The organism is Roseateles chitinivorans (genome assembly GCF_050632235.1).
Lineage (GTDB): Bacteria > Pseudomonadota > Gammaproteobacteria > Burkholderiales > Burkholderiaceae_C > Roseateles > Roseateles chitinivorans_A.
The window spans coordinates 344,448-402,118 of sequence record NZ_CP192584.1 but is presented as its reverse complement, the minus strand read 5'-3'; the positions used below and the strand labels follow the sequence as shown (position 1 = coordinate 402,118).

The 57,671-nt window shown below is 68.4% G+C and carries 40 protein-coding genes and 2 pseudogenes (2 of these 42 cut by a window edge); 25 read left to right on the top strand and 17 right to left on the bottom strand.

The window, feature by feature from the left end; translation table 11 throughout:
* The 4 genes from ACQ859_RS01655 to ACQ859_RS01640 form a co-directional block, all read right to left on the bottom strand.
* Nucleotides 1-1,351 carry the 5' portion of a SulP family inorganic anion transporter gene (locus tag ACQ859_RS01655; protein WP_431264334.1) on the bottom strand. 293 nt of this gene lie to the left of the window's left edge, so only the first 1,351 of its 1,644 coding nucleotides appear in the window; it begins with the start codon at nt 1,349-1,351; its stop codon lies off the left edge, out of view.
* Between the two features lie 134 nt (nt 1,352-1,485).
* Entirely contained in the window at nt 1,486-2,274 is a 789-nt protein-coding gene (locus tag ACQ859_RS01650) for a hypothetical protein (protein ID WP_431264333.1), read from the bottom strand.
* A gap of 140 nt (nt 2,275-2,414) precedes the next feature.
* On the bottom strand, nt 2,415-3,557 hold the full coding sequence (locus tag ACQ859_RS01645; RefSeq protein ID WP_431264332.1) for an HD-GYP domain-containing protein: 1,143 nt from the start codon (nt 3,555-3,557) through the stop codon (nt 2,415-2,417).
* 225 nt (nt 3,558-3,782) lie between these two features.
* Nucleotides 3,783-4,520, bottom strand: a complete 738-nt coding sequence (locus tag ACQ859_RS01640) for an SDR family oxidoreductase (RefSeq protein WP_431264331.1) — start codon at nt 4,518-4,520, stop codon at nt 3,783-3,785.
* A 97-nt stretch (nt 4,521-4,617) separates the two neighbouring features.
* Between ACQ859_RS01640 and ACQ859_RS01635 the strand changes: the two genes are divergently transcribed.
* A complete protein-coding gene (locus tag ACQ859_RS01635) occupies nt 4,618-5,529 on the top strand; it encodes a LysR family transcriptional regulator (RefSeq protein WP_431264330.1) in 912 nt (303 codons plus the stop codon).
* Between the two features lie 26 nt (nt 5,530-5,555).
* On the opposite strand, the gene ACQ859_RS01630 is transcribed toward ACQ859_RS01635, so the two are convergent.
* A complete protein-coding gene (locus ACQ859_RS01630) occupies nt 5,556-6,026 on the bottom strand; it encodes a Cd(II)/Pb(II)-responsive transcriptional regulator (protein WP_431264329.1) in 471 nt (156 codons plus the stop codon).
* A gap of 56 nt (nt 6,027-6,082) precedes the next feature.
* Between ACQ859_RS01630 and ACQ859_RS01625 the strand changes: the two genes are divergently transcribed.
* From ACQ859_RS01625 to ACQ859_RS01595, 7 genes and pseudogenes are all read left to right on the top strand, one after another.
* On the top strand, nt 6,083-8,488 hold the full coding sequence (locus ACQ859_RS01625; RefSeq protein WP_431264328.1) for a heavy metal translocating P-type ATPase: 2,406 nt from the start codon (nt 6,083-6,085) through the stop codon (nt 8,486-8,488).
* Between the two features lie 229 nt (nt 8,489-8,717).
* Nucleotides 8,718-10,259 (top strand): peptide MFS transporter, encoded by a 1,542-nt coding sequence (locus tag ACQ859_RS01620; RefSeq protein ID WP_431264327.1) that lies wholly within the window; start codon nt 8,718-8,720, stop codon nt 10,257-10,259.
* 151 nt (nt 10,260-10,410) lie between these two features.
* A complete protein-coding gene (locus tag ACQ859_RS01615) occupies nt 10,411-10,683 on the top strand; it encodes a hypothetical protein (protein WP_431264326.1) in 273 nt (90 codons plus the stop codon).
* A gap of 6 nt (nt 10,684-10,689) precedes the next feature.
* Nucleotides 10,690-11,109, top strand: coding sequence for a type II toxin-antitoxin system PemK/MazF family toxin (locus ACQ859_RS01610; protein WP_431264325.1), 420 nt, complete (start codon nt 10,690-10,692; stop codon nt 11,107-11,109).
* A 399-nt stretch (nt 11,110-11,508) separates the two neighbouring features.
* Nucleotides 11,509-12,591, top strand: a complete 1,083-nt coding sequence (locus ACQ859_RS01605; RefSeq protein ID WP_431264324.1) for an efflux RND transporter periplasmic adaptor subunit — start codon at nt 11,509-11,511, stop codon at nt 12,589-12,591.
* Nucleotides 12,592-12,609: 18 nt separating this feature from the next.
* A pseudogene (locus ACQ859_RS01600) lies at nt 12,610-15,795 on the top strand (efflux RND transporter permease subunit); the annotation flags it as partial.
* A 112-nt stretch (nt 15,796-15,907) separates the two neighbouring features.
* Nucleotides 15,908-17,347 carry an efflux transporter outer membrane subunit gene (locus ACQ859_RS01595; RefSeq protein WP_431264323.1) on the top strand — a complete coding sequence of 480 codons (1,440 nt, stop codon included), beginning with the start codon at nt 15,908-15,910 and terminating at the stop codon, nt 17,345-17,347.
* A gap of 67 nt (nt 17,348-17,414) precedes the next feature.
* Here the strand turns inward: ACQ859_RS01595 and ACQ859_RS01590 are convergent, their stop codons facing one another.
* From ACQ859_RS01590 to ACQ859_RS01550, 9 genes and pseudogenes are all read right to left on the bottom strand, one after another.
* Nucleotides 17,415-19,541, bottom strand: a complete 2,127-nt coding sequence (locus tag ACQ859_RS01590) for an alpha/beta hydrolase domain-containing protein (protein ID WP_431264322.1) — start codon at nt 19,539-19,541, stop codon at nt 17,415-17,417.
* 65 nt (nt 19,542-19,606) lie between these two features.
* Entirely contained in the window at nt 19,607-20,428 is an 822-nt protein-coding gene (locus ACQ859_RS01585) for a LytR/AlgR family response regulator transcription factor (RefSeq protein ID WP_431264321.1), read from the bottom strand.
* An 80-nt stretch (nt 20,429-20,508) separates the two neighbouring features.
* Nucleotides 20,509-21,684 (bottom strand): sensor histidine kinase, encoded by a 1,176-nt coding sequence (locus ACQ859_RS01580; RefSeq protein ID WP_431264320.1) that lies wholly within the window; start codon nt 21,682-21,684, stop codon nt 20,509-20,511.
* Nucleotides 21,685-21,781: 97 nt separating this feature from the next.
* Nucleotides 21,782-22,537: a class II glutamine amidotransferase gene (locus tag ACQ859_RS01575; protein WP_431264319.1), complete on the bottom strand. Its 756-nt coding sequence runs from the start codon at nt 22,535-22,537 to the stop codon at nt 21,782-21,784.
* A gap of 44 nt (nt 22,538-22,581) precedes the next feature.
* Nucleotides 22,582-23,829: an NAD(P)/FAD-dependent oxidoreductase gene (locus tag ACQ859_RS01570; RefSeq protein ID WP_431264318.1), complete on the bottom strand. Its 1,248-nt coding sequence runs from the start codon at nt 23,827-23,829 to the stop codon at nt 22,582-22,584.
* 126 nt (nt 23,830-23,955) lie between these two features.
* Nucleotides 23,956-26,571 (bottom strand): TonB-dependent receptor, encoded by a 2,616-nt coding sequence (locus tag ACQ859_RS01565; RefSeq protein ID WP_431264317.1) that lies wholly within the window; start codon nt 26,569-26,571, stop codon nt 23,956-23,958.
* 581 nt (nt 26,572-27,152) lie between these two features.
* Nucleotides 27,153-30,098 carry a TonB-dependent receptor domain-containing protein gene (locus ACQ859_RS01560; protein ID WP_431264316.1) on the bottom strand — a complete coding sequence of 982 codons (2,946 nt, stop codon included), beginning with the start codon at nt 30,096-30,098 and terminating at the stop codon, nt 27,153-27,155.
* Between the two features lie 535 nt (nt 30,099-30,633).
* Nucleotides 30,634-33,321: a TonB-dependent receptor gene (locus ACQ859_RS01555; protein WP_431264315.1), complete on the bottom strand. Its 2,688-nt coding sequence runs from the start codon at nt 33,319-33,321 to the stop codon at nt 30,634-30,636.
* Nucleotides 33,322-33,654: 333 nt separating this feature from the next.
* A pseudogene (locus ACQ859_RS01550) lies at nt 33,655-35,861 on the bottom strand (malate synthase G).
* Between the two features lie 165 nt (nt 35,862-36,026).
* Here ACQ859_RS01550 and ACQ859_RS01545 point away from each other — a divergent pair.
* Both ACQ859_RS01545 and ACQ859_RS01540 read left to right on the top strand, forming a co-directional pair.
* Entirely contained in the window at nt 36,027-36,953 is a 927-nt protein-coding gene (locus tag ACQ859_RS01545; protein WP_431264314.1) for a LysR family transcriptional regulator, read from the top strand.
* A complete protein-coding gene (locus ACQ859_RS01540; RefSeq protein ID WP_431264313.1) occupies nt 36,950-37,405 on the top strand; it encodes a DUF2214 family protein in 456 nt (151 codons plus the stop codon). The genes ACQ859_RS01545 and ACQ859_RS01540 overlap by 4 nt, the downstream gene beginning before the upstream one ends.
* 120 nt (nt 37,406-37,525) lie before the next feature.
* Here ACQ859_RS01540 and ACQ859_RS01535 read toward each other — a convergent pair whose 3' ends face one another.
* Both ACQ859_RS01535 and ACQ859_RS01530 read right to left on the bottom strand, forming a co-directional pair.
* Entirely contained in the window at nt 37,526-37,861 is a 336-nt protein-coding gene (locus tag ACQ859_RS01535; protein WP_431264312.1) for a PsiF family protein, read from the bottom strand.
* 164 nt (nt 37,862-38,025) lie between these two features.
* Complete coding sequence (locus ACQ859_RS01530; protein WP_431264311.1) at nt 38,026-39,408, bottom strand: serine/threonine-protein kinase; 1,383 nt, start codon at nt 39,406-39,408, stop codon at nt 38,026-38,028.
* 85 nt (nt 39,409-39,493) lie between these two features.
* Here ACQ859_RS01530 and argS point away from each other — a divergent pair, with 85 nt between their 5' ends.
* The 12 genes from argS to ACQ859_RS01470 all read left to right on the top strand — a co-directional run bounded on the left by argS (nt 39,494) and on the right by ACQ859_RS01470 (nt 52,507).
* Complete coding sequence (gene argS / locus ACQ859_RS01525; protein WP_431264310.1) at nt 39,494-41,248, top strand: arginine--tRNA ligase; 1,755 nt, start codon at nt 39,494-39,496, stop codon at nt 41,246-41,248.
* Entirely contained in the window at nt 41,245-41,919 is a 675-nt protein-coding gene (locus tag ACQ859_RS01520) for an SPOR domain-containing protein (RefSeq protein WP_431264309.1), read from the top strand. Before argS ends, ACQ859_RS01520 begins: the two co-directional genes overlap by 4 nt.
* Nucleotides 41,920-42,048: 129 nt before the next feature.
* Nucleotides 42,049-42,729 carry a thiol:disulfide interchange protein DsbA/DsbL gene (locus tag ACQ859_RS01515; protein ID WP_431264308.1) on the top strand — a complete coding sequence of 227 codons (681 nt, stop codon included), beginning with the start codon at nt 42,049-42,051 and terminating at the stop codon, nt 42,727-42,729.
* Nucleotides 42,730-42,949: 220 nt separating this feature from the next.
* The gene (locus ACQ859_RS01510) at nt 42,950-43,816 is read left to right on the top strand and encodes an SPFH domain-containing protein (RefSeq protein WP_431264307.1); all 867 of its coding nucleotides are present in this window, start codon (nt 42,950-42,952) and stop codon (nt 43,814-43,816) included.
* Between the two features lie 19 nt (nt 43,817-43,835).
* Complete coding sequence (locus tag ACQ859_RS01505; RefSeq protein ID WP_431264306.1) at nt 43,836-44,477, top strand: hypothetical protein; 642 nt, start codon at nt 43,836-43,838, stop codon at nt 44,475-44,477.
* A gap of 26 nt (nt 44,478-44,503) precedes the next feature.
* Nucleotides 44,504-44,806, top strand: a complete 303-nt coding sequence (locus ACQ859_RS01500; RefSeq protein WP_431264305.1) for a hypothetical protein — start codon at nt 44,504-44,506, stop codon at nt 44,804-44,806.
* Nucleotides 44,807-44,872: 66 nt separating this feature from the next.
* Nucleotides 44,873-45,514, top strand: coding sequence for a TetR/AcrR family transcriptional regulator (locus ACQ859_RS01495; protein ID WP_431264304.1), 642 nt, complete (start codon nt 44,873-44,875; stop codon nt 45,512-45,514).
* Between the two features lie 387 nt (nt 45,515-45,901).
* Complete coding sequence (locus ACQ859_RS01490) at nt 45,902-47,188, top strand: solute carrier family 23 protein (protein ID WP_431264303.1); 1,287 nt, start codon at nt 45,902-45,904, stop codon at nt 47,186-47,188.
* A 97-nt stretch (nt 47,189-47,285) separates the two neighbouring features.
* Nucleotides 47,286-49,433, top strand: a complete 2,148-nt coding sequence (locus tag ACQ859_RS01485; protein WP_431264302.1) for a diguanylate cyclase domain-containing protein — start codon at nt 47,286-47,288, stop codon at nt 49,431-49,433.
* The gene (locus ACQ859_RS01480; RefSeq protein ID WP_431264301.1) at nt 49,430-49,888 is read left to right on the top strand and encodes a hypothetical protein; all 459 of its coding nucleotides are present in this window, start codon (nt 49,430-49,432) and stop codon (nt 49,886-49,888) included. The genes ACQ859_RS01485 and ACQ859_RS01480 overlap by 4 nt, the downstream gene beginning before the upstream one ends.
* Nucleotides 49,888-51,468, top strand: coding sequence for a diguanylate cyclase domain-containing protein (locus tag ACQ859_RS01475; protein ID WP_431264300.1), 1,581 nt, complete (start codon nt 49,888-49,890; stop codon nt 51,466-51,468). The genes ACQ859_RS01480 and ACQ859_RS01475 overlap by 1 nt, the downstream gene beginning before the upstream one ends.
* A 46-nt stretch (nt 51,469-51,514) precedes the next feature.
* Complete coding sequence (locus tag ACQ859_RS01470; RefSeq protein WP_431264299.1) at nt 51,515-52,507, top strand: Bug family tripartite tricarboxylate transporter substrate binding protein; 993 nt, start codon at nt 51,515-51,517, stop codon at nt 52,505-52,507.
* 152 nt (nt 52,508-52,659) lie between these two features.
* On the opposite strand, the gene ACQ859_RS01465 is transcribed toward ACQ859_RS01470, so the two are convergent.
* Complete coding sequence (locus tag ACQ859_RS01465; RefSeq protein ID WP_431260072.1) at nt 52,660-53,445, bottom strand: exodeoxyribonuclease III; 786 nt, start codon at nt 53,443-53,445, stop codon at nt 52,660-52,662.
* A 345-nt stretch (nt 53,446-53,790) separates the two neighbouring features.
* Here ACQ859_RS01465 and ACQ859_RS01460 point away from each other — a divergent pair, with 345 nt between their 5' ends.
* From ACQ859_RS01460 to ACQ859_RS01450, 3 genes are all read left to right on the top strand, one after another.
* A complete protein-coding gene (locus ACQ859_RS01460; protein ID WP_431264298.1) occupies nt 53,791-56,049 on the top strand; it encodes a TonB-dependent receptor in 2,259 nt (752 codons plus the stop codon).
* A 210-nt stretch (nt 56,050-56,259) separates the two neighbouring features.
* Complete coding sequence (pyrE, locus tag ACQ859_RS01455) at nt 56,260-56,949, top strand: orotate phosphoribosyltransferase (RefSeq protein ID WP_431264297.1); 690 nt, start codon at nt 56,260-56,262, stop codon at nt 56,947-56,949.
* Nucleotides 56,949-57,671: the 5' portion of a hypothetical protein gene (locus ACQ859_RS01450; RefSeq protein ID WP_431264296.1), read on the top strand. Its footprint extends 15 nt past the window's final position; the window shows 723 of its 738 coding nt (coding positions 1-723); its start codon is at nt 56,949-56,951; its stop codon lies beyond the right edge, outside the window. The genes pyrE and ACQ859_RS01450 overlap by 1 nt, the downstream gene beginning before the upstream one ends.

Here is a 57,671-nt window from a genome sequence, read left to right as displayed (position 1 = left end):
TCTCGTCGATGCGCAGCCCGAGGACCTCGGGATCGAGTTCGACGTGGTGGCGCTCGACGTTGCGGTAGTGCTCGGTGCCCGGGATGCGGCCGATCAGCGCGACGTGCGGCCGGGCGCTGCGCTGCAGCAGCAGCGCGATCGCGCTGGCCACGCCCAGGCCGAGCGCGGCCGTGATGCCCACGAAGATCACCAGCAGCGTCACCGCCGTCATCAGGAGCGCCTCGGCGCGGTCGTAGCGCCAGGCGTCGGCATAGGGGCCGAACTTCAGTCCCGACAGCACCGCGACCATGATGCTGGCCGCCAGCACCGGCTTGGGCACCCAGGCCAGCAGCGGCGACATCGTCAGCAGCACGAGCCCCATCATCGCGGCGACGAAGACGCCGGTCATGCGCGTGCGGCTGCCCGCGTCGCTCATCAGCACGCTGCGCGAGAAGCTGGCGGCGGCAGGCATGCCGCCCGAGATCGCCGCGGCCAGGTTGGCCACGGACAGGCCCATCAGTTCGCGCCGCGCGTCGACGCGCTGCCCGACGCGACGCGCGAGCGATTCGGCCACGGCCAGGCTGGACACGTAGCCGAGCAGCCCGATCAGCGCGGCGCCGGGGAGCATCGCGGTCCAGAGGTCGGGATCGAGCCGCGGCAGCGTGAAGACCAGCGCCAGGGGCGGCAGCTCGCCGACGCGCGGCAGGCCCTGCGGATCCCAGCCCCAGGCGACGCCGATGCCGATGAGCAGCACCGCCAGCGGCGCGATGCGCGAGACGAAGCCCTTGGGCAGCCGTCGCACCACGACGAGCGCGAGCAGCGACACCACGCCGAACAGCGCCGCGACGCCGCGCCAGTCGAAGCCGTGCTCCGCCATCGAACGCCACAGGTCCGGCAGCGTGCCGCCGGTCGCCGTCGAGCCGATCAGCACCGGCAACTGGCTCGCGGCGATGGCGATCGTCGCGCCGGATTCGAAGCCGTGCAGCACCGGCACAGACAACAGCGCGGCCAGCGCGTGCAGCCGGAGCAGCGCCGCCGCGCCGAGGAACAGGCCGACCTCCGCGGACAGCACCAGCGCGGCTTCGCTCGGACTGACGCCGGCGGGCGCGAGCTGCAGCGTCTGCATGATCATCAGCGCCAGCACCGCCACCGGGCCGATGTTCAGGAACGGACTGGAACCCAGCGCCGCGTAGAAGAGTGGTGGCAGCAGGCTGGCATAGAGGCCCACCTGCGGGGGCAGGCCCGCGAGCATCGCGTAGGCCAGGCTCTGCGGAATCAGGAGGACGCTGACCACCACGGCGGCGACGAGATCGTCGCGCAGGGCGTCGCGCAGATAGGGCCGGAAGGCGGCGGGAGAGGGCAGCGTCGGCATGGGGGAGGCCGCAGGAGCAGCGCGCGGCAGTATAGGGGCCGCCTCTCCCGCGGAGGCCGCCTCCGGCGCGCGCGCCGGCTTCGCCTCGCCCATCGGCCTGTTCGCCGGCGGCCCATCGGCTTCCCCTTGGGCGCTCAGAGGATCAGCGACCCGGACGGGTTGTGCGGCGGGACGCGGGGCAGCGGCGGCGTCCGCGGCTCCAGCAGGTCGATCGACAGGCGCAGCGTCAGTTCCTCGCCGCGCGGCAGCGGCGACAGCCGCGGCGTGTCCGGTGTCATCAGCCGGAGCTGGACCGACGTCCGCGTCGGATGGCGCTCGAAGCTCAGCGTGTCCATCGGCGGTTCGCCGCGCAGCAGCACGAGGCGCCCGCCGGCGCCGCTCAGCGTGGCGATGCCGCACCAGGGATCGCGCCGCGCCGCCTGGCCGCGACCGGGCAGCTTCACGACGTCCAGGGTGTCGTCCAGCCATGCGGCGTCGGCGAAGTCGTCCGGAAAGTTCAGCAACCAGCCCAGTCGTGCCGGCATCGGCATGCGGCTCAGGTTGCGCACCGACAGCGTCCAGTCGAGCCGGTGCTCGTCCAGCCGCAGCGTCTGGCTCGCCTGGAAGCCCCAGGTCCCTGGCGCCGGGCTGCACGGATGCAGCATCAGCGTGACCGCATCGGCGGCCTGATGGATGAGGCGCCAGGGCTCCTCGAAGGCGCCTGGATCCGGCACCAGGCGCGCCATGTCCTCGGGCACCTCCGACGGGGGCACCAGTCTCACGGCACCGCCGCCGACCAGCGTGCCCCGTTCGATCAGCAGCGGGCGCAGCCACGATTCCTGACCGCCGGTCCCGCTCGCTCCCAGCCAGCGCAGCCGTCCGCCCCGATCCGGCGCGATCGCCGCGCGCCAGCGCCCCGATTTCAGTTCGATCACTTGACCCACACGCGTCCCCATGTCCGAAAGCGGCGCAGTCTGCGCGCGGGGGACAGGGGTCGGGTCTACTGAAAGAGGGGTAGATCCCCGCCAGCCTGATGCATCGAGGTGGGACCGCTGCAAGGCCTTGCGGGAAGGCCGGGGGCCGCCTAGGCGCTGGCGATCAGCGCCGCGATGCGCTCATCGGACAGGCGGATCGGCGAGGCGTGCGCCGGCAGCAGGGCGACCACGGCGTGGTCCTCGCGGCTGCTGTCGCGCAGCACCGGCGTGTGGCGGGGTTCGCCGTTGGCATTGGTCAAGGCGGACACCATCGGACGGTGCGCCTTGTCGCCGTTGCGCACGACCAGTCCGACCTCGCCGCTGGCCAGCCGGACCAGGCTGCCCGGCGGGAAGATGCCGAAGGACTTGATCAGCGCCGCCGCCAGCGGACTCTGGGCCGCCATCTGGTGGAGCTCCCGCCCCGCCTGGGCCGCGCTCATCGCCGGCCGGTTGGCCCGGCTGCTCAGGCGCGCGGTGTAGATGTCGGCATAACGCAGCATCTCGGCCAGTTCGCCGACGTCGCCGATGCCGTGCGGGTAGCCGCGCCCATCCGGGGTCTCGTGGTGCTGTAGCACCGCTTCCAGCCAGTCCGGGTCGTCGATGCCGGCGGCGCTCAGCATCTCGACGCTCCGGATCGGATGCTCGTGGATCGCCTCGCGCTGCATCGCCGTCAGCGGCGACACCTGGCTGGACAGGCGCGCCTGCAGGTCCAGCATGCCCAGGTTCATCGTCAGCGCGGCCTGGAAGGCGCGCCGCTGGTCGTCCGGTCCCCAGCCCAGATAACGGGCCGCCGCGTGGCAGGCCGTGGCCGCATGCAAGGAATGCGTAACGCCGTAGTGCCCGCTGGTGGATTCAGGTTGGCGGACGACCTGGGAGAGTGCGACCTCGGGCGAGCTGTCGATCAGGGTCAGCATCAGCGCCGTCGCGCCGTCGAGCGCGCCGGCCATGCGGTCCGGCGAGGCCGACAGCGCGTTGCGCACATCCTGCATGCCGCGGTCCCACTCCTCGGGAAGCCGGTCGCGCAGGTAAGCGGCGGAGCGCGTCGGCGCGGGCGTCGCCTGCCGCGCCGATTCGGCGAGCTCGTTCGCGTCGACCAGCGCGCCGCGGCGCATCAGCGCGTCGAGCTGTGCCGCGTCGGCGATCACCTGTCCGCGCGCGAGCAGCAGCGTCCGGTCGGTGTCCCGGACGCTGAAGGCGAGCGGTTGACCGAGGACGATCCGGTTCTTGACCGATGACAGTGAACAGACACGCATGAACGACGTGAGGAGCGGAAGGGAGGCCGGCCGCGCTCCACTTGTCTTCAAGTTGTAACGCGGGCGGCTCGCACTCTACATCGTCCGTTCGGGGCTCGGACTGAGCCGTCCGGGCGTCCCTGGGCCCTCCTGGAGAGAGCCCACGCCCACTTCGTCACGAAATGCCGGCCGCCCCAGGGGTGGACGGAGCGATCGCCGGCCCCTTCCGGGGACGAGCGGGGGCGGTTACTGGATCAGCGCGCCGCCGTCGATGTCGATGATGCTGCCGGTGACGAAGGGGTTGTCGATGACGAAGAGATACCCCGCCGCCAGGTCCTGGACCCGTCCCGCGCGACCGGCCGGCAAGGTCGAGGCGGCCCTGGCGAGCATCGCCTCGCGTGCCTCGGGCGCCATGCCGGCGTAGGCCTCGGTGTCGGTCAGGCCCGGGCTGACGACGTTCACGCGCAGCGGGGCGAGTTCCCGCGCCAGCAGCTTCGCGGAGGCCTCCAGCGCGGCGTTCATCGCCGTCTTGACGAAGGTGCCCGGAACGGCGCGGCGCGCCAGGAAGCCGGACGTCCAGGTCAACGTGCCGCCCGGACGGAGCCGGCCGGCGGCCGCGCGGGCCACGGCGATCGCGCCCCAGAACTTGATGTCGAACGCCGCCTTGGCCGCGTTCAGGTCCAGCGAGGCCACCGGCCCGCCGGGTGCCTGGGAGCCCGCGGTGAAGACGACGTGGTCCACCGGCCCGATCGATTCGAAGAAGGCAGCGACGGCAGCCGGATCCGAGACGTCGAGACCTGTCGTCAAACCCGCGGCGATGACCCGGCCGGGGCGCGCGGCCAGGGCATCGGCCACCGCGCGGCCGATGCCGGAGGTGCCGCCGACGACGACGCTGACGGTGTCCGCCGTGAAGGTGTGCCCCGTCGGCGAGCCGGCGGCCGCAGTCGAGTTCAGGGTGGAGGGCGTGCTGATGAGGGGGGCCATGGCGTGTTCCAGGTTGTTTGATGGTCCCCAGTCTGGAGTTGGGCAAGACATCGTTGAATCGGCTGAAGGGCTAAGCTTTTTCAAAGAAAATCGAACAATGACCAGGATCGCCGACCTCGAATTGCTGGTGCGCATCGCCGACCTCGGCAATCTCACAGCCGCCGCGAAGGCCTTGGACTGGTCACCCGCCGCGGCCAGCGCGGCGCTCAAGCGGATGGAGGAACAGCTGGGCTTCCCGCTGTTCGTGCGAAGCACCCGCAGCCTGCGTCTGTCGGGCGAAGGCCAGCGCTACCTGCCGCATGCGCGTGCCGCACTGCGCGCGCTGACCGATGGCCGGGACGAGGCGCTCGCCGGACGGGAGGCGCTCAGCGGCGAGCTGCATCTGACGGTGCCGTCGGACCTGGGGCGTCACGTGCTGCTGCCGTGGCTGGAGCAGTTCCAGGAACGCCATCCGGCGCTGACGCTGCGGTTGCAGATCGGGGACCCGTTGACGGACCTGCTGCGGCGCCCGGTCGATGCCGCCGTCCGCTACGGCCAGCCGGCGAGCGGCACCCAGGTCGCGCTGCCGCTGCTGCCGGATTGCCGCCGTGTGCTGGTCGCCGCGCCGCATTACCTGGCGTTGCACGGGATGCCGGCATCGCCGGAGGACATGGCACGGCACGAGGCCTTGCGCTACCTCGTCGCCGGAGAGGTGCCCACCCACTGGCCGGTCGAGATCGCCGGCCAACCGGCGGCGTTGCCGCTGTCCGGGCGCCGTGTCGCCGACGACGGGGAGGTCGTCAAGCGCTGGGCGCTGGCGGGCCTGGGGCTGGCCTACAAGTCGTGGCCGGATGTGGCCCAGGAGCTGGCCAGCGGCCAGTTGGTCCACGTCAATCCGCACTGGCGCGGCGACCTGGCGCCGCTGCACCTGATCGTGCCCGGCCGCGCGCAGCTGTCGCCCGCGCTGCGCCAGGTGCGGGATGAACTCCGCCGACGCCTGGAGGAATTCGCCCGGTCGATGCCGCGCTGAAGCGCCGCGTCAGGCTTCAGGCCACGTCAGTTCACGTCAGGCGCGCTGGCGCGCGCAGCGGGCGCTGCCTCGGTCGGATGGCAGGCGCACGCCTCGCCGTGTGCCGCGGACACCAGCTCTTCCAGGATGCCGCAGGCGTGGTGGTCGTGGTCCGCGTCGCAGCGCTTCTGCAGCGCCACCAGCTGCGCCTCCAGCGCCTTCATGCTCTGCAGCCGGGCGCGCACCTTGCCGAGCTGGGATGCCACCAGCACATCGACCTTGACCAGTTCCTCGGGGTCTTGCGTCTCCAGGCTGTCCAGCAGCAGCGTGACGTCCGCCAGCGACATGTCCAGCGCGCGGCAGTGCCGGATGAAGGCGAGCCGCTCCAGGTGGGCATGGGCGTAGTCGCGGTAGCCGTTGTCGCTCCGCGCGGGCGGAGGCAGCAGACCGCTCTTCTCGTAGAAGCGGATGGTCTCGATGTCCACGCCGGTGGACTTGCTCAGTTCGCCGATTCGCATGCCGATCAGCATAGCCGCTTGACCTTGGAGCGGCTACAGACTATCCAATCGACCCCATGGCACATCAGGAACACGATCACCGCCCCGCCGCGCCCGAGTCCGCCGCGCCCTCCTGCGGCGGATGCTGCGGGCACACGGCCGTCGCGCCAGCGCCGGCGCCCGCCCCTGCCGCGCACGCGCGTCGTCACGATGTCGACCCGGGTCATGAACACGGGCATGGTCACGACCACGACCACGACCACGACCACGACCACGACCACGACCACGGTCATGGCGCGTCGTGCGCCGCGCCGGCCCCGAAGTCGCCGGCCCCGAGCGCCGAGGCACTCGCGGGTACGACCCGTCAGCGCTACTTCATTGCCGGCATGGATTGCCCGACGGAGGAAGGCCTGCTGCGCAAGCAGCTGCAAGGCAAGAACGGCGTGGTCGCGCTGGAGTTCGACCTGATCAACCGCCTGCTCGATGTCCATCACCGCCTGCCCGACGACGCGCCGTTGCGCGCGGCGATCAGCGCGGCCGGCATGAGTGCCGAGCCCATCGAGGCTGAAGCCCCGCCGCCCGCCCCGCCGCCGGCGCTATCGAGCGGTCTGAAGTGGCGCATGGCGATCGCCGGCATTGCCGCCATCGCGGCGGAGACGCTCGCGTTTTCCGGCTTCGACGAATCCGGTCCCGTGGTGATCGCGCTGTCGGTCGCGACGATGCTGCTCGGCGGTCTGCCGACGCTGCGCAAGGGCTGGATCGCGCTCAAGAGCGTGACGCTCAACATTCACCTGTTGATGAGCCTGGCGGTGATCGGCGCGATCGTGCTGGGCCAGTGGCCCGAGGCGGCGATGGTGGTGTGGCTGTTCGGGCTGTCCGAGATGATGGAGAGCCTGAGCCTGGCCCGCGCGCGCGACGCGATCCGCGCGCTGACGCAGCTGGCGCCGGAGACGGCGCAGGTCCAGGGGCCGGACGGTCGTTGGACGTCGGTGCCCGCCGCGGACGTGGCGATCGGCGCGCGGGTTCGTGTCCCTCCGGGCGAGCGTGTGCCGCTCGACGGCCGCCTGCTCACCGGTCGTTCCAGCCTGAACGAAGCTGCGTTGACCGGCGAAGCGATGCCGGTCGACAAGGCGCCCGGCGATGCGCTGCTGGCCGGCAGCATCAACGGCGACGGCTTGCTGGAGATGGAGATCACCGCCGGCAAGGGCCACACGCTGCTCGACCGCATGGCCGCGGCCGTGCAGCAGGCGCAGTCGCAGCGCGCGCCGACGCAGGCGTTCATCGACCGCTTCGCCCGCGTGTACACGCCGGCGGTGGTGCTGGTGGCGGTCGCGCTGGCGGTGCTCCCGCCGCTGCTGGGCCTGGGCACCTGGAGCGACTGGATCTACAAGGGCCTGGTCCTGCTCGTGATCGCGTGTCCGTGCGCGCTGGTGATCTCGACGCCGGTGACGGTCGTCAGCGGCCTCGCCTCGGCGGCGCGGCGCGGGATCCTCATCAAGGGCGGTCTCTACCTGGAGCGCGCCCGGCAACTGAAGACGCTGGCCTTCGACAAGACCGGCACGCTGACCGAAGGCAAGCCGCAACTGGCGGCGGTGCAACCGCTCTACCCGTCGGTGAATGCCGACCAGGCGCTGCACCTCGCCGCGCGCCTCGACGCCGGCAGCACGCATCCGCTGGCGCAGGCGATCGTCGCGGCGCATGCGGAGCGCCTGGGCACGATGCTGGAGCCCGTCGATCACCTCCAGAACCTGCCGGGCCTGGGCCTGACCGCGCAACTGGACGGCGCCGATTTCGCGCTCGGCAATGAACGACTGGCCGAGCAGCGCGGGGCCGTCGACGACGAGGCCCGCAAGGCGGCCCGCGCGCTGCAGGCGCAGGGCCACACGCTGGCCTGGCTGATGCGCGGCGCGCAGACGCTGGCGCTGCTGGCGCTGTCGGACACGCCGAGACCCGAGGCCGCCGAGGTGCTGAAGACGCTGCGCGCACGCGGCCTGACGCTGGCGATGCTCAGCGGCGACCAGCGCGCGAGCGCCGTCGCGATGGCGGGCCGGCTCGGCATGCCGGAGGAAGCGGTGCGCGCGCCGCTGCTGCCGCAGGACAAGCTCGACGCGATCGCGAAGCTCGCGGACGAGCAGGGACCGGTCGCGATGATCGGCGACGGCGTCAACGACGCGCCGGCGCTGGCGCGCGCCGACATCGCGATCGCGATGGGCGCCGCCGGCAGCGCGACCGCGCTGGAGACCGCGGACATCGCGCTGATGCAGGACGACCTGCGCAAGCTCCCCGAGCTGATCGACCTGTCGGAGCGCGTCGCGACGGTGCTGAAGCAGAACATCGTCGTGGCGCTGGGCCTGAAGGCGATCGTGGCGGCGCTGACGCTGGCGGGCATCGGCTCGTTGTGGCTGGCGGTGCTGGCCGACGCGGGCGCGAGCCTGCTGGTGGTGCTCAACGGCCTGCGGCTGCTGCGCGAGGAGCGCCCATGACGGCCGTCCGGACCTAGGGAGAGCCCTAGTGCCGAGGGACGGGTTCACGCTGACCTTTCGCTGACAATGGCGCCGCCTGCCGCTGGCGGGCCCTGAAGGATCGGATCGATCCGGGGGCCTGGACCAGCGGCAAACGCGTTCTGATCCCTGGAACGCGGTTTCCCGTGACCCGGAGCGCCGGGTCATTGATTCCTCAGCGATCCACCAGCGATCGATCACGGAGCGTCGTTTGAACACAATTCAAACTCCCGGAGCGCGGCAGACCATCCTCGGCCAGCCCAACAGCCTGTTCGTCCTGTTCTTCACCGAAATGTGGGAACGGTTCTCCTACTACGGCATGCGGGCGCTGCTCGTGCTGTACCTCATCTCCGAGGCCGCCAAGGGCGGCTGGGGCTGGACGCGCGAGGAGGCGACCAGCCTCTACGGCACCTACACGATGCTGGTGTACCTGACGCCGATCATCGGCGGCTACATCGCGGACCGGTTCCTGGGCACGCGGCGCTCGGTGGTGCTGGGCGGCTTCATCATCGCGGCCGGCCACATCGCGCTGTTCTTCGACACCAAGGCGACCTTCTACGTCGGCCTGGGTCTGGTGATCCTGGGCACGGGCCTGTTCAAGCCGAACATCTCGGCCATCGTCGGCCAGCTCTACAACAAGGACAACGAAGGCCAGCGGGACGGCGGCTACACGCTGTTCTACATGGGCGTGAATGCGGGCGCCTTCTTCGGCATCTCGCTGTGCGGCTACATCGGCGAGAAGATCGGCTGGCACTACGGCTTCGGCCTGGCGGCGGTCTTCATGATCCTGGGCGCGCTGCAGTTCTGGCTGGCGCAGGGCATCTTCGGCGACATCGGCGGAGTCCCCAGCAAGAACGCGCCGCTGGTGGACGCGAGCGAGCCGCTGGACGACACGCCCGCGCACATCGTGCGCGACCGCCTGATCGCGATCGGCGTGTTCTCGTTCTTCACGATCTTCTTCTGGTTCGCCTTCGAGCAGGCCGGCGGATCGATGACCATCTTCGCGGCCGACTACACCGACCGCGCGCTGGTGGGCACGAGCGGGCTGATCTTCAAGATCGTCAACTCGCTGATGACGCTGATCCCGGTGGCGATCCTGAGCTGGCTGCTGGTCAAGCTGGGCCGCAGCACCGAGGGCCTGTACAAGCTGTCCAACCTGCTGCTGGCGCTGGCGCTGGCGGTGATCTGGGGCCTGTCGCTGTGGATGCTGGGGCGTGAGTTCCAGATGGAGCAATCGGAGATTCCGGCCACTTGGTTCGGCGTGCTGAACTCCTTCTTCCTGGTGATCCTGGCGCCGATGTTCAGCAAGATGTGGGAGCGTCGCTGGAACCCGAGCGGTCCGGTGAAGTTCGGCGTCGGCCTGGTGCTGCTGGGCCTGGGCTTCGCGGCGCTGTCGTACGGCGCGTCGGGCATCCCGGCGGGCGCGAAGACGGCGCAGGTCAGCATGATCTTCCTGACGCTGGCCTACCTGCTGCACACGATGGGCGAGCTGTGCCTGTCGCCGGTCGGCCTGTCCTACATCTCCAAGCTGGCGCCGGCGCGCCTGCTGGGCCTGATGTTCGGCGTCTGGTTCGTCAACGCCGCGATCGCCAACAAGATCGCCGGCATGACGGGTTCGTACATCGATGCGATCTCGTCGACCTACTCGATGTCCACCTTCTTCCTCATCTTCACCATCGTCCCCGCGGGCGCCGGCGTGCTGCTGATGCTGCTCAGCCCGCTGATGAAGAAGCTGATGCACGGCGTGCACTGAGCGCCGCGCCAGGGTCCTTGCGGACCTTCCCTCAAGAACCCGGGCCATGCCCGGGTTTTTTGTTGGCGGCGTCAGGCCCTGCTGTTTGATCAGTACATAAACTTTAGTTATTGTTTATGTACGGAATGCCCCTCTATTCTTTGGAACCGCCATGCCAACTGCCGCCTCGAGCCAACAGGCGTTGAAGCTGAACTTCAAGGAAGACACGCTCACCACGGTATCGAGAGATGCCTTGAGAGCAATGGCCAAGAAGCTTGGATTCAACGAAACGCAGACCGTTCTCTTCGCCCTTGCCCGGCTGAGAGATGAGGTCTTCAACGAACAGGAAATGGAGAAGTTCATGCCACTGACAAAGGAACATCACGAAGAGATCGCGAAGGCCGAACCACGTCGCCGCGGCAAGGTGCTGGACTCGCTGCTGTGAGGTCACATGTACTGGACGCCGCGTCCCAAGTCGGGTGACATCGTCCAGTGCCGGTTTCCCGAGCGGGTCGGCGTGCCAGGACCCAAGGAGCGTCCTGCACTGGTACTTCAGGTTGAAGAAGCCATTGAGGATCCGGACGGCTGCGTGGTCGTCGTCGCTTACGCAACCTCCCGCCGCACTCACGTGCTGTTTCCCGGAGAGTTTGCGATCGAGCCGAACAGCAAGACCGGCCTGACCAAGCTGACGAAGTTTGATCTGGTCAATCAGCGGGTGCTTCCCTTCGATGACGAGTGGTTTGGTCCGGCCCCTGGGAAGGGGCCAAAGCATCCCCGGCGTGGCCGACTCGACCTTGCCAGCGAATCGATCAAACGCAGACTCCACGCCGCGATCCTGGAGGCCAGGCAGATGCGAAAGCTGCTTCCCTGATGAGGCCCCCTCTCCAATGCGAAGGGTTGGTCGATGAAGCGAAGCACCAGTCCGGGGCGGGTCCGCCACCCTTGCCCAATCCTCCGAACCCCCACCCTCCTGACGTTTTCCGGCAGTGTCTCCAACGAGACTTGCTCACAACCTTGCCCAGGCAGTCAATCGTTTCAAAGAAGCCCTGCGGCAAAGGGACAGGTATTGCCCTGGGCACTGGCTGGTGATTCATGTACCGCGTACATTCCGCCGCACGCTGCGGTGCAACAGATGCCGTGGGCGTTTTCGGGAGTGATGCATGGCTGGACCTTCTTTCAATCGCAACGCCGTCGCCGGCGCCCTGGTGGCGCTGCTGCTGAGCGCCTGTGGACAACAGGATCAACAACAACAGCATGGCGGCCCCCGCCCGTGACGGTCGCCCCGGCGATCGCGCGCGAAGTCCAGGACTTCGATGAATTCACCGCGCGCCTGGAAGCGCCCGACACCGTCGAGATCCGCGCCCGTGTCGCCGGAACACTCGACAAGGTCCACTTCCGTGAAGGCCAGGTCGTCAAGAAGGGCGACCCGCTCTTCACCATCGACCCGCGTCCGTTCCAGGCCGAGGTCGCCCGCGCCGAGGCCCAGGCCGCCGCCGCCCGCACCGCCAGCGAACTGAGCAAGTCCGACCTGGGCCGCGCCGAGAAGCTCGTCGCCATCCAGGGCGTCAGCCAGCAGGAAATCGACCAGCTCAAGGCCGCGGTCCGCAACAACGAGGCCAACATCCGCGCCGCCGAGGCCGCCGTGACCCAGGCCAAGCTGAACGTGGAGTTCACCCAGGTCCGCGCGCCGGTCACCGGCCGCAGCTCGCGCGCCAACGTGACGCCCGGCAACCTGGTGAACATCGGCGATCCGGTGCTGACCACCGTCGTCTCCAGCGACAAGGTCTACGCCTACTTCGACGCCAGCGAGGCGACCTTCCTGAAGTACGCCGCTGCCGCGCGCGCTGGCGGCGCCAAGCGCGAGCAGGCCAGCAAGGTCCATCTGGGTCTGGCCAACGAGCAGGGCTACCCGCATGAAGGCCGCATGGACTTCGTCGACAACCGCCTGAACCCGGCCACCGCCACCATCCGCGGCCGCGCCGTGTTCGACAACAAGGACGGACTGTTCGTCCCCGGCCTGTTCGCGCGCGTCAAGCTGGAAGGCACCGGCTCCTACACCGCCACGCTGATCCCCGACCGTGCGATCGGCACCGACCAGGCCAACAAGGTCGTGATGGTCGTCGGCGCCAACAACATCGTGGCGCCCCGTCCGGTCCAGGCCGGCGCGCTGTTCGACGGCTACCGCGTGGTCCAGGGCGTCAAGCCCGGCGAGCTCGTGATCATCGACGGCCTCCAGCATGCGATGCCCGGCGCGCCGGTCACGCCGCAGCAGGCCAAGCTCGACGACAAGGGACGCCCCGTCGCCGCGCCGCAGGGCGCCGCCCCTGCCGCTCCCGCCGCGTCGTCGAAGTAACCCGACGCGAGGCCGTCCATGGATATCTCACGCTTCTTCATCGAGCGGCCGCGCTTTGCGTCGGTCCTCTCGATCTTCATCTTCCTGGTGGGCCTGCTGGCGATCTTCCGGCTGCCCATCTCCGAGTACCCCGAGGTCGCGCCGCCGCAGGTCGTCGTGCGCGCCCAGTTCCCGGGCGCCAACCCGCGCGTGATCTCCGAGACGGTGGCGACACCGCTCGAGGAACAGATCAACGGGCTGGAAAACGTCCTGTACTTCGACAGCCAGGCCACCGCCGACGGCGGCATGACCCTGACGGTCACCTTCAAGATCGGCACCAACCCGGAAGCCGCGGAAACGGCGGTCCAGAACCGCATCAACCGCGCGCTGCCGCGCCTGCCCGACATCGTCCGGCAGATCGGCGTGACGACCGAGAAGTCCAGTCCCAACCTGACCATGGTCGTCCACATGGTCAGCCCGGACAACAGCCGCGACGCGCTGTACCTGCGCAACTACGCGCAGCTGCAGGTCCGCGACGAGCTGCTGCGCGTGCAGGGCATGGGCTCGGTGCAGGTCTTCGGCTCCGGCGACTACGCGATGCGCATCTGGCTGGACCCGGCCAAGCTGGCCGGTCGCGGCCTGACCGCCTCCGACGTCACCAACGCCATCCGTGAGCAGAACACGCAGGTCGCCGCCGGCGTCGTCGGCGCGCCGCCGGCGCCCAAGGGCACCGACTTCCAGCTGCAGATCAACACGCAGGGCCGCCTCGTCACCGAGGAAGAGTTCGCCGACGTCATCGTCCGCACCGACACCGCCACCGGCGGCCTGGTCCGCGTGCGCGACGTGGGCCGCGTCGAGATGGGCCCCGGCACCTACGCGCTGCGCAGCCTGCTGAACAACAAGGAAGCGGTCGGCATCGGCATCTTCCAGGCGCCGCAGTCCAACGCGCTGAACATCTCCAAGGATGTGCGCGCGACGATGGAGCGCCTGAAGGCCAGCTTCCCGGCCGGCGTCAGCTACGACATCGTCTACGACCCGACGCGCTTCGTCGCCACGTCCATCGAGAAGGTGATCCACACCCTGATCGAGGCCGTGCTGCTGGTCGTGCTGGTGGTGATCATCTTCCTGCAGACCTGGCGCGCGTCCATCATCCCGCTGCTGGCCGTGCCGGTGTCCATCGTGGGGACGTTCGCCGTCCTGCTGCTGCTGGGCTACTCGATCAACACGCTGACGCTGTTCGGGCTGGTGCTCGCCATCGGTATCGTGGTCGACGATGCGATCGTGGTGGTCGAGAACGTCGAGCGCAACCTCGAGGACGGGCTCACGCCGCATGCCGCGACGATCAAGGCGATGCAGGAGGTCTCCGGGCCCATCATCGCGATCGCGCTGGTGCTGTGCGCGGTGTTCATCCCGCTGACCTTCGTCCCGGGCCTGTCGGGCCAGTTCTATCGCCAGTTCGCGGTCACGATCGCGATCTCGACGGTGATCTCGGCGTTCAACTCGCTGACCCTGTCGCCCGCCATGGCGGCCTTGCTGCTGCGTCCGCACGACGCGCCCAAGGACCCGATCATGAAGGTGATGGACAAGCTGTTCGGCCGGTTCTTCCACTGGTTCAACTGCTTCTTCCAGCGCCGCAGCGAAGGCTACAGCCGCGGCGTCACCGGCATCCTGCGCCGCAAGGGCGGTGCGCTGGTCGTCTACGCGATCCTGCTGGGCCTGACCGCCCTGCTGTTCACGCGCATCCCGTCGGGCTTCGTGCCGGCGCCGGACAAGCAGTACCTGATCGGCATCGCGCAGCTGCCGGCCGGCGCCACGCTGGACCGCACCGAGGAAGTCATCCGGCGCATGAGCGACATCGCGCTGAAGGTGCCCGGCATCCGTGACTCGATCGCCTTCCCCGGTCTGTCGATCGCCGGCTTCTCGGCCGCGCCCAACGAAGGCATCGTGTTCTTCGGCCTGGACGAATTCGAGAACCGGACCACCGCCGACAAGTCCAAGGACGCGATCCTGGGCAAGGTCAACGGCGCGATCCAGCAGATCCAGGGGGCGCGCATGTTCGTCGTGCCGCCGCCGGCGGTGGACGGCCTGGGCAACGCGGGCGGCTTCAAGGTGCAGGTGCAGGACCGCGCCGGCCTGGGCGAGCAGGCGCTGTTCGGTTCCGTCTGGGGCACGCTGGGCCCGATCTACGGTGACCCGAAGAGCGGCATCGGCACGCCGTACTCGACCTACGACATCAACGTGCCACAGCTCTTCGCGCACGTCGACCGGGTCAAGGCCAAGCAGATGGGCGTGAAGCTGCAGGACATCTACGACACGCTGCAGATCAACCTCGGCTCGCTGTACGTCAACGACTTCAGCCGCTTCGGCAAGACCTACCAGGTCATCGTGCAGGCGGACGCGCCCTACCGCGCCAACGCCGGCAGCATCACCGACCTGAAGACGCGCAACGAGAAGAACGAGATGGTGCCGCTGGGTGCGCTGATGAACGTCGATCCGACCTTCGGGCCGACGCGCGTGACGCGCTACAACGGCTTCCCGAGCGCGGACATCAACGGCGCGGCCAAGCCCGGTTTCTCCAGCGGCCAGGCCGAGGCGGAGATCGAGCAGCGCCTGAAGAACCTGCCGCGCGGCATGACCTACGAGTGGACGGAGCTGACCTACCAGGACCGGCTGACCCGCGACATCAAGGTCGGCGGCTTCGCGATCCCGACGCTGGGCGCGGTGCTGGCGATCTCGGTGCTGCTGGTGGTGCTGGTCCTCGCGGCCCAGTATGAAAGCTGGTCGCTGCCGCTGGCCATCATCCTGATCGTGCCGATGTGCATCCTGTCCGCGCTGTTCGGCGTGTGGCTGTCGCACTTCCCACCGTTCGCGCAGGCCGGGGATCTCAACATCTTCTCGCAGGTGGCGCTGGTGGTGCTGGTCGGCCTGGCGTGCAAGAACGCGATCCTGATCGTCGAGTTCGCCAAGGAGCTCGAGGAACGCGGCGAAGCGCTGCATGACGCGATCATCCACGCCTGCCGCATGCGGCTGCGTCCGATTCTGATGACCTCGATCGCGTTCTGCGCCGGCGTCATCCCGCTGATCCTGGGCTCTGGCGCGGGCAGCGAGATGCGTCGTGCGATGGGCATCGCGGTGTTCTCGGGCATGGTCGGGGTGACGCTGTTCGGCATCTTCCTGACGCCGGTGTTCTACGCGCTGCTGCGCAAGAGCACCGAGAAGAAGCGTGCTCACGCCGTCGAGCTGCGTCATCAGATCGATGCCGCCGCCCATCCGTTCCATCCGGGCGTCGACGACGCCGACACGCCCAAGGGCGGCACGCCTTCGCCGAAGGGGGCGCATGATGTTCTACCGAGTCTCTCTGATGGCCGCCGCGGCGGCCGCGACGGTGGCGCTCACGGGCTGCTCCACGGCTCCGGCGCCGAAGAAGTCGGAAGTCGCGGTGGCCGGCGGCTTCGCCAACGCGCCGCAAGGTGACGGCGCCACGCTGGCGCAGGCGCCGGTCGGCCGCTTCTGGCAGGGCTTCAACGACAGCGGGCTGGACGCGCTGGTGAACCGCGCGCTGCAGGCCAACACGGACCTGCGCATCGCGTCGGCCAACCTGCGTGAGGCGCGCGCGCTGTCGCGCTTCGCCGATGCGCAGCTGTTCCCGACCGTCGACCTGACGGCCGGTGCCGGCCGCGTCCGCGCGCCGGACTCCCAAGGCAATCCGCAGAGCAACAACGCGTTCTCGGTCGGTTTCGACGTGCGCTGGGAGGCGGACCTGTTCGGTCGCCTGTCCGACGAGCGCCGGGCCACCGCGGCCGAGCTGCTCGCTGGTGAAGCGGGTCTGCGTTCGGCGCAGGTCAGCGTCGCGGCGGAAGTGGCGCGCAACTACTTCGAGCTGCGCGGCCTGCAGGAGCAGCTGCGCGTGGCCCAGCAATCGCTGGAGACGCAGCAGGGCGCGCTGAAGCTGGTGGCTGGCCGCCAGGAAGCGGGCCGCGGCAACGGCTTCGACACCGAGCGCGCTCGCGCGCTGGTGCAGAGCACGGCGGCGACGATTCCCGCGCTGGAGATGTCGCTGGCGCGCACGCGCTACCGTCTGGCCGTGCTGACGGGCCAACCGCCGACGGCGCTCGACGTGGAGCTGTCCGACGTCAAGCCGCTGCCGGGTCTGAAGACGATCGCGCTCGACCGCATCGGCACGCCCGAGGATCTGCTGCGCCGTCGTCCTGACGTCCGCGCTGCGGAGGCGCAGGCCGCCGCGGCGGCGGCGCGGGTCGGCGTGGCCCGTTCGTCGATGTTCCCGCGCATCACGCTGGGCGGCACGATCGGCCAGAACGCGACGCGCATCGGCGACCTGGGCGATGGTCCGGCCTATGCGTACAACCTCGGCGCGCAGCTGGTGTGGAACCTGCTCGACTTCGGCCGCATCCGCGCGCAGATCGCGGCGGCGGACGCGCGCAACGAGGCGGCCTTCGTCAGCTACGAGCGTACCGTGCTTGCCGCGCTGGAGGAGACCGAGGGCGCGCTGGTGACCTACAACCGCAGCCAGCAGCAGGCGCAGGCGCTGTTCGACGCGGCCGTCTCGGCGGAGCGCGCGGCCAACATCGCGCGTGAACGCTTCAAGGTCGGCATCAGCGATTTCCTCGCGGTGCTGGACGCCGAGCGCGAACTGCTGACCGCGCGCAACCAGCTGGCGCAATCGCAGACGGCGGCGGCGACCTCGCTGGTCGGCGTCTACAAGGCGCTGGCGGGCGGCATCGACGTCGAGGCGCCTGCGCCGACGGCGATGCGCTGAGGCGGGTTCCGCCACAACGAAAAAGGGGCTTCGGCCCCTTTTCCTTTTCCCGCCTGCGATTTCCATGTCAGCGCAACACGTCGCTGTCCTTGGCCTCCTTCAACAGGCGCGCACGATCGGTCGGGAGCAGAAAGCCCAGCGCCGCCGCACGGTCCGCGGCAGCTTGCACGGCCGCGACGTAGCCCGCGTGATTGCGATAGCGCTCTTCGAGTGAGCGGCGCGGATCCCCGTTGGCCTCGCGCTCCGCGCGCGTCCGCGCGAACGGCACGTAGCCACCGGCGTAGTTGCAGACCTGTCCCGCGTGGATGCCAGCGGCTGTGATGTTCCAGCCGAGGTAGGTGCCCAGCGGCGCCATCGACAGCACCGTCGGTACGCCGCCCACCTCGTTGCCATCGGCATCGACGCGCGGCACCTTCGCCGGCAGCACGCGTTTGATCTTCGGTGGAATCTGGTCGGGAACACCGGATGCTTCGACGCGGTCAAAACCTGGCCCCCAGTCGTAATCGAAGACGGGGAAGATGAAGTTCTCCGGCAGGAAGACGCGCTCCGGAATGCCCGGCACGCCGCGGGGGAACCCCATCGCCTCGCGCGTCGGCTCGACGAGCTCGCCGCGCGACAGCATCGGATACCGGCTCGGCGGCGGGGGCGTGCCCTTGAGCACCCAGTCGCGCATCGCCGCGCTCAGCAGGTTGCGCAGCTCGCGATGCGGCAGCGGATTGGGCGCCAGCGTCGCCTGCCCGAAGTTGTTGCCCGGACAACTGAACGACGCACTCTCCGGTTCGTGCCGGAAGCCTCCCGCTCCGCCGCCATGCGGGCTGCCGGCGACGTAGTAGCGGCGCACGTTCGGCGCGAGCGGGATGTCGACGTCTGCGGACGATCCGACCCACGCCAGCGACAGCTTCAATGCGTAGACCTCCGCGGCGCCGAAGTGCTCGAACACCTTGGGACAGGTCTTGCTCGCGGTGCAGCGGGTCAGCAGTCCCTTGGCGGGCAGGTCTCGCGCCTTGTCCGGCCAGTCGACCCACCATTGCGGGCCTTCGCTGCCCATCTGGAAGACCTCCAGCACGCCGTCCGGCTGCGCCCAGCGGGCATTCGCGGCGACGCGGCGGCCCGCGATGATGGCCCAGGCGCCATCGTGGATCTGACGGCCTGCCTCGTCCTGGTTCAGGCCCATGAACAGGAACTGCCGGACCATGTTCCCCGACTGCGAGACGCCGCGGATCGCGCTGCCGCGCACCTGGCCGGCGATCGGGTTGGGCGTGCCGGTGTCGTCCGCCTTCGTGTGGCGGAAGAACGCGCCGACGTCGCGGAACGCGGCCATGCCGACGCCCAGCACGTAGGCATTCCCTGCCGTGTAGACGAGCTGGTAGACCTTGTCCGCCTCGAAGCCGTTGCGAAGGCACACGTGGACCGGCAGGTTGGCCGGCGCGCGCGACGGATCGATGTCGATCGGCGTGCCAGGGAAGGGTTGTGCGCGATCGCAGCGGGCGAAGGCCCAGTCCTTCGGATCGACGGTGCCGGCGGTCGTGATGCGGCCGTCGACGGTCTCCTTCGTGTGGACGGTCAGCGTCGCGCGGGCCGTGTCCAGCGAAACCGGCAGGTAGGGCATCGGATTGCCCTGGACCATCAGCGGCTGCGAGTCCGGGCCACCGCGATTGACGACGCGCGCCATCACCGGGCCGGTCACCGGCTGGCCGTCGATGCGCGCGACGGGCACACGGACGTAGTGGTTGAGCGCCGCTTCCGGCCGCGTGCGCGGCACGCCGGTGTTGCCGGCGTTGTCGGCCTGCCAGCCGCTGCGCAGGCCGATGTCGCCAGCGGCCAGCTCGCCCGGTTGCAGCCGGACCTCACCGCCGCGGTTGGGCACGTCGTGCCACAGGAAGCCGCTCGGACTTCGGCGACCGACGGGTCGCGTGAGCACCCAGTTCGTCTCGTAGCGCACGAGGCCGTCGGCATCCGCGCCGAGCCTCAGGTCGGTGATCACCGCGTTGTGCGGGTCAGCCGGATCGAGCTCGCCGAATGCGCGCCCGCGGATGCGTTCGTAGCCGCGCTGTTCGCCGATCAGCGGCGCTACCTCGTCGACGAAGATGCGCGTCACGCGAGCCTGCGCCGCGCCCGCCGCGAGCAGCCCGAGGGTCGTGGCCGTCAGCACCAGCGCCGCCGGAAAGCGACCTCGCGGTCTTGCGTTGTCCATCGCCGAGTCCTCCACCTTGCGCTTCCTGATGAAGCCCGGGTTTTACCTCGGCGGGCGACCGCGCATCACTGGCCCTTGAACAAGCCCTGGAACTGCCGCGACACCGGCAGCTTCTCCACGCAGCCCTTGAGCGAGAGCTGCATCGTGTTCTCGTCGACGCGCGTCGCGCTGGTGATGAAGCGGCTGTTGACCAGCACCGAGCGGTGCACCTGCCAGAACACGCCGGGGTCGAGGTCGCCGAGCAGCTCCTTGAGCGCGGTGCGGATCCAGGCCTCGCCGTCGCGATGGACGACACGGGTGTAGCGGCTGTCGCTCTGGAAGAACAGGATGTCGTCGGGCGCGATCAGCTGGATCTCGCGACCCTGGCTGGCCTGGATGGGCCGCATCGCGGGACGCTGAGCGGGCAGCAGCTGGCGCAGCAGCTCCAGCGTCGCCGCGGGCATCGCCGGCAGGGTTGCGCCGCGGATCCCGTCGTCGTCCGATCCTTCGTCGTCCGTCACGGCACCTGGCGAGGCCTTGCGTTGTCTCAGACGCTGCAGGCACTGCTCGAGCCGCGCATCCTCGACCGGCTTGAGCACATAGTCGACGGCACCCGCCTCGAAGGCCGACAGCGCATGGTCGCCGTAGGCGGTGACGAACACGACCTGCGGCGGCTCCGCCAGCTGCGACAGGCGCTGCCCGACATCGAGGCCGGACATGCCCGGCATGCGGATGTCGAGGAAACACAGCTGCGGCTCATGCTCAAGGCAGTCATCCCAGGCGTCGCAGCCGTTGACGCTGGCCGCCACGATCTCGATCTCCGGCGCCAGCCGCGCCAGCGCGGCGCGCAGCTGCTCGCGCGGGCCTTCCTCGTCGTCCGCGATCAGGGTGCGGATCTTCGTCGTCATGTGGTCTCCCCCGTGTATCCCTGGCCATGTCCTTCGAGGCGTCCTGGCGACATTCGCCGGGTCCGCTCGATCCGTGATCGTCAGGCGCTCGGCACCTCGACCCACGCCAGGCAACCCGGCGCGTCCTCGGAGCCCGGCTTCAGCCCCAGCGCGGCGCGGGTGCCGAACTGGGCCTTGAGCCGCTCCCGCGTGTTCGCCAGGCCCAGGCCCTCGCAGGCGCCCGGTGCCAGGCCCTGGCCGCCGTCCTGCACCTCCAGGCGCAATCGCCCGTCCGCCGCCTTCACCCGCACGGCGATGTGCCCGCCGCGCAGGCTGGGCTCGATGCCGTGCGTGATCGCGTTCTCCGCCAGCGTCAGCAGCGTGCCGGGCGGCAGGCTGGCGTGGGCGATCGCGGTCCGGGCCGTCTCGTCCGTGTCCAGCGACCAGCTCAGCCGCTGCCCCAGCCGCGCCTGCATGATGTCCAGGTAGCTGCGCACGATCTGCAGCTCCTGCTCCAGCGGCAGCCGGTCCTGCTCGAACATCGGCAGCGTCGCCCGCAGGTAGCGCGTGAGCGAGCGCAGCATCGGCCCGGCGCGGTCGTCGCGGGTGTCGACCCAGTGCTGCAGCGAGGCCAGCGTGTTGAACAGGAAATGCGGCTGGATCTGTGCCGTCGCCAGCCGCTGCGCCATCGCGATGCGCTCGTCCTGCGCGTCGAGCTCGGCCAGTCGCGCGCTCAGCTGCTGCGTCCGGTACAGCGTCAGGAACCACCAGGACGACACCGTCAGCGTCATCCCGCCGGCGACGAAGGGCAGCAGGTCGCGGGCCTCGGCGCGGAACCCCGCCTTCACCATGCCCAGCGTGAACAGCACCATCAGCACGCTGAGCGCGAAGGTGGCGCCGTTGAAGCGGGTGCGGGTCGGCTGGCGCCACAGCCAGCGCGCGACGCCCAGCCCCAGCGACGCCATCCCCAGGCCGCCGATCAGGATCACGTGGGCCAGTTCCCGCGGCAGCATCGTGTAGAAGACCAGCCCCAGCACCAGCACGTTGCTCATCACGTAGCTGTCGATGACGGTGGACCAGGTCTTCAGCCCGGTGCGCGCGATCTCCGCCTCGGTGAAGGTCCGGCGCGGGCCGGGGAACAGCCACTGCGTCCAGTCCGCCTTGCCGGTCCCGGCCGGCGGGGCCGGCGGCGGGGCGGCGGGCGACGGGGAGGGACCGCTCGCGGCGGACGGCTTGGCGTCGGGGACCGCGTCGGCGGAAGCGCTGGGCGAAGTCATGGGGCGAGTCTAGGCGAGGGGGCCGGCGGTCGCCTCCGGATGCGGCGAATGGCGGTTGGCGGGGACGATCGGCCCTGGGTCGCGGTCCGGCGGCGGCTCAGCAGAGCGGCTCGCCGCCCACGAAGACCTTCAGCGTGCCCGGCTCGATCGGAATCCAGGCCTCGCCGCGCGTCAGCGGCTCGGTGGCGACGATCGCGATGCGGTCGTCCTCGGTGGTCTTGGCGGCCAGGTCGACGCTGACGTCCTCGTCCTGCAGGGTCACGTGGCCGAACGGCGGCTGGCGCAGCAGGTAGTGCAGCTTGGTCGAACCGTGCGCCCACAGCGCCTGGCCGTTGGACAGCAGCATGTTGAAGGTGCCGTGCCCGTTGAGCCGCGGCAGCAGCTCGCGCAGCGTGTGGTTCAGCTCCTCGATCGCCGGCATGTCGGCGTGCGCCTTGGCCAGCTCCTGCATCAGCCAGCAGAAGGCCTGCTCGCTGTCGGTCTGGCCGACCGGCTTGAACGCCGCGTGCAGCCGCGGCGCGAAGCCCTTCAGGTCGCCGTTGTGCGCGAACACCCAGTAGCGTCCCCACAGCTCGCGCACGAACGGATGGGTGTTCTCCAGCGAGACAACACCCTGCGTCGCCTTGCGGATGTGCGCGATGACGACGTCGCTGCGGATCGGGTAGGTCTTGACCAGCTCCGCCAGCGGCGACACCCGGGCGCTGTGGTGGTCGACGAAGTGCCGCAACCCGCGGCCTTCGAAAAACGCGATGCCGAAGCCGTCCTTGTGCTCGTGCGCCCGTGTCGCCAGACCGGCGAAGCTGAACATCACATCGGTCGGTCGGCGGGCGTTCATGCCCATCAGCTGGCACATCGCGGTCTCTCCAGGCTCAGGTCGCTGCGCTCATCATGCACGGGTCATTCCAGGAACAGACGCGTGATGCCCTTCAGGCTGACCAGGTTGCCGGGGTTGCTGGTCTCGTTGAGCACGCCACTCATTCGCTTCAGCAGACGCGGGCTCTTCTGCGCGCGCCAGATCAGCAGGTCGGCCAGCCAGGGGAAACGGTTGACGCGATTGCCGCGCTCGTACAGGTCGTACTTCGGCTGCAGCGCGCGCAGGCCTTGTTCGTACTGCTCGCGGACCTGGGCGTCGACGGCGGCTGCCGTGGTGCCCGCGCGGTGCGCGAGGATGGCTTCCGCGGCCAGCAGGCCGGTCTCCATCGCCTTGCCGATGCCTTCGCCGGTGAACGAGTAGGTCGAACCCGCCGCCTCGCCGGTGACCAGCAGCCCGGGCCGCGTCCAGCGCGCGCCGTTCAGCGTGCAGCGCAGCGGCGCGCCCTTGAGCTCGCCGACCAGTTCGCCCTCGGCCATCAGGCGCTTCGCCGGCGGGTAATGCTCGACGAAGGCGTCGAAGATGGCGCGCAGGTTGACGTCCTTCTTCTGGCCCTTGCCGGCCATGTCCTTGTGGCTGTCGGTCACGCCGACGCCGATGTTGAAGCTGCCGTCCGGTGCCGGGAAGATCCAGCCGTAGCCCGGCTGCACCGGCTTGCACCAGACGACTTCCAGCGCCTTGATCTCGCCGGCCATGGCCGGCGCGCGCACGTACCCGCGTAGCGCGACGCCGCTGGGGGTGTGGCGCTCGCACATGCCGGCGGCCGTCAGCGCCTTGGGCACCGCGCCGGTGGCCAGCAAGACCCAGTCGGCGGCGATCTCGTGGGGCTGGCCGTCGATCGTGAGCCGTGCGCCGCGCACGCGCCCCTGGTCGTCTTCCAGCGCCGCCTCGAAGCGCGCCGGTGCCAGGAAGCGCGCGCCGGCCTCCTGCGCGCCGAGGTTCAGGATCTCGTCGAGCTGCTTGCGCGGCAGCACCGCGAGGTGGCCCGGGACGTCGATCCGGCCGCCGCGCGGGCCGATGCAGCCCACGTGCGCCGAGCGCTGCGCCCTGGCCATCACCCGGTCCAGCAGGCCCAAGCGTTCAAGCGCCTTGTGGGCGTCCGGTATCAGTCCGTCGCCGCAGACCTTGTCGCGGCCCAGCGGCTGCTGGTCGACGAACACCACGTCCAGGCCGGCCCTGGCCAGCCAGCGTGCGGCCGCGCTGCCGGCGGGGCCGGCGCCGATGATGAGGACCTGACAGGCGGCGGGCAGCACCGCGGACGACTCGAGGGACATGGTTCGGACGGCAACGAAAACGGCCATTCTAGGGAGGCTGGCCGAAAAAAGCGGGAGGTTGCCCTCCCGCTTCGGTGCCGCGCTGCCGCGGCGATGTATGGACACGGGCCGCGAGGCCCGCCTCGATCAGAACGAGTAGGTCGCGCGCACGTAGTAGGCGCGGCCCGTCGGGTCGGCGTAGCGCGAATCCCAGCCGCCACCCTGGAAGAGGTCTTCCTGGTTGGTGTACGGCGGATCGCGGTCGAACAGGTTGCGCACGCCCAGCACCAGCGAGATGCTCTTGGTCGGCGCCCAGCTGCCGTACAGGTCGAAGGTCGTGTACGACGGCGCACGGGCGTGGCTCGACGGGTCGAAGTCGGCGTAACCCGACTTGTAGCGCATGACCGCGCCGGCGCCGAACTGGTCGTAGTGCCAGTTCGTCGTCAGGTTGTGCTGCCAGCGGAAGATCGGGCCCGACTCGCCGTAGTTGCCCACGTTGCTCACCCAGTAGCCGTCCTTGAAGTCCTGGAACTCGTACTTGGCGACGTAGGTGCTGTTCAGCCCGAAGTCGAACTGGCCGATCGGGCTGTTCAGGCGGTACTGACCGCTGAAGTCGATGCCGTTGGTGCGCACCTTGCCCAGGTTGAGCTCGGTCGTGTCCACGTAGCCGCAGTTCGGTCCCGGGCAGTTGCTGGCGAGGGACAGCGTGTCGCCGGGGCCGAAGTGGAAGTACTGCTGCAGCGCCGGGAAGTTGTAGTAGTTGTTGAACAGCGCGAACTGCGGGATCGCGCCGATCTTGTCCTTCAGGTGGATCCACCAGAAGTCCACGCCGACGCTGGCGTTGGCCACCGGCTCGAAGACCACGCCCAGGGTGGCGCTCCTGGACTTCTCGGGGCGCAGGTTCTTGTTGCCCGCGTTCAGGACCTGGAACTGGCCTTCGCACTGGCTGCCGTTCTCGCCGTCCTTGCACAGCAGCGGGTTGGCGTAGGTGCCGCCGGTGTTCGTGAACGCCGGGTTCGCGTACAGCTCATACAGCGTCGGGGCGCGGAAGCCGGTCGAGGCCGAACCGCGGAACAGCAGTTCCTTCATCGGCTGGAAGCGGAAGCTGACCTTGGGGTTGGTCGAGCTGCCGAAGTCGCTGTATTTGTCGTAGCGCAGCGAGCCGGTCAGGTCCAGGGACTTCAGCACCGGCACGTTCAGTTCGCCGTACAGCGCCGAGACGTTGCGCGAGCCGGTGGCCCGCGCCGTCGGGTCCACGCCGGTGGAGGCGGAAACCTTGGACGCGAAGTCGGTGTTGGAGGCCGAGGTGAACTTCTCATGGCGGAACTCGACGCCCAGCGCGAGCTGCGACGGCCGGCCGGCGTTGAACCAGTCGGCCAGGTCGCGGCTGGCGTGCGCGCTCACGTTGGAGACCTCGCCCTTGGCGGATTCCAGCAGGCCGTTCAGCGCGGCTTGCGCCAGCAGGGCGGAGCCCACGGCATCCTGGTCGCCGAACGGGTTGATGCGGCCGTCGGCCAGGCCGGCGGCGATCAGATCGCCGTCGCCGTAGCCGCTGACCAGGTACTGGTCGACCTTGTTGCGGTTGTAGGCCAGGGCGACCGAGTAGTCCCAGCCCATGCCGTTGCCGTCGGCGGACAGCACCAGGCGCTGCTGGTTGTTCTTGTTGGTCTGACCGCGCGAGCCGTTCGGGAAATCTCGCCAGTAGACGTCCACCGGCTTGGTGATGTCGATGTTGGAGCCCGCGGGCGGCACCGGGTAGTACTTGGTGCCCGGGTTCACCGCGTAGCCGCCGTAGGGCACGGGGGCGACGAAGGTGGTGACGCGGTTGGAGGCGGCGAACAGCTCGGCGCCCAGCGTCAGGTTCTCGTTGACCAGCAGCGAGCCCTTGAGCATGCCGGAGGTGTTTTCAGACGCCGGGATGAAGTCGACGAACGACGCCGTCACCAGCTTGCAGGTGTCCTTGGACAGGATCATCTGCTCGCCGCTGCAGGCGGTGCCGGTGGGGTTGTAGAAGGTCTTGCTGTCCTGCGTGTAGTTCGCCGGCGAAGTGCTGGACGACAGGCCGCCCGGGATGCGCTTGTTGAAGTCGCGCTCGGTGCCGCCGATCGCATCCTGCTTGCGGTAGGACAGCGAACCGAAGACGTTGAAGCCCTGCTTCTGCAGGTCGCCGTAGCCGAAGCCGGCGCTCATGCTGCGCGACTTGCCGCCGGTCTTTTCCGGGGCGTCGGCGCCGACGGTGATCGTGCCGCCCTGGTAGTTGGACTTGGTGATGAAGTTGATCACGCCGCCGATCGCGTCGGTGCCGTACAGCGCCGAGGCGCCGTCGCGCAGCACTTCGATGCGCTCGATCGCTGCGAACGGGATCATGTTCAGGTCGGGCGCGGTGCCATCGACGGCGTTGTTGGCGATGCGCTGGCCGTTCAGCAGCACCAGCGTCTTGTCGGCGCCGATGCCGCGCATGTTGGCGAACGAGGCGCCGCCGGTGTTCGAACCGATCGATTGCGCCGCGTTGGTCGTGGCCTGCACCGACGACAGGTTGGCCATGACTTGTTCGACGGAGGTGATGCCCGACTTCTTCAGGTCGTCCATCTTGACCACCGTCACCGGGACGGCGGTCTCCGCGTCGACGCGCTTGATGGCGGACCCGGTCACGACGACCCGCTCGAGCTGGGTCTGGTCCGTCTGGTTTTGAGCCAGCGCCGAGAAGGACGCGGCCGCAAGGGTGGCGGCGACTGCCAGGCTCACCGCGTTCAGTTTGTACATATCTGCACCTCAAAGGGGAGAAGGCTCGCCCTCCTTGTGGGTGCGGCGAACCGGAAATGAAACGGCCCCGCATCGCGAGGCCTGAACCAAAGTGTGCGGACGATTGACTAAAGGTCATAGGCCATCGTTCGATAAGCGCACCTATTAACGGAAGCCCCACGCAAATCGGCGGCAATGGAGGGTTTTCACTGACAGGTTGATGACGATTCGGTCGTGTCGATGCGACAAAACAGGTTTTTACGACTGCTTTACACGTACGGAAATGTCGGAATAGATTTTTTGACCATTTGTTCGAAGGTCGCGCATCACGTGAGATGGCCGTTAATTTGTGCGAAATGGATGTTTTGAAGAAACCACACCTGTGCTGGTTCGAGGGACGTTGTCGGCAGTAACTCTTTTGAAGATCAATGGGTTATCAAATTTGTAAATGAGCGTGAACATGGCATTTTCCAAATAGCAATGAATTCCATGGCCAATCTGCGCTAAGCATTTCAGATCGGGATCGTCAGGACGAAAAAAACGCCCCGTGAGGGGCGTTTCGTATGCATACAGCAGGCGGCTGGGCCGCCTGACCGTGGCGATCACAGGCTGTAGCGCAGGCCGATGTAGTAACGGCGGCCGATGGCGTCGTAGATCGCGGCGGTTTCCGCGCCGGTCACGTTGCCCGGCAGACCGGAAATCACCGGCGCCGGCTTGGTGTTGAGCGCGTTGTCGATGCCCAGGTAGATCTGGGTCGACTTGCCGATCTGGTAGGTGCCTTGCAGGTCGAGGTAGTACTTTTCCTTGACCGACGCTTGGTTCTTCGTCGGGATCGTCACCCACAGGTCGGGGTTGTTGATGAACGTGTCGTCCAGGTGCGACTTGCCGATGTAGGTCGTGGTCGCCGACAGGCCCCAGGCGCCGATGTTGTAGCCCAGGTTCAGCAGCCAACGGTTCTTCGGCTGGCCGATCTCGCCGTCGAAGCGGTCTTCCTGCGAGTCCGGCGTCGGCTTGTTGTAGGCCTTCTTCATGAAGGTGTACGACAGGCGCGAGTTGAACATGCCGCCGCCCAGACGCGTTGCGTAGGTAGCGGTCACGTCGATGCCCTCGACGAAGTCGCCGCCGGTGTTGGCGTTGGTCTCGTCGATGAACTCCAGCGAACCGGCGCTGTTGGCACCCTGGTCCGTCGGACGGCGGGTGATGTACTGGCAGTACGTCGCATCGCCGTTGTAGCACTGGGTCAGCGCGTACTGGCGTCCCGGGGTGTTGATCGCGTCCTTGATCTTGATGCGGTAGTAGTCCGCCGTGAAGGCCAGGTTGCGGACCAGGTCGCGTGGCGTCACCACCAGACCCAGGGTGAACGAGCGGCCCTTCTCGGCCTTCAGGTTCGGGTTGCCGCTGTCGAAGCCGCTGACGCCCTGGGCGTCGGCCTGGTTCAGTGTGAACTTGCCGTTGGCGGCGACGTTCGCCGCCACGCCCGGATCAGCCAGGCAGCGCGTGGCGCGCGTGCTCTGCTCGGCGGCGGTGACGCCCGTGCAGGGGTCGACGAGGCCGGTCGGGAAGGTCTGGCTCGGCGCCTGGTACAGCTCGCCGATGTTGGGCGCGCGGGTCGACTGCGCGAGGCTGGCACGGACACGGAAGGTCGTGTTCAGCGCCCAGTCCAGGCCGCCGTTCCAGCTTGTGGTGCTGCCGACGCTCGAGTAACGGCCCTGGCGCACCGCGGCCGTGGCGTCCAGCGTCTTGACCAGCGGCAGGTTCTTCAGCAGCGGGAAGCGGCCTTCGACGAACAGTTCCTTGACGTTGAAGCTGCCGGCGGTGTTCGGCAGGGCGTTGCCGGCGTTCAGGCCGGTCTGCGTCAGCGCGTCGAACTCGGTGCTGGACGATTCCTTGCGGTATTCACCACCGAACGCGACGCCCACGGGGCCCGCCGGCAGTTCGAAGGGTTCGCCGGAAACCGAGAAGCCGCCCAGGGCCTGCGTGGTCTTGGTGTTCAGCGACGACGGGGCGTGCAGGTAGGCCGCGGCGGCGGGGCTCAGCGTGTTGGCGCCGAACACGTTCGCCGGGACGCAACCCTGCGCACGGGCCACCGGGTCGATACAGATGACTTCGGTGCGGTTGCCGTTGTTGTTGACGTCGTTGACGTCGGTCATCACGGCCAGCGCGTTGCGGAAGTTCATGACGTTGACCTGGCCGGTACCGGTCTGACCTTCCTTCGTGAAGCCGTAGCCCAGGTAGGTGTCGTAGTTCCAGTTCTTGCCGATCTCGCCCTTGACGCCGCCGATCACGCGCAGGGTGTCGCGATCCGCCTTGTTGCCACGCACGGCAATGTCCGACATGCGGCGGTTGAAGCTGAAGTCCTTCAGGCCGTCACCGTCGCGGTCCACCGCGTTGTTGTAGATCGTGTCGGGCACCAGCGGGTTGCGGACCTTGACGCCGTTCACCAGGTTCTCGGCAGGGATGAAGCCGCTGTCGATGATGTCGGTCGACGCCAGCGGGTACGGTTCCAGACGTGTCTTGGTCTTGGTCGAGGCGTAGTTGCCTTCGAAGAACACCGAGTGCGATTCGTTGAGGTTGAAGTCGCCCTTGGTCGCGAGCATCAGGCGGTCGGTCGGGATCGCGATGGTGCGGTAGGCCGAGCGGTCGAAGCCGGTCGCGCCGACGCCGTCGCCATTGGGGCCGTTCGTCGACACCGGGATCTGGTTGCCGCTCTTGTCGTAGGTGAAGGAGCTGTTCGTGCCGCCCGCGTTGCGGTAGGTGAAGACACCCTGGGGCGCGAAGCTCGAGTAGAACGGACGGGTCGGGACGAAGATGTCGGCCGGCTCGCCGGTGAAGCCCGAGGTGGTGTACTGGTCGACCGCCGCGAAGTCGCGATCACGCGAGTACACGGCGCCCTGCTTGGACCCCGACAGGTTGAACATCAGGTTGCCGCGGTTGTCCGGGGCATTCATGCCGAAGGTGGCGCTGAACTTGCGCTTGGTGTCGTCGCCCTTCTGGCTTTCACCGACCTGAGCGTCCAGGATCATCCCCTGGAAGTTGCGCTTCAGGATGATGTTGACCACGCCGGCGACCGCGTCCGAGCCATAGGTCGACGAGGCGCCGCCGGTCATGACCTCGACGCGTTCGATGAAGTCGGTCGGGATGCTGTTCAGGTCGACCGCGCTGTCCCCGGGCACGCCCGAGACGTAGCGGCGGCCGTTGACCAGCACCAGCGTCCGGTTGGAGCCCAGGTTGCGCAGGTCGATGGTGGCGACACCGGCGCTGGACGTCGAGAAGTTGGAGTTGGTGCGGCTGATGCCCGGGGTGCCGAACACCGGGTTCTTCAGCAGCAGGTCCTGCAGGTTGGCCACGCCGGAAGCGGCGATTTCAGCGCCCGTCAGGACCTGGATCGGCGCCGGCGATTCGGCGTTCAGCGACAGGATGCGGCTGCCGGTGACTTCCACGCGCTCCAGCTGCTGCTGCTGGGCGGGGGCGGTGCTTTGTGCGAAGGCGGCGGAGTAGACGCTCAAGCAGGCCAGCGCGGCCAAGCTGATCGAACGACGTTGAAACATGAGAGCTCCTCGTGGGAAAGCGTTGACCAAAGTCCGCCGGCCGCCCCTTGTCGTGGTCGCTCGATTGTTCGATGGGGGTGCCCGGAGTCGTTCCCGTGGGAGCCGGCGGCGATGTGGAACCAGTGTCAATTAATGGAACGAGATCGCCCTCACGGGTTCGTACCAATTGAGCGCTTTCCGCGGCGCGGGGCTGGCCTCCCGGCCAACCGGGTTTGGCCCCATGACCAGCGGTATCCCTATGACAACAGGCATGGGTGACCTCTGGCCAGCGTCACTTCTGTGTCACCGATGAAAGATTTCTTCGCACCGAATCGTTGCCGACCGGCAACATGGTGTAAGCCGGCAACACCGAACTTTGCGTTCCTTGCTAGGGGATTAACCTAGGTAACACGTTTGCGAGCGGCTTCGGACGGCCGGTTTACACGCTGTCAGACAAGGAAAGAAAGCCCTGGGACCGAAGTCGCAGGGCGATCCTGGGGAGCTTCGGGCGCCTGTCGACCGGAGAGGTCGGCAGGCGCCCGAGTCCGGCGCGGCGTCAGAAGCCGTAGGCGGCACGCACGAAGAAGGCGCGGCCCAGCGGGTCGGAATAACGCGGGTCATACCCGCGCTGCGAGCGGGACGACTGGTTGGAGAACGGCGGGTCGGTGTCGAACAGGTTCTTCACGCCCAGCGTCACCGAGGTCGCCTTGCTGAACTTGTAGGTGCCCGACAGGTCGACCAGGGTGTACGAGTCGACATTGCCGTAGAACGACGCGCCGCCGACGACGGTGGTCGGATCGTTCTGGTCGCGATAGCCCGACTGATGGCGGATCGCCAGACGCGCGCCCCAGTTGTTCATCGCCCAGGCCGCCGACACGTTGTGCTTCCAGCGGAACACGACGCTGCCGTCGTTGTAGTAGCCCAGTCGGGTCTTGAAGGCGTCGGCCGGGCTGGTCTGGTAGTCGTACTTGTGGACGTAGGTGGCGTCATAGGCGAGCGACAGGTTGCCGTAGCCGCCGAGGTTCTGGCTGTAGGCGGCGCTGAGATCCAGGCCGTCGGTCTTCACGCGGCCGATGTTCTCGTTGTGGGTGATCAGGTAGCCGATCGCCGGGCTGTTGGCCCACAGGCCGCCGCAGCGTTGCAGGTTGACCTGATCGGCGGCGGGCAGCTGGTTGCAGCGGATGATGCGGTCGGCGTAGCGGGTCGAGTTGGCCAGCATCGTGTCCACCGGCAGCACGTCGATCTGGTCGCGCAGCTTGATGTTCCAGTAGTCGACCGACAGCGTCAGGGCCTTGATCGGCTCGAAGACGGCGCCCAGGGTGAAGGTCTTGGACTTCTCCGGCTTCAGGTTGGCGTTGCCGCCGTTCTGGACCTGGGGCTGCTGTCCGCAGTCGCGGCTGGCGATGCCGCCTGCCGAGGTGATCGGCTTGCCCTGCGCATCGCACAGCAGCGGGTCGTTCTTGGCGCCGGCCGTGAAGGTGACCGCCAGCGGCGCGTACAGGTCGTCCAGCGCGGGCGCGCGGAAGCCGGTGTTGTAGGACGAGCGGATCGCCAGTTCCTTCATCGGCTGGAAGCGCAGGCCGATCTTCGGGTTGGTCGTGCGGCCGGCGTCGGAGTAGTCGTCGGTGCGCAGCGCCAGCTGGACCTCGAGCATCTTGTGCACCGGCAGCAGCAGCTCCACGCCGAGCGCCTTGACGTCGCGTTCGCCGCCCACGTGGTTGGGCGAGCGTCCGGCCGAGGGGATCGCCAGCACGACGGCGTCGTTCGTGTCGCTCTTGTAGGACTCCTTGCGGAACTCGGTGCCGATGGCGATCGCGGCGGGGCCGCCGGGCAGGTCGAAGATTTCCTTGCTGATGCGGGCGTCGACGCTCTTGGTCGTGCCGACCGCGTTGGCGAAGACGCCGGCGCGCTTGGCCTGCTGGATGATCGCCAGCTGGGCCGGGGTGGCCTCGCCGAACGGGTTCAGGTTGCCGGCGGCGACCTGGGCGCGAACGAAGGGCGCGTTGACATAGCCGTCGACGGCGGCGTCATTGGCGGTGCTGCGCGAGTAGAGCGCGCCCACCTTGTAGTCCCAGCCCAGGACCACGCCGGACAGGTCACCCACCAGACGCTGCGCTTCGGAGTGGGCGCCGTTCGTGCGGGGACCGGCAGGCACCATGCGCCAGCCGACGCTGATCGGCTGGGTCAGGTTGATGCCGGGCGTGGTGCGCGGGAAGAAGGGATTGCTCGGCTGCATCGTGATGCCGGTGACCGGATCCGGGGCGACGCGCGAGGTGTTGTCGTTCGTGGTCTGCGTGCCTTCGAGCGAGAACTGATGGTTCTCGTTGAGCTTGAAGGTGAAGCGGCCGGCCAGGGTTTCCTGGTCGACGTCCGGGATGATGTCGATCGTCGAGCTGAAGTCGAAGATGCAGTTCGCGGCGTTGGTCGGATTGGAGACCGACAGCGGCGCCTGGCAGCCCGGTGCGGACGGGTTGCCGCCGCCGGTGCCCTGGGTGAAGTTGCCGGGGAAGGTGGTGCCCGAGCTGCCGGCGACGCCGCGTTCGCGGATGATGCCGGTCTTGGAGAAATCGCGGTCCAGCGCGCGGACGCGGTCCTGGCGGCGCTTGTCGTAGGAGGCCCAGAAGTTGATGCGATCCTTCTCGAGGTCGCCGAAGCCGACCGTGACGGACGCGCCTTCCTTCTTGCCGCCGTCCTCGCTGGGGCGGGTGGCCTCCACCACCACCTGGCCGCCGCGGTAGCTGGTCTTGGTGATGAAGTTGATGACGCCGCCGATGGCGTCCGTCCCGTACACGGCGGAGGCGCCGTCGCGCAGCACCTCGACGCGGTCGATCACGGCGAACGGGATCGAGTTCAGGTCCACCGCGGTGGCGCCGAAGGCGAACGCCGTCATGCGGCGGCCGTTCAGCAGCACCAGGGTCTTGTTGGTGCCCAGGCCGCGCAGGTTGGCATAGGCCGCGCCACCGGTGCTCGAGCCGATGGAGTTGGAACCCGTGCTGCTCGACTGGCTCGAGGCCAGCAGGTCGATGATCTGTTCGACGCTGGTGACGCCGGACTGGCGCAGTTCTTCCGCCTTGATGATGGAGATGGGCAGGGCGCCTTCATCGGAGATCGACCGCTTGATGGCGGAGCCGGTGATCTCGATGCGTTCGAGCTGCGTGGCCGACTGGGCCTGCGCGGCGCCGATCGAAGCCGCAAGGATCGCGGTGGCGATGCTGACGCGGCGGAGTTGAAGCGAAGAGGACATCCCTACTCCCAAGAAATGGCAAAAATGATTGCGGCGCCGACGAATTTTTGTCACTCGACACTGCGTTTAAGTGAAGAAACTTTAAGGAGTAGAGAATTCGAGGGATCTCGGGGACGCCCCGTAAGGGTTTTCGATGCTTGAGGCACGCCGTTTGCCATGGTCAGCGTGCCGAAAGGCATGCGGATGCCGAAAGTCACCATGGAAGATTTTGTGGAAATGATGAAATCGATAGCGTCAGAAACAGAAAAGCGGCCCGGAGGCCGCTTTTGCACATGAGACGTACGCCGAACGATGCCGGCGATTCGCGACAGATGGTTACTGTTGTCTGAACATTCAGCGAGCGCCGGCGGTTCCCGCTGCCTTGCGCTTCTGCCGCCAGGCATGCAGCAAGGGTTCGGTGTAGCCGCTCGGCTGTTCACGTCCCCTGAACACCAGTTCAAGCGCGGCCTGATACGCCATGCTGTTCGGATGGCCGGACATCGGTTCGTATGCCGTATCACTCGCGTTCTGACCATCCACTACAGCGGCCATGCGTTCGAATGTCGCCCGAACTTGTTGTTCGGTCACGACGCCGTGATGCAGCCAGTTCGCGACGTGCTGGCTTGAGATGCGCAATGTTGCACGGTCTTCCATCAGCCCGATCTGGTTGATGTCCGGCACCTTCGAGCAACCGACCCCTGATCGATCCAGCGCACCACGTAGCCGAGGATGCCCTGGATGTTGTTGTCGAGTTCCTGCTGCTTCTCCGCGTCGGTCCACGACGGATCGGCCGCCACGGGGATCGTGAGCAGGCGCTGGAGCAGTTCGGCGCGATCGACGCCGGGGGCCTCCGCCTCGATCTGCTGCTGGACCTGCGCCACGCTGACCTGGTGGTAATGCAGCGCGTGCAGCGTCGCCGCAGTCGGGCTGGGCACCCAGGCGGTGTTGGCGCCGGCCTTCGGATGGGCGATCTTCTGTTCCAGCATCGCGGCCATCAGATCGGGCATCGCCCACATGCCCTTGCCGATCTGGGCGCGGCCGCGCAGACCGGCGCTCAGGCCCGCCAGCACGTTGTTGCGCTCGTAGGCCTGGATCCAGGCGCTGGTCTTCATGTCGCCCTTGCGCAGCATGGGACCGGCGAGCATCGCGGTGTGCATCTCGTCGCCCGTGCGGTCGAGGAAGCCGGTGTTGATGAAGGCGACGCGGCTGGGCGCTGCGGCGATGCAGGCGGCGAGGTTGACGCTGGTGCGGCGCTCCTCGTCCATGATGCCCAGCTTGACCGTCGAGGCCGGCAGGCCGAGCAGCTGCTCGACGCGACCGAACAGTTCGTTCGCGAAGCCGACTTCGGCCGGGCCGTGCATCTTCGGCTTGACGATGTAGATCGAGCCCCGGCGCGAGTTGCGCAGTCCCGAGCCCGACAGCTGCTTCAGGTCGTGCACCGAGATCAGCGTCGTGATCACGGCGTCCAGGATGCCCTCGGGGATCTCGCGACCGCCGTCGAGCAGGATGGCCGGGTTGGTCATCAGATGGCCGACGTTGCGGACGAACAGCAGCGAGCGGCCCGGCAGCACGACGTCGTCGCCGCCGCTCGCGGCCTTGTAGACGCGGTCCGGATTCAGGCGGCGGACGAAGGTCCGGCCGCCCTTGCTGACTTCCTCGGTCAGCGAGCCGCGCAGGATCCCCAGCCAGTTGCGGTAGGCCAGCAGCTTGTCCTCGGCGTCGACGGCGGCGATCGAGTCCTCGAGGTCGAGGATGGTCGACAGCGCCGATTCCATCAGCAGGTCGGACACGCCGGCGGCGTCCGTCTGGCCGATCGTCGAGGCGCGACCGATCTGGATCTCGAGATGGATGCCGTTGTGGCGCAGCAGGAGGGCCGTCGGCGCGGCGGCATCGCCCAGATAGCCGACGAACTGGGCCGGATCGGCCAGCGCGACCGTGCGGCCGTCCTTCAGCGCGACGGCCAGCGCGGTGCCGACCACCGTGTAGCCGGCGGCGTCGGCGTGCGACGCGCCGGCCAGCGGCGCGGCCTGGTCCAGCACCTGGCGCGCGAAGGCGATGACCTTCGCGCCGCGGACCGGGTTGTAGCCGCCGGCGCGCTCGGCGCCGTCGGTCTCCGGGATCACGTCGGTGCCGTACAGCGCGTCATAGAGCGAGCCCCAGCGCGCGTTCGCCGCGTTCAGCGCGTAGCGTGCGTTCAGGATGGGCACCACCAGCTGCGGGCCGGCCTGGATCGCGAGCTCGGCGTCCACGTTGGCGGTCGTCGCCTTCGGGTCTGCCGGCAGCGGCACGAGGTAACCGATCTGCTTCAGGAAGGTCTGGTACGCCGCCATGTCGGCGATCGGGCCGGGATGGGCGCGATGCCAACCGTCGATCTCGGTCTGCAGCCGGTCGCGTTCGGCCAGCAGCGCGGCGTTCTTCGCCGCCAGATCGTGTGCCAGCGCGTCGAAACCCTGCCAGAACGCGGCCGGCTCGACACCGGTCCCCGGCAGCGCCTCGGTCTCGATGAAACGGGCCAGGGCGGCATCGACCTGGAGGCGGTGGTGTTGGCTGCGTGCGGTCATGACGGCTCCGAAAGACGGTTCAACGATGCGTCGACTGTAGGTCGTGAGGCGGCGGCCATTCATGTCGACCCCGGTCGGAGATCCCTGACTTTTTTGCACAAATAACAACGACCAGGGTCGTCATTCATTGCTTCTGGCGGCGCAACGGTCCAACAATCGACGCCCATGGATCGCCTCAAACAGATCGAGTCCTTCGCGCTCGTTGCGACCAAGGGCAGCCTCACCGCCGCCGCACAGGCCGAGGGCGTGGCGCCGGCGGTGATGGGTCGGCGCCTCGATGCGTTGGAGGCGCGGCTCGGCGTGAAGCTGCTGCTTCGCACGACGCGCAAGCTCACGCTGACGCATGAAGGCATCGCCTTCCTCGAGGACTGCCAGCGCCTGCTGGCCGAGTTCGCCAGCGCCGAGGCCAGCGTCAGCGCCGGTGGCGTGAAGGCCAGTGGCCATTTGCGGATCACCGCGCCGGCGGGCTTCGGCCGCCGCCATGTCGCACCGCTGGTGCCGGCGTTCCTGTCGCGGCATCCGGAGGTCAGCGTGTCGCTGAACCTCAGCGATCGCGTCGTCGACATCGTCAACGAGGGCTTCGACTGCGCGGTGCGTGTCGGCGATCTCAGCGATTCCAGCCTGATCAGCATGCGGCTGGCCGACAACCGGCGGCTGTGCGTGGCCGCGCCCTCCTATCTGAAGCGCGCCGGCACACCGAAGCATCCGTCGGAGCTGATGCGGCACGAGTGCCTGACCTTGAGTTCCGACGCGAGCCAGACGCGCGGCTGGGCCTTCCGCATCGACGGCCAGGTGCAGCATCTGCGGCCGAGCGGACGGCTCGATTGCAGCGACGGCCAGGTGCTCCACGACTGGTGCCGGCAAGGCCTCGGCCTCGCGTGGCGCAGCACCTGGGAAGTGGCCGCGGCGCTGCAGGCGGGCGAGCTGGTCAGCGTGCTCGACGACTTCGCCGCGCCGCCCAACGGCATCTTCGCCGTGCTGCCGCAGCGCAAGCACCTGCCGCTGCGCGTGAGGCTCTGGATAGACTTCCTGAAGGAGCACCACGGCAGCCCCGACTACTGGACACGTGCCTCCACCTGGGAGACCCCATGACCCTCGAAGCCCTGCTCGCCGGCCTGCACATCGTGGCCATCCTCAGCCTGGTCGTCTTCCTGTCCAGCCAGGCGGCGCTGTGCCGCAGCGAATGGATGAATCCGGCCGTCGTGCGCCGCCTGTCGCGGCTGGACATGATCTACGGCGTGACCGCCGTGGCGGTGCTGCTGACCGGCCTGGCCCGCACCTGGTGGGGCTTGAAAGGCCTGGGCTGGTACTGGCACCAGCCGCTGCTGCATTTCAAGTTCGGCATGTTCGTCGTGATCGGGCTGATCTCGATCAAGCCGACGCTGACCTACCGCCGCTGGCTCAAGACGCTGGACGGCGGCGGTGGCCTGCCCAGCGAGACCGAGATCCGCGCGACGCGCCGTCTCGTCATGATGCAGGCGCACCTGCTGATCCTGATCCCGATCGCCGCGGTGATGCTCGCGCGCGGCGTGCTGGTCAAGTAGTCGTTAGTCGGCGGGGTCACGCGGCGTCGCATGGGGATGCCACGCTAGGCGCAGACCGGAGCCATAGCGGCGCTATGGCGAGGATCTGCAACGACGCGCGGCGCCCAATGCGGCGTTGCGTTACTTCGCCGCCAGGCACTCCTTCATGAAGGCCTTGTGCTCGGCGCTCTTCTTGCCCGAGGTCTTGAAGTCGGCATTGCAGGTCGACATCTTCTGCTGCTGCGGCGTCAGCTTCTTCGCGGGGGCCGACGCGGCCTCGCCCTTGAGGCACGCGCTCATGAAGGGACTCTTCTCGTCCTTGCTCATGCCCTTGGACTGCTTGCTGCAATCGGACATGCGCTGCTGCTGAGGCGTCAGCTCCTTCTTCGGCTTGGCATCGTCCGCAGCGTGGGCGCCCAGCGCGGCCAGCGCGAGCAGGGCACCGGCGAACAGCGAGGTCGGGGTCAGGTGTTTCATCACTCTCTCCTACGGGGCTACAGGGGGTTGGGGAAGGACCTGTGGGCAGTTGAGCACAGCAACGGACGGCTCTCAAGAGCGGTTGACGGCCGTCAAGAGAATGGGTGACCCGCTTCAGTCGACACGATTCGACGCCCATCTGCAGGCGCGAGTCGGTCGTTCACTCACATGATCCGACGAGGAGACGCCAGCGCCTCATGGGCGAGGTGGAGCCGCCTGACAAGAACCTGTATGAAAGCCCGGTCGAAACGGTGCTGGCACTCGGGGCTGAGCTGCCCCAGCGAGTCCGGCGTGAACGACACGGTTGTGCAAAGTTGGGTCACCTTGATGTCGGTGCTGTGGCGGCGCAGGTCGGGATTCGGCGCCAGGTAGGCCATCTCGCCGACCGAGGTGCCGGTGCCCAGCGTCGCGACCAGCGCGCCGTCGCGCCAGACCTCGACCTCGCCCTGCGTGATGATGTGGAAGGTGTTGCCTTCCTGGCCCTTCTTGAACAGCAGGTAGTCGAGCGGATAACGGCGCCACCGCGCGCGCCGCACGACTTCCCAGAGCTCGACGTCGCCGAAGCCCGCGAAGAACTCCAGCCCGCGCAGCAGGTTGAAACGCTCCGAGTCCTTCACCTCGTTGAGCCGCGCCAGGGGCACCAACTGCTTCGCGACGAGTTCCGACAGCGCCTGGCCGAAGGACTCCCAGTCGGGATAGCGCTCGGACGGGTGCTTGTAGAGCGCGCGCTGGATGACCGCGTCCAGCTCCGCCGTCACGCCGCCGCGCTGTCCGAGCAGCGGTTGCGGCGCCTGGTGGTAGATCTGATGCATCAGCGCCATCTGGTTGGGCGCGTCGAAGGGCGGGCGGCCGCAGACCATGTGGTACAGCACGGCGCCCAGCGCGTAGATGTCGGCCTGCGCGCCGACGTCGCCGCCCTCGATCTGCTCCGGCGGCATGTAGGCCAGCGAACCGACGCGATGCACCTGCGTCATGTCGGCATTGAGGTTGAGCGCGCTGCCGAAGTCGCTGACCTTGACGTCGGTGACCTGACCCTGGCTGTCGAGCACCGCCAGCAGGTTCGCCGGCTTGATGTCGCGATGCACGACGCCCTGACGGAACACGTAGGACAGCGCCATCGCGCACTTGAAGCCGAGTTCGACGATCTGGTCCAACGGCAGCAACCGGTCGTTGCGGCAGAAGTGCTTCAGCGTGACGCCGTGGACGAACTCCATCACCAGGTAGGGAAGATCGCCGTCCTGCACCGCGTCGAGGATCTGCACGACGTTCGGGTGCTGCAGCCGGCCGGCCAGCGCGGCCTCGGCGGCGAAGAAGCGGATGCTGAGCGTGTCTTCCTCGCTGCGGCCGCCGGCCGACCAGGCGCGCATGCGCTTGATGGCGACCTCCTGGCCCTTGAAGTCGTCCATCGCCAGGAACACGTCGCTGGTCGCGCCTTCGCCCAGCCGTCTCAGCACGCGGTACTTGCCGATCTGCTCCGGCAGGTCGGCCAGTCCGCCGAGCGTCGATTCGGAAAAGGTGGAGGGACGGAGATCGTCGGAGGCGCTCATCGGAGGGCCATCCTGCCCCAGGGAGAGGGTGCGGGCAAGGGGTGCCACGGTCTCTTACAGGGGAGGTCCCCTAAAATGCGGCCCCATGATCCAAGCCAAGCAGGAATTGCTCGCCGCCCTCGGCACCGTGCTCCAGGGCCTGAGCCAGGAGGCCGTCGACGCCGGCCTCATCAAGGCCGCGCCCGCCGCCGCCTTCGAGAACCCCAAGCAAGCCTCCCACGGCGACTTCGCCTGCACGGCGGCGATGCAGCTGTCCAAGGCGCTGAAGAAGAACCCGCGCGAACTGGCGCAGACGCTGATCGCCCAGCTGCAGGCGCAGCCCGCGTTCGAGCGCTGGGTCGATGCGCTGGAGATCGCCGGCCCCGGTTTCATCAACATCCGGCTGAAGCCGGCGGCCCGCCAGGCCGTGGTCGGCGAGGTGTTCGCGGCGACGTCGCGCTTCGGCCACCAGCCGGCGCGCGACACCTCGGCGCTGGTCGAGTTCGTCTCCGCCAACCCGACCGGCCCGCTGCACGTCGGTCACGCGCGCCAGGCGGCGCTGGGCGATTCGCTCTGCCACCTGTTCCAGTCGCAGGGCTGGAAGGTCAGCCGCGAGTTCTATTACAACGATGCCGGCGTGCAGATCGGGACGCTGGCGCACAGCACGCAGCTGCGCATCAAGGGCTTCAAGCCGGGCGACCCCATCTGGCCGACCGAGGAAGACAACCCCGAAAGCAAGAAGTTCTACAACGGCGAGTACATCCAGGATATCGCCGAGGCCTTCCTGCGCAAGGAGACGGTGAAGGCCGACGATCGCGAGTTCACCGCGTCGGGCGATCCGGAGGACATCGACTCGATCCGCCAGTTCGCCGTGGCCTTCCTGCGGCATGAGCAGGACTTGGACCTGCAGGCGTTCGGGCTGCGCTTCGACAACTACTTCCTCGAGTCCTCGCTGTACAGCGGCGGCCAGGTCGAGGACGCGGTGGCGCGCATTGTCGCCAACGGGAAGACGTATGAGGACGGCGGCGCGCTGTGGCTGCGCGCGACCGACTACGGCGACGACAAGGACCGCGTGATGCGCAAGTCCGACGGCACCTTTACTTACTTCGTCCCGGACGTCGCGTACCACGTCAACAAGTTCAAGCGCGGCTTCTCCAAGTGCATCAACGTGCAGGGCAGCGACCACCATGGCACGATCGCCCGCGTGCGCGGCGGCCTGCAGGCCACCGGCGTCGGCATCCCGGAGGGCTTCCCGGACTACGTGCTGCACAAGATGGTCACCGTCATGAAGGACGGCAAGGAGGTCAAGATCTCCAAGCGCGCCGGCAGCTACGTCACGCTGCGCGACCTGATCGACTGGACCAGCCGCGACGCGGTGCGCTTCTTCCTGATCAGCCGCAAGGCCGACACGGAGTTCATCTTCGACGTCGATCTCGCGCTCAAGGCCAACGATGAGAACCCCGTGTTCTACGTGCAGTACGCGCATGCGCGCATCTGCTCGGTGCTGCGCAAGGGCGCGGAACAGGGCCACGACGAGGCCGCCGTGGCCGGCGCCGACCTGTCGCTGCTGAACGCGCCGACCGAAGCCGCGCTGATGCTCAAGCTGGCGGACTATCCGCGCATGCTGACCGCGGCGGCACAAGACCTGGCCCCGCACGACGTCGCGTTCTATCTGCGCGACCTCGCCGGCGCGCTGCACAGCTACTATGGCGCCGAACGCGTGCTGGGCGACGACCCGGCCCTGACGCGCGCGCGCCTGGCGCTGCTGGCCGCGACGCGGCAGGTGATGCGCAACGCGCTGGCGGTGCTGGGGGTGTCGGCCCCGGACGCGATGGAACGTGACTCGCAGGAGCAGCAATGAGTAAACAGAAGCAGCGCGGCGGATTCGCCATGGGCCTGATCGTGGGCCTGCTGCTGGGGCTGGGGATCGCGCTGGGCGTGGCCCTGTACGTGACGAAGGCCCCGGTGCCGTTCGTCAACAAGCTGCCGCAGCGCACCGCGGAGCAGGACGCCCAGGAAGCCGAACGCAACCGCAACTGGGACCCGAACGCGCCGCTGGCCGGGCGCGCCGGGGCGAAGGCCGCGTCGGGCGTGGTGACGCCGGCGGTGACGCCGCCCGCGACCCCGCCGGCGCCGCAGGTCAGCACGGGAACGACGCCGGCACCGGCGGTCGAAGGCCGTCCGGTGGAACGCACCCCGGCGGTTCAGCCGCAGGCCCAGAGCCAGATCCCGTCCGTCAAGCCGGAGCAGCGTCCCACCGAGCCGCGCGCCGACGGCGCGCGTCCCGACGGCTCGCGCGGCAGCTTCTTCGTCCAGGCCGGCGCCTACACGCGCATGGAAGACGCCGAGCAGCAGCGCGCCAAGCTGGCGATCCAGGGCTTCTCGGCCAAGGTGATGGAACGCGAGCAGTCCGGCCGCACGGTGTTCCGTGTCCGCCTGGGCCCGTTCGACACGCGCGACGAGGCCGAGGCGCAGCAGAAGAAGCTCGAAGGCGCCGGTGTCGAGGCCAACCTCGTGGCGATCCAGCGCTGAACGTCCGTACGACGCGCGTATCACCCCGATACAGCCGTCATGCAACGTTAATGCCGCTCTAAGTTTGACTTTCTAGGATGACCGGCCGCTGCGGCGCCGGTCGCAGCGGAACCCAACAAGGAATCGAAGATGAAGCGTCGCGAATTCAACGCCCTCACGGCCCTGTCGACCGCCGCGGGCGGTGGTGTGCTCCTCGCCGGCGCGCCGGCGCAGGCGCAGGGCGGCCCGGTCGAGGGCCGCCAGTACCAGCGCCTGGCCACGCCGGTGGCGGGCTCGACGCCGGGCAAGATCGAGGTGATCGAGTTCTTCTGGTACGGCTGCCCGCACTGCTACGTCTTCGAGCCGACGATCGAGGCCTGGGCCAAGCAGCTGCCCGCGGACGTGGTGTACCGCAAGGTCCACGTGGCCTTCCGCGCCAACGTGAAGATCCACCAGCAGTTGTTCTTCACGCTGGAAGCGATGGGCAAGGAAGCCCAGGTGCGCCCGGCCATCTTCAACGCGATCCACCGCGGCGGCCAGGCCCTGTCCGACGTGGACTCGATGGCGAAGTTCCTGGCGCCGCTGGGCGTGGATCCGGCCAAGTTCAAGGAGACCTACAACTCCTTCACCGTGCAGACCAAGAGCCAGCAGGCCGAGAAGCTGCAGAACCAGTACAACATCGACGGCGTGCCGACCGTGGCGATCGGCGGGCGTTATCTGACGTCGCCGGCGATGGCCGGTTTCGGACTGCGCGTCAGCGAGGAAGAACTCGGCCAGCGGTGCATCGCCGTCGCCAACTTCCTGCTGCCGCTGGCGCGCAAGGGCGCCTGAGTACGGCGGCGGCCGCTGGCCCCACCGGCAGAAGTCCTTCGGAAGCGCCCCTCGTGGGCGCTTTCTGCTTTCTGGCCCCTCTGTTGGGGGAGATCGGGGGCCAGGGCTTGCGCAACCCAGCGTCCGGGGCTTAAAGTGATATCACCTTTTTGGAGGAGTTGGTGATGAGCACGACCGCAGTCCCGAAGACCCCCTGTCGCGCGCCGCCGCGCCGGCGACGATGGAGCGCCGTGCCGGGACGGCCAACGGCTACGCCGCGCTGCTGATCGGCCTGGGCCTGCTGGCCTTCGCGGGCTGGCGCTTCTTCGCGCTGGGCCATGACGCGGTCGGCCTGCCGCAGCTGGCGCTGATCGTGGCCGGCCTGATCCTGCTGTCGGGCCTGTACATCCAGCAGCCCAACGAGGCGCGCCTGCTGACGCTCTTCGGCCGCTACGTCGGGACCGACCGTGTCTCCGGGCTGCGCTGGACGATCCCGCTGTTCATGGCCAAGCGCCGGCTGTCGCTGCGCGCGCGTAACCTGGACGCACCGACGCTGAAGGTCAACGACAAGCGCGGCAATCCGGTCGAGATCAGCGCCGCGGTGGTGTGGCGCGTCGAGGACACGGCGCGCGCGGTGTTCGAGGTCGACGACTTCGAGCAGTACGTGAGCATCCAGGCGGAAGCCGCGATCCGGCATGTCGCCTCGCAGTTCGCGTATGACGAGGGCGACGACATCGACAGCCAGGAGATCACGCTGCGCGCCGGTGCCGACGAGGTGATGGCCGCGATGATCGCCGAGCTGCAGGCGCGTCTCCAGCCCGCCGGTGTCAGCGTCGAGACGGCCATGCTGACGCACCTGGCCTACGCGCCGGAGATCGCGCAGGTGATGCTGCGTCGCCAGCAGGCCGAGGCCATCATCAGCGCCCGCAAGAAGATCGTGCACGGCGCGGTCAGCATGGTCGAGGAAGCGCTCAAGGGCCTGAGCGAGCGCGAGATCGTGCAGCTCGACGATGAGCGCAAGGCGGCGATGGTGTCCAACCTGCTGGTGGTGCTGTGCTCCGACAAGGACACGCAGCCGATCATCAATGCGGGCACGCTCTACAACTGATCGCATCCCGGGAGCGGGCATGGCCACGACATCACGCACCCCATCGGCCGGGACGGCCGCGACGACGGTCGATCCCCGGAAACGCAGCGGCTGGAACCCCTGGCGGGCCCTGTTCATCGCGGTCTGGGGCGCGCACCTCTCGTTCATCCTGCTGTCGGCGGGATCGTTGCCCGCCGTGGTGATGGATGCGTCGCCAGGGGGCAAGACCTGGAGCCGGGACGCCTTCGTGGCGATCTCCCTCGGCATGGGCGTGCTCGTGCCCGCGTTGTGCACCTGGGGCGTGGCTTTCGTCGCCCGGCACTTCACCGGCGTGTTGAACATGCCCAACAAGGACTACTGGATGGCGCCGGAGCGCCGCGCGACGACGCTGGTCCTGCTGGGTCGGCTGATGTGGCCGCTCGGACTGCTGATCGTGCTGCAACAGGCGGGATCGACCGTGATGACGCTGGCGTCGGTGATGCATTGGCCGCTGGATCCCCGGCTCCCCCTGGCGGGCGGCGTGCTGTGGACCGCGGCCATGGTGGCTTGGGTGGGCGTGGTGCTGTGGATCTTCCGGTTGCCCGATCGTCGGGCCTCGTCCTCATCTACCTCTACGTCTACGTCTACGTCCACCGGCGACCGCCAGAGACCGCGCGCGCCTCATCGCCGCCCGGGCCGTTGACGACGGAGCCACGGAGCCACGCAGCCATGGGCAGTCCCGGCAAGAAGCAGTTTCCGCTGCGCCTCGATCCGGCGTTGTGGGAGGAGATCGAGCGCTTGGCCGCGATCGAATTGCGCTCGTCCAATGCGCAGATCGAACTGCTGCTGCGGGAGGCGCTCAGGCGCCGCGGCATCAAGCCGGCGCTGTCCCCCGCGCCGCGCCGCGGCCGTCCGCCGGTGGGCGGCGTCGACGCTGCCATCGAGGGCGACGAGGTGTCCGGCTCCTCCGACCTGTCCCGCAACGCCAGCAGCGCCAGCAGCGCCAACAGCGCGGACGACGCGGACGAATGACCCGTCCCTCGTCCCCGGCATCGTGGCGGTCTGCAGACTTCGCACGACCGTGCTAAATTCTGTTCCATGGAAGCCAAGACTGCCCGCAGCGAGCTGACCCAGAGCGCCATCGTCGATGTCGCGCTGGAGATGGCGCGCCTGGACGGTCTGGACAGCCTGTCGATCGGGGAGGTGGCCAAGCGGCTGAACCTGTCCAAGAGCGGCGTGTTCTCGCGGATCGGCTCGCGCGAGGCCTTGCAGGCTGCGGTGCTCGACGCGTTCGAGAAGGTCTTCCAGCAGGAGGTCATCCTGCCGGCGCTGCGCGAGCCGCGCGGCCTGCCGCGGATGGATGCCATGGTGCGAGCCTGGTTGCACCGCGTCGAGGGGCCGCACGGCAACTGCCTGTATGTCGCAGGTGCCTTCGAGTACGACGACCGAGACGAAGCGATGCGCGACCATCTGCTGGACGGTGTCCGCCGCTGGCGCGCCACGTTGCGGCGCACGCTGTTGCAGGCGCAGGACGCCGGCCAGCTGCGCGCCGACGCCGACCTCGATCAGCTGATCTTCGAGCTCGACGGCCTGTTCACCGCGCTGGTCCGCGAGGTGCGCTTCCTGCGTACGCCGGACGCCGTCGATCGGGCCTGGACCAGCTACCGCCGCCTGATGGCGCCCGCGCTGGTCCCGGGCGCCCTGCCTTCCACCGCTTCTTCCCCCACTTCCCCCGCCTGAGGCCGCTGCCCATGAACCGCATCGGCCTCATCGCGACCACCAATTTCGCACGATCGTGCGAAGTCGCTGACGGCCGCTGCCGCAGCGTCGTTCCCCGACCTTCAAGGAGTCGACCATGACCGTCCTGCTGATCCTGAGCCTTCTGTTCGGCGGCGCACTCTGGCGTGCCTGGGTCTCGTGGCGCCGGCTGCTGAAGCAACTGCCGCGACGCAACCACGACATGGTGCTGTTCTGAGTCCTGGCCCGAGGCCGAGACCGCTCCTCGCCCACTTCGCCCGTCTGGCCGCCGGTCCGCTGCCGAGCCCCCACCCGGTCACGGGATAAGCCGGAGTGGCGATGCCATGAGCGCTCCTTACACTCGATGGCTTGTCCCATTGAGGTAAGTCCATGGCGTGGTTGATGCGCTGGCGGCCCGTGACCGTCGGCCCCGAGAAGGCGATTGCCCCCGATGAACGCCTGTCCTGGCCGCAGACCGCGGCGCTCGGCCTGCAACATGTGATCGCCATGTTCGGCGCCACCGTGCTGGCGCCGCTGCTGATGGGCTTCGATCCCAACGTCGCCGTGCTGATGAGCGGCGTGGGCACGCTGCTCTTCTTCTTCCTGACCGGCGGCCGCGTCCCGAGCTACCTGGGCTCGAGCTTCGCGTTCATCGGCGTGGTCATCGCCGCGACCGGGTATGCCGGCAGCGGCCCCAATCCCAACCTGCCGCTCGCGCTGGGCGGCATCATCGCCTGCGGCGTGCTGTACACCGCCATCGGCCTGCTCGTCTCGGCCACCGGCAGCGGCTGGGTCGAGAAGCTGATGCCCCCCGTGGTGACCGGCGCGGTGGTCGCGGTGATCGGGCTCAACCTCGCCTCGGTGCCGATCAAGAACATGGCGCCGACCCCCTTCGATGCCTGGATGCAGGCGGCGACCTTCGTCAGCGTCGCCGTGGTCGCGGTCTTCGCGCGCGGGATGCTGCAGCGCCTGCTGATCCTCGCGGGCCTGATCCAGGCCAGCCTGATCTACGCGCTGCTGGCCAACGGTTTCGGCCTGGGCGCGCCGATCGACCTGTCGAAGGTCGCGGCGGCGGCATGGATCGGTCTGCCGCAGTTCCATGCGCCGGTCTTCGACGGCGCGGCGATGCTGATGATCGCGCCGGTCGCGCTGATCCTGGTCGCGGAGAACCTCGGCCACCTGAAGGCGGTCGGGGCGATGACGGGCCGCGACATGACGCCCTTCCTGGGCCGCGCCTTCATCGGCGACGGACTCGCGACGATCGCCAGCGGCGCCGTCGGCGGCACCGGCGTCACGACCTACGCCGAGAACATCGGCGTGATGGCCGCGACCCGCATCTACTCGACGGCGGTCTTCGTCTTCGCGGCGCTGATGGCGCTGGCGCTGGGCTTCTCGCCGAAGTTCGGCGCCCTGATCCAGGCCATCCCGCTGGCCGTGATGGGCGGTGTCAGCATCGTGGTGTTCGGCCTGATCGCGATCGCTGGCGCGCGCATCTGGGTGGACCACCAGGTCGACTTCCGCGACCCGCGCAACCTGATGGTGGCCGCGATCACGCTGGTGATCGGCACGGGTGACTTCACCTTGAAGCTGGGTGGGTTTACCCTGGGCGGCATCGGTACCGCCACCTTCGGCGCGATCCTGCTGCATGCGCTGCTCCGGCGCGGCCGCACGGACTGACCCCACACCGCGTGCACGGTTGCGAACTCGTGCACGCTTCACCGGGTCGACAAGGCCGAGACGCCAGTCACGGGACGTACAACTCGACATCAGCACGATGAGCAAGGTTGGGGTGTTGCGAGCAGCGGTGGAAGCACAGTCGTCGGTGGGCGTGGCCGGCAGGCAGACGCGTGCGCTCGCGGCCCTTCGCGTCCCGGTCCTGGCGCTTGCCGTGGCCCTGACGCTGCCGTTGCTGTCCGCGTGCGGCCCGGGTGACGGCGCCGGCTCGCGCGGGACTCCCGCCTCGGCCGGGCCCGCGGTGCAGGATCGCGCGCTGCAGGCCGAACTCGAGCAGCAGGAGCGCGTCGGCCAGGCGCATCCCCGCGAGCACGTGCGCGAGCTGCAGGCGATCGAGACCCGCGCCGAGGTCGGCAGCGCCGAGCGCCTGGAAGCGCTGAGCCAGCGCGCGGCCCTGCTCGCGCAACTGCGCGACCGCAGCGGCCATGAGGCGGCGCTGGAGGAGCTCAAGGCCTGGCCCGAGGCCGCGCCGGCGCGGGGGCAGATCCCGCTGGCGCTGATGCTGGCGCGTGCGCAATGGCTGAAGGCCAACGGCGAACTGGGCGCCGGCGCCCGGCTGCTGGGCGGTCTGGCCGACATCGACGCCGCGACCGCGGACCGGCGCCTGATGTGGCGCGCCACCGAACTGCGCGCCTACATCCAGGGCGACTACGGCGAAGTCGATGCGGCGGTCGAGAGCGGCCTGAAGGCGCTCGAGCAGGCGCGGGCGATGGGGTCGCGCTGGCGCGCCGCGGCCACGGAGGCGACCCTCGCCTTCAACTACTACCGCAGTCAGCAGACCGACCATGCCAAGCGGACCGTGCGCGAGGCGCTGGGCGCCGCGCAACAGGACCCGGACCCCGTGCTGCTGTATCAGGTCCACACCATCCTGGGCATCGTGCACTCGCAGGACGAGGATCCGAAGTTCAGCCAGCAGGCGCGGGAACAGGCGCTGCAATACGCGCGCGAGGCGCAGGCGCCGGGTCTGCAGGCCCTCGCGCTGGGCAACCTGGCGGACTACGAACTGCGCAGCGGCAACTATGCGCGGGCGCTGGACCTGTCGACGCAAAGCCTGGCCCTGGCGCACGAGACCGGTGACATCTCGACGGAGATCCTCGCGCGCTACAACTCGGGCATCGCCAAGATCGGCCTGCGCAAGCTGGAGGAGGGCAAGCGCGACGTGCTGCAGGCGATCACGATGGATGCCCAGCGTGAGGCCGGCAGCTACACGGCCGAATCCTGGCTGGAGCTGGGCACCTACCTGGAGAAGTTCGACGACCTGCCCGGCGCAGTCCAGGCCTTCCATCAGTCCCGCAGGGAATTCGACGAGGTGCTGCGCGACGAGACCCGCAAGGCGGTGCTGGAGGCGCAGGCGCGCTTCGAGGACCAGCAGCGCCAGCGCGAGATCAAGTTGCTCAACCAGGACAACAGCCTCAAGGCCGAGCAGATCCGCACCCGCGATCTGCAGCTGAAGCTGTGGGCGGAAGTCGGCGGCTGCGTCCTGCTGTCCGGCGCCCTGCTGGCGTTGGCCTACCGGCGCATCCGCCGCACGAACGCCGCGCTGGCGCAGACCAACGAATCGCTGCGCGTGCAGAGCGAGCGCGACCCGCTGACGGGACTCGCGAACCGGCGCCACTTCCAGCAGGCCATCGCGCAACGCACCCGAGAAGGCGGGCTGCGCGGCAGCCTGTTCCTGATCGACATCGATCACTTCAAGCGCATCAACGACCAATGGGGCCATGCGGCCGGCGACACGGTGCTGGTCGAGGTGGCGCGCCGCCTGCGTGGCGTGCTGCGCGAACAGGACCTGGTCGTGCGCTGGGGCGGGGAGGAGTTCCTGATCCTGGTGAACTCCGAGGCGACCGAGGACGCGCGCCAGCTCGGCCAGCGGCTGCTGGACCAGATCGGCGGCCAGCCGGTCGATCACGGGCCGTTGCATATCCCGATCAGCGCGTCCATCGGCTTCGCGAGCTTCCCGATGGCGCCGCAGGACCTGACGCTGGCCTGGGAGCGGGCCATCGATCTTGTCGACACGGTGATGTACATGGCCAAGGCGCATGGCCGGAACAAGGCCTATGGCGTGGCGGCGATGCAGGCGCGCGACGTCGACCAGCTGCTCGCGCTGGCGGGGCGCATCGAGTCCGCCTGGCACCAGGGGCAGGTCCAGCTGGTCAGCCTGCTCGGGCCGACGCAGGAGGCGCGCGCATGATGGCCCGCGCCTGCCTGATCGCTGCGGTGACGGCGGCCCTGCTGGGCCTCGCCGCGGCACCGGCGCGCGCGGAGATCCCCGACCGTGCGCTGGATGCCCAGCTCGCCCAGCTGGACCGCTTCGGCTACAACGAGCCGGAGAAGGCCGCCCAGCAGCTGCGCGTGCTGCTCGCGGAGCCGGCGCATGCGCCGCATCGGCTCCACATCGAGTACACGCTGGGCCGCAACGCGGTCCAGGCCGGGCGCCCCGACGACGTGCGCCGCATCGCCCGGGAACTGGAGGCGAAGCCGGGCGGCCGCCCGCTGTCACGCATGCTGCTGGCCGAGTTGCAGGACCGGCAGGGACAGACGGGCCGCTCCGGCGAGATGGCGCAACTGGCGCTGGATGAACTGGCGCCGGCTTGTGCGCCCGCAGCGACGGCGGCGGCGATTCCCCCGGCTGTGATGCGCGCGTGATGATCCAGGCCCTGCGGCTGGTCGCGCGGGCCCAGGGTGCGCGTGGCGAGTACGCCTTCGCGGAGACCTCGTTGCGGCGGGCGCTGTCGCTGGCGCAGGCCGTCCAGGACCACAGCGTGACCGGCACGATGATGGGATCGCTGGCGGTCAACAGCCAGGTCCGGGATGAGGCGGCCGCGGCCCAGCAGTGGATGACGCAGGCCTGGCAGCTTGCGCAGGGCGACGTCTCGGCGATGAGCCGCGCGAAGATGGTCGAGTCGATGGTCGCGTCCCGGCGCGGGGACCGGACCGCACAGCTGGCCGCGCTGGAGGACGCGCTGCGGCTCGCCGAGCAGTCGGGCGGCCGACGCGACGTGGCACTGTTGCAGAACAACCTGCTCGATGCCTACATCCACACCGACCAGTCGGCCAAGGCGGTGCAGCTCGCGCGGCTGGCGCTGCCGGTCGTGCAGTTCTACAACGACCAGACGGTCGAGCGCACGCTGCGCCACAACCTGTCGGTGGCGCTGGTCCAGCAGCGCCAGTTCGAGGCGGCGCGGCGCGAGAGCGCGCGCGTGCTCGAGATGGCGCAGGGCGACTTCGATCCGGTGCGTCGTGCGCTGCAGCTGCGGGAGCTGGGCGAGGCCTATGCGAAGGTCGGCCAGGCCAGGGAAGCGCTGCGGCTCTATCACGAGGAGCGCGCGCTCAGCGCCGACACGGCGCGCCGCAACCGCGAGTCCTCACTGCAGCAACTGCGGCTGAAGTACGACAGCGAGGCCAAGCAGCGCGATCTCGAGCTGCTGCGGCGCGAGCAGACACTCCAGGACCGTGAGCTCGGCAACCGCCGGCTGGCGCAGTACGTCGGCGTCGGCCTGGCGGCGCTGCTCGGTCTGTCGCTGATCCTGATCGGCGTGATGCTGGCGCGTGTGCGCGAGGCCAACCGCAGGCTCAAGGCCAACCAGAGCCTGCTGCGCGCCCAGAGCGAGCGCGACCCGCTGACGGATCTCGCCAACCGCCGGCACTTCCTCGCGGTCATGGACCGCCATGCGAAGGACATGTTCACCGGCGCGCTGCTGATGATCGACATCGATCACTTCAAGCACGTCAACGACCGCCACGGCCATGCGGCCGGCGATGCCGTGATCATCGAGGTGTCGCGGCGCATTGCGCAGGCGGTGCGGGCGGAGGACCTGGTCGTGCGCTGGGGCGGCGAGGAGTTCCTGGTCTTCGCGCGCAACGTCGCGCCCGACCAGCTGCAACTGCTGGCCGAACGCGTCCTGTTCATCGTCGGCGGACAGCCGGTGGAGACCGCGGCGGGACCCTTGCGCGTGACCTGCTCCATCGGCTTCGCGCATTTCCCGCTGCCGCCGGCGCAGCTCGCCCTGCACTGGGAGCAGGCGGTCAACTGGGCCGACATGGCGCTCTACACCGCCAAGTCGCAGGGCCGCAACCGCGCACGCGGCATCGTCACCGTCGAGGCCGGCGATGCCCAGGCGCTGATCCAGATCGAGGCCGACTTCGACGCGGCCTGCAGCTCCGAACGCGTGCAGCTCCAGACGCTCCTGGGTCCGGAATCCCCCGAGGTCCCCGGCGCCGGCTAGTCGCCCATACTGGGGCGGCCAAGATCACAACATCGGAGACGCCCCCATGAGCCTGAACCGCCGCGCGCTGCTGGCGCTGTCGTCCACTGTCTGGCTGCCGGACCTCGTCCGCGCGCAATCGACCTGGCCCTCCCGGCCGCTGCGCATCGTCGTGCCCTTCCCGCCGGCCGGCACCACCGACCTCATGGCGCGCGCGATGGCGCCCGAACTGCAGAAGGCGCTCGGCCAGCCGGTCATCGTCGAGAACAAGCCCGGCGCGGGCGGCAACACCGGCTCTGCCGACGTGGCGCATGCGACCGACGGGCACTCGCTGCTGATGGGCACCGTGGGCACGCACGCGATCAACCAGTCGCTGTATCCGAAGATGCCTTTCGACCCGGTCAAGGACTTCGCGCCCATCACGCTGGTCGCTGCGGTGCCCAACGTGCTGGTCATGAATCCGGCGAATGCGCAGAAGTACGGCATCAACAGCGTGGCCGACCTGGCCCGCGTCGCCAAGGCCAATCCGGGCAAGCTGAACATGTGCTCCAGCGGCAACGGCACGTCGATCCACCTCGCGGGGGAGCTGTTCAAGAGCCTCACCGGCACCTACATGATCCATTTCCCGTACCGCGGCTCGGGTCCGGCGCTGCTGGACCTGATGGGCGGGAACATGGACCTGATGTTCGACAACCTGCCCTCCGCGCTGCCGCACATCAAGTCCGGCAAGCTCAAGGCGATCGCGGTCACCAGTGCGAAGCGCAGCGAGGCCCTGCCCGACCTGCCGACGATCGCCGAGAGCGGCGTGCCGGAGCTCAAGGGGTTCGAGGCCTCGTCGTGGTTCGGGTTGCTGGCGCCGATCTCGCAGCCGGCGGATCAGGTCGCGCGCGTGCAGCGCGAGGTGGCGAAGGCCCTGGCGACGCCCGTCATCAAGGAGCGTCTGGCCGCGCAGGGCGCGGTGGCCGGCGGCGGCACGAGTGCCGAGTTCGCCGCGCTCATCGCCCGGGAGACGACCAAGTGGGCCAAGGTGGTGAAGGTGTCCGGCGCGAAGGTCGACTGAACTCGCCCCGCCCGCACCCCACCCCCACCCTCGAGACCGTCCTCAGTTCGACGGCGACACCGCCGGTTTCCCCGGAGCGAACCCTGGACCGCAGGGAAGACTGTGAGCGCCGGGGGAAACCGGCGGTGTCGCCGGAGCACCCGAACAAAACCTCAGAACTTGAAGTCGTAATCGATCGTCAGCGGCGCATGGTCGCTGAAGCGCTGGTCCAGGTAGATGGCTTCCCGCGTGGCCAGATGGGCCATGCCGGGTGTGGCCAGGTGGTAGTCCAGCCGCCAGCCCACGTTCTTCGCCCATGCCTGGCCGCGGTTGCTCCACCAGGTGTATTGCTCGGGCTTGTCGTTGAGGACGCGGAAGACGTCCACGAGGCCGATGTCCTTCTCGAGCAGTCGCGTCATCCAGTCGCGCTCCTCGGGCAGGAAACCGCTGTTCTTGCGGTTGCCCTTCCAGTTCTTCAGGTCGATTTCCTTGTGGGCGATGTTGACGTCGGCCACGAGGATGAACTCGCGCTCCGCGCGCAGGGCCATCAGGTAGGGGTACATCTCCGCCAGGAAGCGGAACTTCGCGGCCTGGCGCTCCTCGCCGCTGGAGCCGCTGGGGAAGTAGCAGCTGATGAGGCTGAGCTTGCGGCCGGGCTTGTCGAAGCGCTTCTCGATCCAGCGGCCCTCGTTGTCGAACTCGCTGCTGCCGAAGCCGACGATCACGTCGCTGGGCGTTTCCTTCGTGTAGAGGCCGACGCCGGAGTAGCCCTTCTTCTGCGCGTAGTGGAAGTGGCCGGTCAGGGTGTCGTAGCCGGCGAACTGGGATTCGACGACGTCGGCTTGCGCCTTGAGTTCCTGGACGCCGACCACGTCGGCCTGCTGTGGCGGCAACCAGTCGAAGACGCCTTTGGTGGCGGCCGAGCGGATGCCGTTGAGGTTGAGGGTGATGAAGCGCATGGACGGGGCCCCTGAAAGAGGGCGGCAGTATCGCAAAGCCCCGTTCCGAAGTTGGCAGCAGCCGGGCGGAACATGCCCGCCGCCGAGGGGTGGCGCTGCACCAGTTAGCGCCCGCACCGTGCGCCGTCCACGCCCATTCGGGCGACACGCGAGCAGGTGCAGTATTTGGGCAACAGAAACCGCACCTCCATGGTGCGTGGGGTGACGTCTTTATGACGAACTTGCTAGATTCGCGTCCACCGCGCCAACCCGCGCCCACATTTTTGCTGCCTGCGACCTCGGTTTACCCATCGGTGTCGCAGCCGGTACCCCCGGTTTCCCCATCCTTCCCCGGAGTACTCCCCCATGAATCGATTCGCCACCCAGCGTGCCGCCGTTCCGGCCCTGCGCGAGGCCGCCGCGGCCGTGTCGCTGGCCTTGCTCGCCTGGCCTGCGCTGGCCCAGGACGCCACCGATGCGGCCACCAAGGAGAAGGGGCAGCTGGAGACGGTGACGATCACCGCCGAGCGCCGGGTCGAGAACATCAAGGAAGTGCCGAACGCGGTCACGAAGATCTCCGGCGAGAAGCTGGATGTGCTGAATTCGGCGGGCCAGGACGTGCGCTTCCTGTCGGGCCGCGTGCCCAGCCTGAACATCGAATCGTCGTTCGGTCGTGCCTTCCCGCGTTTCTACATCCGCGGCTACGGCAACACCGACTTCCGCCTGAACGCGTCGCAACCGGTCTCGCTGGTGTATGACGACGTGGTCCAGGAGAACCCCATCCTGAAGGGCTTCCCGGCCTTCGACCTGGCCGCCGTCGAAGTGGTGGCGGGCCCGCAGGGCACGCTCTACGGCCGCAACACGCCGGCCGGCGTGGTGAAGTTCGATTCGGTGAAGCCGTCGCAGCGCCAGGAAGGCTACCTGAACGTCTCGTACGGCAACTACGGCACGATGAACCTGGAAGGCGCCGCCAACGTGCCGCTGACCGGCGACTGGGCGGCCCGCATCTCCGCACAGATCCAGCATCGCGACGACTGGGTCAAGAACCAGGTGCCGACCGGCAAGACCGGCGAGCTCGAGGGTTACGACGACCGCGCCCTGCGCCTGCAGGCGCTGTATCAGCCGCACAAGGATTTCAGCGCGCTGTTCAACTTCCACGGCCGCGACCTGAAGGGCAGCGCGCGCGTGTTCCGCTCGTCGATCATCAAGACCGGCACCAACGACCTGGTCGACGGCTTCGATCCGGAGAAGGCCTACACCGACGGCGTCAACGAGCAGACCCTGCACGCCACCGGCGGCAGTGCCCGCCTGCGTTGGGGCCTGGGCGCGATCAACCTGTACTCGATCACCGGCTACGAGTCGGTGCGCCCCTTCAGCCGCGGCGACGTGGATGGCGGCTTCCAGTACTTCGGTCCCAAGCCGTACACGCAGGAAGGCCAGGCGACCTTCCCGGCCGAGTCGTCGAGCTCGATGAGCGGCCATCGCCAGATCACGCAGGAGTTCCGCGTCGAGTCCGCCGCGGCCGGCCCGCTGCGCTGGCAAGGCGGCCTGTACCTCTTCGACGAGCGCTACACCGCCCGCAGCACCGACTACACGACCTCGACCGGACTGGCCGCCGGTTATGTCGACACCTACCAGAAGAACACCGCCTGGGCGGCCTTCGGCTCGGTGAACTACGCCGTCACGCAGGACTTCCAGCTCCGCGGCGGCCTGCGCTTCACGCACGACAAGAAGGACGTGAAGGTCTCCAGCGACTACACCGACCTGAATACGTCCACCGGCATCACGGCCGACACCAAGGACTCCAAGTGGAACTGGGACGTGTCCGGGACCTACAAGGTCACGAAGGACACCAACCTGTATGCGCGCGTGGCCACCGGCTTCCGCGCCTCGTCGGTCCAGGGCGCGTCGCGCTTCGCCGGCCAGTCGCAGGCCGATCCGGAAAACGTCACGTCCTATGAGGTGGGCGTGAAGTCGGACTTCTGGGACCGTCGCGCGCGCCTGTCGGCCAGCGCCTTCACCTATACCGTGAAGGACCTGCAGCTGACCGCCGTCGGCGGCCAGAACAACGCCAACCGTCTGCTGAACGCCAAGAAGGCTGAAGGCAACGGCGTCGAACTGAACCTGGAAGTCCTGCCGGTCGATCAACTGCTGATCACCCTGGGCGGCAGCCTGAACAACACCAAGATCCGCGACAACACGCTGTCGCTGCCGGCCTGCGGCGGCGGTTGCACGATGACGGATCCGCTGGTGGCGGGCTCGACGACCAACTACAGCATCGACGGCAATCCGCTGCCGAACGCGCCGAAGTGGGTCGCCAACCTGACCGCGCGTTATTCGATCCCGACCGCGGCCGGCAACGAGTTCTACATCTACACCGACTGGGCCTACCGCTCGAAGGTCAACTTCTTCCTGTACGAGGCCAAGGAGTTCACCGGCAAGTCGCTGACCGAAGGCGGCCTGCGCGTGGGCTACATCTGGAGCAACGGCAAGTACGAAGTCGCCGGCTTCGTCCGCAACATCACGGACCAGATCCGTGTGACGGGCGCGATCGACTTCAACAACAACACCGGCTTCATCAACGACCCGCGCACCTACGGCGTCCAGTTCAAGGCGATCTTCTGATCGGCTGAACCGCGTCCTCTCGCGCAGCAGAGCGGCCGGCGCGCCGCCCTGCAAAAATCGGGCCTGCTTCCGGCGACGGAGCAGGCCTTCTTCTTGCTTGAAAGGCTGGATTCAGGCGACATGACACTCTGCGTCACCCTCGGGGTGGCGACGACCCGCGCCCTACAATTCCGCCCCAATTTCACTGACACGTCCCGACGTCGCGCCGCCATGACCTCCGCCGCCTCCCTGCAGGATTCCCAGGACGACCTGGCCCAGGAATTCGTCGCCTTCGCCGTCGATACCGGCGTGCTGCGCTTCGGCGAGTTCAAGACCAAGGCGGGCCGCCTCAGCCCGTACTTCTTCAATGCCGGCCTGTTCGACGACGGCCTCAAGATCGGCCGGCTCGCGCAGTTCTATGCGCAGCGGCTGCTGGCCTCGGGCGTGGAGTTCGACATGATCTTCGGCCCCGCCTACAAGGGCATCACGCTGGCCGCTGCGGTCGCGATCGAACTGGCGCGTCTGGGCCACAACAAGCCGTTCGCCTACAACCGCAAGGAGGCGAAGGACCATGGCGAGGGTGGGACGCTGGTCGGCGCCAAGGTGCAGGGACGCGTGCTGATCATCGACGACGTCATCTCCGCCGGCACCTCGGTGCGCGAGTCGATCTCGATGATCCAGGCGGCCGGCGCCACGCCCTGCGGCGTGGCCATCGCGCTGGATCGTCAGGAGAAGGCCGCCGAGAACGGCCAGGATCTGCCGTGGTCGGCGGTACAGTACGTGCGTGACCAGTTGAAACTGCCGGTCGTCGCCATCGCGGGACTGTCGGATCTGCTCCAGTATCTGCAGACCACCAGCAGTACCGCCGCGTCCGCCCATGCGACAGCGGTCCATGCCTACAGAGATCGCTACGGAGTCTGATGAGCGCTTTCCTCTCACGCCGTCTGCTGTCCCGATCGATCGCGACCTCGGCGTTGTCTGGCCTGCTGCTGGCCGTTGCGCCGGCGGGTGTCGCGCTGGCGCAGACGAAGTCGACATCGACTTCCAGCATCTACACCTGCACGACGCCTGATGGCCGTCGCCTGACTTCCGACCGTCCGATCCCTGAATGCCAGGCGCGCGAGCAGCGTGTATTGAACTCCGACGGCTCCGTCCGCAAGATGATGCCCCCGGCGTTGACGCCCGAGGAGCAGGCGGTAGCCGACCAGCGCAAACGCATGGAGGAGGTCCAGCGGGCCGCCCAGCAGGATGCGGTCCGGCGCGACCGCAACCTGCTGCAACGGTATGCCGACCTCGCCGCGCATCAGCGCGCGCGGGAAGCGGCGCTCGATGACATCCGCGAGGCGATGCAGCAGTCCGAGAAGCGCCTGCAGGTGCTGGCGACGGAACGCAAGCCGATGATTGAGGAGGCCGAGTTCTACAAGAGCAAGCGCATGCCCCTGAAGCTGCAGCATCAACTCGACATGAACGATGCCTCGGCCGCCGCACAACGCGAGTCGATCGACAACCAGAAGGCCGAGATCGTGCGCGTCAACAAGATCTATGACGAGGAACTCGCGCGACTGAAGCGGCTGTGGGCCGGCGCGGCGCCGGGCTCCCTGGAGCCGACGGCGCCGGTGAAGCCGCCAGTGCAGGCCTCGCCG

Excerpts from the sequence above, each read along its gene's own strand:
- ACQ859_RS01490 (WP_431264303.1), top strand. The coding sequence starts at position 45,902 with ATGGCGTGGTTGATGCGCTGGCGGCCCGTGACCGTCGGCCCCGAGAAG.
- ACQ859_RS01530 (WP_431264311.1), bottom strand. The coding sequence starts at position 39,408 with ATGAGCGCCTCCGACGATCTCCGTCCCTCCACCTTTTCCGAATCGACG.
- ACQ859_RS01635 (WP_431264330.1), top strand. The coding sequence starts at position 4,618 with ATGACCAGGATCGCCGACCTCGAATTGCTGGTGCGCATCGCCGACCTC.
- ACQ859_RS01520 (WP_431264309.1), top strand. The coding sequence starts at position 41,245 with ATGAGTAAACAGAAGCAGCGCGGCGGATTCGCCATGGGCCTGATCGTG.
- ACQ859_RS01535 (WP_431264312.1), bottom strand. The coding sequence starts at position 37,861 with ATGAAACACCTGACCCCGACCTCGCTGTTCGCCGGTGCCCTGCTCGCG.
- ACQ859_RS01560 (WP_431264316.1), bottom strand. The coding sequence starts at position 30,098 with ATGTTTCAACGTCGTTCGATCAGCTTGGCCGCGCTGGCCTGCTTGAGC.
- ACQ859_RS01545 (WP_431264314.1), top strand. The coding sequence starts at position 36,027 with ATGGATCGCCTCAAACAGATCGAGTCCTTCGCGCTCGTTGCGACCAAG.
- ACQ859_RS01615 (WP_431264326.1), top strand. The coding sequence starts at position 10,411 with ATGCCAACTGCCGCCTCGAGCCAACAGGCGTTGAAGCTGAACTTCAAG.
- ACQ859_RS01460 (WP_431264298.1), top strand. The coding sequence starts at position 53,791 with ATGAATCGATTCGCCACCCAGCGTGCCGCCGTTCCGGCCCTGCGCGAG.
- ACQ859_RS01480 (WP_431264301.1), top strand. The coding sequence starts at position 49,430 with ATGATGGCCCGCGCCTGCCTGATCGCTGCGGTGACGGCGGCCCTGCTG.
- ACQ859_RS01585 (WP_431264321.1), bottom strand. The coding sequence starts at position 20,428 with ATGACGACGAAGATCCGCACCCTGATCGCGGACGACGAGGAAGGCCCG.
- ACQ859_RS01485 (WP_431264302.1), top strand. The coding sequence starts at position 47,286 with ATGAGCAAGGTTGGGGTGTTGCGAGCAGCGGTGGAAGCACAGTCGTCG.
- ACQ859_RS01500 (WP_431264305.1), top strand. The coding sequence starts at position 44,504 with ATGGGCAGTCCCGGCAAGAAGCAGTTTCCGCTGCGCCTCGATCCGGCG.
- ACQ859_RS01640 (WP_431264331.1), bottom strand. The coding sequence starts at position 4,520 with ATGGCCCCCCTCATCAGCACGCCCTCCACCCTGAACTCGACTGCGGCC.
- ACQ859_RS01510 (WP_431264307.1), top strand. The coding sequence starts at position 42,950 with ATGGAGCGCCGTGCCGGGACGGCCAACGGCTACGCCGCGCTGCTGATC.
- ACQ859_RS01495 (WP_431264304.1), top strand. The coding sequence starts at position 44,873 with ATGGAAGCCAAGACTGCCCGCAGCGAGCTGACCCAGAGCGCCATCGTC.
- ACQ859_RS01475 (WP_431264300.1), top strand. The coding sequence starts at position 49,888 with ATGATCCAGGCCCTGCGGCTGGTCGCGCGGGCCCAGGGTGCGCGTGGC.
- ACQ859_RS01540 (WP_431264313.1), top strand. The coding sequence starts at position 36,950 with ATGACCCTCGAAGCCCTGCTCGCCGGCCTGCACATCGTGGCCATCCTC.
- argS (WP_431264310.1), top strand. The coding sequence starts at position 39,494 with ATGATCCAAGCCAAGCAGGAATTGCTCGCCGCCCTCGGCACCGTGCTC.
- ACQ859_RS01580 (WP_431264320.1), bottom strand. The coding sequence starts at position 21,684 with ATGACTTCGCCCAGCGCTTCCGCCGACGCGGTCCCCGACGCCAAGCCG.
- ACQ859_RS01515 (WP_431264308.1), top strand. The coding sequence starts at position 42,049 with ATGAAGCGTCGCGAATTCAACGCCCTCACGGCCCTGTCGACCGCCGCG.
- ACQ859_RS01575 (WP_431264319.1), bottom strand. The coding sequence starts at position 22,537 with ATGTGCCAGCTGATGGGCATGAACGCCCGCCGACCGACCGATGTGATG.
- ACQ859_RS01595 (WP_431264323.1), top strand. The coding sequence starts at position 15,908 with ATGATGTTCTACCGAGTCTCTCTGATGGCCGCCGCGGCGGCCGCGACG.
- ACQ859_RS01590 (WP_431264322.1), bottom strand. The coding sequence starts at position 19,541 with ATGGACAACGCAAGACCGCGAGGTCGCTTTCCGGCGGCGCTGGTGCTG.
- ACQ859_RS01645 (WP_431264332.1), bottom strand. The coding sequence starts at position 3,557 with ATGCGTGTCTGTTCACTGTCATCGGTCAAGAACCGGATCGTCCTCGGT.
- ACQ859_RS01625 (WP_431264328.1), top strand. The coding sequence starts at position 6,083 with ATGGCACATCAGGAACACGATCACCGCCCCGCCGCGCCCGAGTCCGCC.
- ACQ859_RS01465 (WP_431260072.1), bottom strand. The coding sequence starts at position 53,445 with ATGCGCTTCATCACCCTCAACCTCAACGGCATCCGCTCGGCCGCCACC.
- ACQ859_RS01570 (WP_431264318.1), bottom strand. The coding sequence starts at position 23,829 with ATGTCCCTCGAGTCGTCCGCGGTGCTGCCCGCCGCCTGTCAGGTCCTC.
- ACQ859_RS01610 (WP_431264325.1), top strand. The coding sequence starts at position 10,690 with ATGTACTGGACGCCGCGTCCCAAGTCGGGTGACATCGTCCAGTGCCGG.
- ACQ859_RS01565 (WP_431264317.1), bottom strand. The coding sequence starts at position 26,571 with ATGTACAAACTGAACGCGGTGAGCCTGGCAGTCGCCGCCACCCTTGCG.
- ACQ859_RS01555 (WP_431264315.1), bottom strand. The coding sequence starts at position 33,321 with ATGTCCTCTTCGCTTCAACTCCGCCGCGTCAGCATCGCCACCGCGATC.
- ACQ859_RS01470 (WP_431264299.1), top strand. The coding sequence starts at position 51,515 with ATGAGCCTGAACCGCCGCGCGCTGCTGGCGCTGTCGTCCACTGTCTGG.
- pyrE (WP_431264297.1), top strand. The coding sequence starts at position 56,260 with ATGACCTCCGCCGCCTCCCTGCAGGATTCCCAGGACGACCTGGCCCAG.
- ACQ859_RS01630 (WP_431264329.1), bottom strand. The coding sequence starts at position 6,026 with ATGCGAATCGGCGAACTGAGCAAGTCCACCGGCGTGGACATCGAGACC.
- ACQ859_RS01505 (WP_431264306.1), top strand. The coding sequence starts at position 43,836 with ATGGCCACGACATCACGCACCCCATCGGCCGGGACGGCCGCGACGACG.